This window comes from Sphingobacterium thalpophilum (assembly GCF_901482695.1).
Lineage (GTDB): Bacteria > Bacteroidota > Bacteroidia > Sphingobacteriales > Sphingobacteriaceae > Sphingobacterium > Sphingobacterium thalpophilum.
Genome location: NZ_LR590484.1, coordinates 980415 through 1038085, shown reverse-complemented (window position 1 = coordinate 1038085; position 57671 = coordinate 980415). Strand labels below are relative to the sequence as shown.

At 44.4% G+C, this 57671-nt stretch carries 47 protein-coding genes, 4 tRNA genes and 2 rRNA genes (2 of these 53 cut by a window edge); 16 read left to right on the top strand and 37 right to left on the bottom strand.

What is annotated here, in order from left to right; genetic code table 11:
- The 4 genes from FGL37_RS04465 to FGL37_RS04450 form a co-directional block, all read left to right on the top strand.
- A 23S ribosomal RNA gene (locus tag FGL37_RS04465) occupies positions 1-1831 on the top strand (it extends 1053 nt beyond the left edge of the window).
- A gap of 146 nt (positions 1832-1977) precedes the next feature.
- Positions 1978-2089: ribosomal RNA gene (gene rrf / locus FGL37_RS04460) — 5S ribosomal RNA — on the top strand.
- A 726-nt stretch (positions 2090-2815) separates the two neighbouring features.
- On the top strand, positions 2816-4222 hold the full coding sequence (locus tag FGL37_RS04455) for a Gfo/Idh/MocA family protein (RefSeq protein WP_171019302.1): 1407 nt from the start codon (positions 2816-2818) through the stop codon (positions 4220-4222).
- Positions 4223-4251: 29 nt separating this feature from the next.
- The gene (locus tag FGL37_RS04450) at positions 4252-5289 is read left to right on the top strand and encodes a formylglycine-generating enzyme family protein (RefSeq protein ID WP_037534673.1); all 1038 of its coding nucleotides are present in this window, start codon (positions 4252-4254) and stop codon (positions 5287-5289) included.
- 44 nt (positions 5290-5333) lie between these two features.
- Here FGL37_RS04450 and carB read toward each other — a convergent pair whose 3' ends face one another.
- Together carB and FGL37_RS04440 are read right to left on the bottom strand one after the other, a co-directional pair.
- The gene (gene carB, locus FGL37_RS04445; RefSeq protein WP_028072416.1) at positions 5334-8153 is read right to left on the bottom strand and encodes a carbamoyl-phosphate synthase large subunit; all 2820 of its coding nucleotides are present in this window, start codon (positions 8151-8153) and stop codon (positions 5334-5336) included.
- Between the two features lie 259 nt (positions 8154-8412).
- Entirely contained in the window at positions 8413-10671 is a 2259-nt protein-coding gene (locus FGL37_RS04440) for a glycoside hydrolase family 20 protein (protein ID WP_028072417.1), read from the bottom strand.
- Positions 10672-10820: 149 nt separating this feature from the next.
- On the opposite strand from FGL37_RS04440, the gene lipA reads away from it, so the two are divergent.
- Positions 10821-11702 carry a lipoyl synthase gene (gene lipA, locus FGL37_RS04435; RefSeq protein WP_028072418.1) on the top strand — a complete coding sequence of 294 codons (882 nt, stop codon included), beginning with the start codon at positions 10821-10823 and terminating at the stop codon, positions 11700-11702.
- A 166-nt stretch (positions 11703-11868) separates the two neighbouring features.
- Here lipA and FGL37_RS04430 read toward each other — a convergent pair whose 3' ends face one another.
- The 6 genes from FGL37_RS04430 to upp form a co-directional block, all read right to left on the bottom strand.
- Positions 11869-13518: an amidohydrolase gene (locus tag FGL37_RS04430; RefSeq protein WP_037534675.1), complete on the bottom strand. Its 1650-nt coding sequence runs from the start codon at positions 13516-13518 to the stop codon at positions 11869-11871.
- A 184-nt stretch (positions 13519-13702) separates the two neighbouring features.
- Positions 13703-14113, bottom strand: a complete 411-nt coding sequence (locus tag FGL37_RS04425; RefSeq protein WP_028072420.1) for a BrxA/BrxB family bacilliredoxin — start codon at positions 14111-14113, stop codon at positions 13703-13705.
- A 148-nt stretch (positions 14114-14261) separates the two neighbouring features.
- A complete protein-coding gene (locus tag FGL37_RS04420; RefSeq protein ID WP_028072421.1) occupies positions 14262-14795 on the bottom strand; it encodes an AAA family ATPase in 534 nt (177 codons plus the stop codon).
- 23 nt (positions 14796-14818) lie between these two features.
- Positions 14819-15421 carry a nicotinamide riboside transporter PnuC gene (gene pnuC / locus FGL37_RS04415; protein ID WP_028072422.1) on the bottom strand — a complete coding sequence of 201 codons (603 nt, stop codon included), beginning with the start codon at positions 15419-15421 and terminating at the stop codon, positions 14819-14821.
- Positions 15422-15472: 51 nt separating this feature from the next.
- On the bottom strand, positions 15473-15946 hold the full coding sequence (locus FGL37_RS04410) for a ribonuclease H-like YkuK family protein (RefSeq protein WP_028072423.1): 474 nt from the start codon (positions 15944-15946) through the stop codon (positions 15473-15475).
- Positions 15947-16049: 103 nt separating this feature from the next.
- Positions 16050-16697, bottom strand: a complete 648-nt coding sequence (gene upp, locus FGL37_RS04405) for a uracil phosphoribosyltransferase (protein WP_028072424.1) — start codon at positions 16695-16697, stop codon at positions 16050-16052.
- A gap of 275 nt (positions 16698-16972) precedes the next feature.
- On the opposite strand from upp, the gene uvrB reads away from it, so the two are divergent.
- The 4 genes from uvrB to FGL37_RS04385 all read left to right on the top strand — a co-directional run bounded on the left by uvrB (position 16973) and on the right by FGL37_RS04385 (position 21918).
- Positions 16973-19003, top strand: a complete 2031-nt coding sequence (uvrB, locus tag FGL37_RS04400; protein WP_028072425.1) for an excinuclease ABC subunit UvrB — start codon at positions 16973-16975, stop codon at positions 19001-19003.
- Between the two features lie 223 nt (positions 19004-19226).
- Positions 19227-20258 carry a glutamate 5-kinase gene (gene proB, locus FGL37_RS04395; RefSeq protein ID WP_028072426.1) on the top strand — a complete coding sequence of 344 codons (1032 nt, stop codon included), beginning with the start codon at positions 19227-19229 and terminating at the stop codon, positions 20256-20258.
- Positions 20255-21505 (top strand): glutamate-5-semialdehyde dehydrogenase, encoded by a 1251-nt coding sequence (locus FGL37_RS04390; protein WP_037534678.1) that lies wholly within the window; start codon positions 20255-20257, stop codon positions 21503-21505. Before proB ends, FGL37_RS04390 begins: the two co-directional genes overlap by 4 nt.
- Positions 21506-21513: 8 nt before the next feature.
- Entirely contained in the window at positions 21514-21918 is a 405-nt protein-coding gene (locus FGL37_RS04385; RefSeq protein WP_028072428.1) for a hypothetical protein, read from the top strand.
- 56 nt (positions 21919-21974) lie between these two features.
- On the opposite strand, the gene FGL37_RS04380 is transcribed toward FGL37_RS04385, so the two are convergent.
- Positions 21975-23111, bottom strand: coding sequence for an acyl-CoA dehydrogenase (locus tag FGL37_RS04380; RefSeq protein WP_028072429.1), 1137 nt, complete (start codon positions 23109-23111; stop codon positions 21975-21977).
- A gap of 259 nt (positions 23112-23370) precedes the next feature.
- Between FGL37_RS04380 and FGL37_RS04375 the strand changes: the two genes are divergently transcribed.
- Complete coding sequence (locus FGL37_RS04375; RefSeq protein WP_028072430.1) at positions 23371-24006, top strand: peroxiredoxin; 636 nt, start codon at positions 23371-23373, stop codon at positions 24004-24006.
- Positions 24007-24272: 266 nt separating this feature from the next.
- On the opposite strand, the gene FGL37_RS04370 is transcribed toward FGL37_RS04375, so the two are convergent.
- On the bottom strand, positions 24273-25388 hold the full coding sequence (locus tag FGL37_RS04370; protein ID WP_051607376.1) for a S1 family peptidase: 1116 nt from the start codon (positions 25386-25388) through the stop codon (positions 24273-24275).
- Positions 25389-25402: 14 nt separating this feature from the next.
- On the bottom strand, positions 25403-25975 hold the full coding sequence (locus FGL37_RS04365; RefSeq protein ID WP_028072432.1) for an RNA polymerase sigma factor: 573 nt from the start codon (positions 25973-25975) through the stop codon (positions 25403-25405).
- A 280-nt stretch (positions 25976-26255) separates the two neighbouring features.
- Between FGL37_RS04365 and FGL37_RS04360 the strand changes: the two genes are divergently transcribed.
- A complete protein-coding gene (locus FGL37_RS04360) occupies positions 26256-30305 on the top strand; it encodes a glycoside hydrolase family 2 TIM barrel-domain containing protein (RefSeq protein ID WP_028072434.1) in 4050 nt (1349 codons plus the stop codon).
- A gap of 205 nt (positions 30306-30510) precedes the next feature.
- Here FGL37_RS04360 and FGL37_RS04355 read toward each other — a convergent pair.
- The 8 genes from FGL37_RS04355 to FGL37_RS04320 all read right to left on the bottom strand — a co-directional run bounded on the left by FGL37_RS04355 (position 30511) and on the right by FGL37_RS04320 (position 33890).
- Positions 30511-30587: transfer RNA gene (locus FGL37_RS04355), tRNA-Asp, on the bottom strand.
- 25 nt (positions 30588-30612) lie between these two features.
- A tRNA-Asp gene (locus FGL37_RS04350) sits at positions 30613-30686 on the bottom strand.
- 28 nt (positions 30687-30714) lie between these two features.
- Positions 30715-30791: transfer RNA gene (locus FGL37_RS04345), tRNA-Asp, on the bottom strand.
- Positions 30792-30852: 61 nt separating this feature from the next.
- A tRNA-Asp gene (locus FGL37_RS04340) sits at positions 30853-30926 on the bottom strand.
- Between the two features lie 72 nt (positions 30927-30998).
- On the bottom strand, positions 30999-32072 hold the full coding sequence (prfA, locus tag FGL37_RS04335) for a peptide chain release factor 1 (RefSeq protein WP_028072435.1): 1074 nt from the start codon (positions 32070-32072) through the stop codon (positions 30999-31001).
- Between the two features lie 96 nt (positions 32073-32168).
- Positions 32169-32498, bottom strand: coding sequence for a DMT family transporter (locus FGL37_RS04330; RefSeq protein ID WP_028072436.1), 330 nt, complete (start codon positions 32496-32498; stop codon positions 32169-32171).
- 64 nt (positions 32499-32562) lie between these two features.
- Entirely contained in the window at positions 32563-33153 is a 591-nt protein-coding gene (locus tag FGL37_RS04325; RefSeq protein ID WP_051607377.1) for a Crp/Fnr family transcriptional regulator, read from the bottom strand.
- Complete coding sequence (locus tag FGL37_RS04320) at positions 33135-33890, bottom strand: UDP-2,3-diacylglucosamine diphosphatase (RefSeq protein WP_028072438.1); 756 nt, start codon at positions 33888-33890, stop codon at positions 33135-33137. The genes FGL37_RS04325 and FGL37_RS04320 overlap by 19 nt, the downstream gene beginning before the upstream one ends.
- A 255-nt stretch (positions 33891-34145) precedes the next feature.
- Here FGL37_RS04320 and FGL37_RS04315 point away from each other — a divergent pair, with 255 nt between their 5' ends.
- Positions 34146-36269, top strand: coding sequence for a prolyl oligopeptidase family serine peptidase (locus tag FGL37_RS04315; protein WP_028072439.1), 2124 nt, complete (start codon positions 34146-34148; stop codon positions 36267-36269).
- A 65-nt stretch (positions 36270-36334) separates the two neighbouring features.
- Here FGL37_RS04315 and FGL37_RS04310 read toward each other — a convergent pair whose 3' ends face one another.
- From FGL37_RS04310 to FGL37_RS04225, 18 genes are all read right to left on the bottom strand, one after another.
- Positions 36335-37573 carry a thioredoxin family protein gene (locus FGL37_RS04310; protein ID WP_028072440.1) on the bottom strand — a complete coding sequence of 413 codons (1239 nt, stop codon included), beginning with the start codon at positions 37571-37573 and terminating at the stop codon, positions 36335-36337.
- Between the two features lie 111 nt (positions 37574-37684).
- Entirely contained in the window at positions 37685-38872 is a 1188-nt protein-coding gene (locus tag FGL37_RS04305) for a C1 family peptidase (RefSeq protein WP_028072441.1), read from the bottom strand.
- 182 nt (positions 38873-39054) lie between these two features.
- The gene (locus FGL37_RS04300; RefSeq protein ID WP_028072442.1) at positions 39055-40104 is read right to left on the bottom strand and encodes a TerC/Alx family metal homeostasis membrane protein; all 1050 of its coding nucleotides are present in this window, start codon (positions 40102-40104) and stop codon (positions 39055-39057) included.
- On the bottom strand, positions 40104-41075 hold the full coding sequence (locus tag FGL37_RS04295; RefSeq protein WP_028072443.1) for a polyprenyl synthetase family protein: 972 nt from the start codon (positions 41073-41075) through the stop codon (positions 40104-40106). Before FGL37_RS04295 ends, FGL37_RS04300 begins: the two co-directional genes overlap by 1 nt.
- A 50-nt stretch (positions 41076-41125) precedes the next feature.
- On the bottom strand, positions 41126-41689 hold the full coding sequence (locus FGL37_RS04290) for a DUF3109 family protein (protein WP_028072444.1): 564 nt from the start codon (positions 41687-41689) through the stop codon (positions 41126-41128).
- A gap of 5 nt (positions 41690-41694) precedes the next feature.
- Positions 41695-42480: a DUF3108 domain-containing protein gene (locus FGL37_RS04285; RefSeq protein WP_028072445.1), complete on the bottom strand. Its 786-nt coding sequence runs from the start codon at positions 42478-42480 to the stop codon at positions 41695-41697.
- Positions 42481-42516: 36 nt separating this feature from the next.
- Positions 42517-43029, bottom strand: coding sequence for a DUF2480 family protein (locus FGL37_RS04280; protein WP_028072446.1), 513 nt, complete (start codon positions 43027-43029; stop codon positions 42517-42519).
- Between the two features lie 60 nt (positions 43030-43089).
- Entirely contained in the window at positions 43090-45195 is a 2106-nt protein-coding gene (locus tag FGL37_RS04275; protein WP_028072447.1) for a peptidylprolyl isomerase, read from the bottom strand.
- Between the two features lie 256 nt (positions 45196-45451).
- Complete coding sequence (gene lptC, locus FGL37_RS04270; RefSeq protein ID WP_232048632.1) at positions 45452-46024, bottom strand: LPS export ABC transporter periplasmic protein LptC; 573 nt, start codon at positions 46022-46024, stop codon at positions 45452-45454.
- Positions 46025-46082: 58 nt separating this feature from the next.
- A complete protein-coding gene (bamG, locus tag FGL37_RS04265; protein ID WP_028072450.1) occupies positions 46083-47411 on the bottom strand; it encodes a BamG family beta-barrel-assembly machinery protein in 1329 nt (442 codons plus the stop codon).
- 174 nt (positions 47412-47585) lie between these two features.
- Positions 47586-48569 carry a DUF6427 family protein gene (locus FGL37_RS04260; RefSeq protein WP_037534681.1) on the bottom strand — a complete coding sequence of 328 codons (984 nt, stop codon included), beginning with the start codon at positions 48567-48569 and terminating at the stop codon, positions 47586-47588.
- A 12-nt stretch (positions 48570-48581) separates the two neighbouring features.
- The gene (locus FGL37_RS04255; protein ID WP_028072452.1) at positions 48582-48791 is read right to left on the bottom strand and encodes a CcmD family protein; all 210 of its coding nucleotides are present in this window, start codon (positions 48789-48791) and stop codon (positions 48582-48584) included.
- A 137-nt stretch (positions 48792-48928) separates the two neighbouring features.
- Complete coding sequence (ccsA, locus tag FGL37_RS04250) at positions 48929-49594, bottom strand: cytochrome c biogenesis protein (protein WP_028072453.1); 666 nt, start codon at positions 49592-49594, stop codon at positions 48929-48931.
- Positions 49595-49630: 36 nt separating this feature from the next.
- On the bottom strand, positions 49631-50290 hold the full coding sequence (locus FGL37_RS04245) for a heme exporter protein CcmB (protein WP_028072454.1): 660 nt from the start codon (positions 50288-50290) through the stop codon (positions 49631-49633).
- A gap of 77 nt (positions 50291-50367) precedes the next feature.
- The gene (locus tag FGL37_RS04240; RefSeq protein WP_028072455.1) at positions 50368-50766 is read right to left on the bottom strand and encodes a hypothetical protein; all 399 of its coding nucleotides are present in this window, start codon (positions 50764-50766) and stop codon (positions 50368-50370) included.
- A 103-nt stretch (positions 50767-50869) separates the two neighbouring features.
- Positions 50870-52705: an ABC transporter ATP-binding protein gene (locus tag FGL37_RS04235; RefSeq protein ID WP_028072456.1), complete on the bottom strand. Its 1836-nt coding sequence runs from the start codon at positions 52703-52705 to the stop codon at positions 50870-50872.
- Positions 52706-52848: 143 nt separating this feature from the next.
- The gene (locus FGL37_RS04230) at positions 52849-53409 is read right to left on the bottom strand and encodes a hypothetical protein (protein WP_138096670.1); all 561 of its coding nucleotides are present in this window, start codon (positions 53407-53409) and stop codon (positions 52849-52851) included.
- 123 nt (positions 53410-53532) lie between these two features.
- Positions 53533-54321 (bottom strand): SAM hydrolase/SAM-dependent halogenase family protein, encoded by a 789-nt coding sequence (locus FGL37_RS04225; protein WP_028072457.1) that lies wholly within the window; start codon positions 54319-54321, stop codon positions 53533-53535.
- Positions 54322-54676: 355 nt separating this feature from the next.
- Between FGL37_RS04225 and FGL37_RS04220 the strand changes: the two genes are divergently transcribed.
- The 4 genes in view from FGL37_RS04220 to FGL37_RS04205 are tightly spaced (at most 43 nt apart) and all read left to right on the top strand, a layout consistent with a single transcriptional unit that may run on beyond the window.
- Positions 54677-55642 carry a PhoH family protein gene (locus FGL37_RS04220; protein WP_028072458.1) on the top strand — a complete coding sequence of 322 codons (966 nt, stop codon included), beginning with the start codon at positions 54677-54679 and terminating at the stop codon, positions 55640-55642.
- 43 nt (positions 55643-55685) lie between these two features.
- Complete coding sequence (locus FGL37_RS04215; protein ID WP_028072459.1) at positions 55686-56636, top strand: phosphoribosylaminoimidazolesuccinocarboxamide synthase; 951 nt, start codon at positions 55686-55688, stop codon at positions 56634-56636.
- A 33-nt stretch (positions 56637-56669) separates the two neighbouring features.
- Positions 56670-57050, top strand: coding sequence for an STAS domain-containing protein (locus FGL37_RS04210; RefSeq protein WP_028072460.1), 381 nt, complete (start codon positions 56670-56672; stop codon positions 57048-57050).
- Between the two features lies 1 nt (position 57051).
- Positions 57052-57671, top strand: the 5' portion of a protein-coding gene (locus tag FGL37_RS04205; protein ID WP_028072461.1) for a ribonuclease Z. 292 nt of this gene lie beyond the right edge of the window; 620 of the gene's 912 nt are visible here — the first part of the coding sequence; it begins with the start codon at positions 57052-57054; the stop codon falls past the right edge of the window.

Below are 57671 nucleotides of genomic sequence, written 5' to 3'. Positions count from 1 at the left end.
AGGTCCGGCTGCCCAGACAGCTAGGATGTTGGCTTGGAAGCAGCCATTCATTTAAAGAGTGCGTAACAGCTCACTAGTCGAGCGGCCGGGCGTGGATAATAAACGGGCATCAAGAACGGTACCGAAGCTATGGATTTGTACTGAAAGATGTACAACTGGTAGGGGAGCATTCCATCGCCAGGGAAGCACAGTGGTAATGCTGTGTGGAGGTTATGGAAAAGCAAATGTAGGCATAAGTAACGATAAGGCGGGTGGGAAACCCGCCCACCGAAAGACCAAGGTTTCCTGATCAACGTTAATCGGATCAGGGTCAGTCGGGACCTAAGGCGCACCCGAAGGGGGCAGGCCGATGGACAACTGGTTAATATTCCAGTACTCTTTTTAACTGCGATGTGGTGACGGAGTAGTGACACTGCCGCGAACTGACGGAATAGTTCGTTGAAAGGCGTAGGTATTGGAGCTGTAGGCAAATCCGCAGCTCTAGCTGAAACCCGATAGTACAGCAAAGCTCCGGCGGCGCTGATAGAGCAGGTAATCAGACTTCCAAGAAAACCCGCTAAGCTTCAGGTTAAGAAGACCCGTACCGCAAACCGACACAGGTGGTCGAGGAGAGAATCCTAAGGTGCTCGAGTGAATCATGGCTAAGGAACTCGGCAAAATGGTCCTGTAACTTCGGGAGAAGGGGCGCTGTCTCAGCGATGAGCAGCCGCAGTGAAAAGGCCCAGGCGACTGTTTAACAAAAACATATGGCTTTGCAAAATCGGAAGATGAAGTATAAGGCCTGACACCTGCCCGGTGCTGGAAGGTTAAGAGGGGATGTCATCGCAAGAGAAGCATTGAATCGAAGCCCCAGTAAACGGCGGCCGTAACTATAACGGTCCTAAGGTAGCGAAATTCCTTGTCGGGTAAGTTCCGACCTGCACGAATGGTGTAACGATCTGGGCGCTGTCTCAGCCATGAGCTCGGTGAAATTGTGGTATCGGTGAAGACGCCGGTTACCCGCAACGGGACGGAAAGACCCCATGCACCTTCACTATAGCTTAACATTGGGACTGGGTACAGGATGTGTAGGATAGGCGGGAGATATTGAAGCGGGTTCGCCAGGATCCGTGGAATCGTCCTTGAAATACCGCCCTTTCTGTATCCGGTTTCTAACTCCGCAGTGCGGAGGACATTGTTTGGTGGGTAGTTTGACTGGGGTGGTCGCCTCCAAAAAGGTAACGGAGGCTTTCAAAGGTAAGCTCAGTACGCTTGGTAACCGTACGTGGAGTGCAATGGCATAAGCTTGCTTGACTGTGAGACCTACAAGTCGGACAGGGTCGAAAGACGGACATAGTGATCCGGTGGTTCTGTATGGAAGGGCCATCGCTCAAAGGATAAAAGGTACGCTGGGGATAACAGGCTGATCTCCCCCAAGAGCTCATATCGACGGGGAGGTTTGGCACCTCGATGTCGGCTCGTCACATCCTGGGGCTGGAGAAGGTCCCAAGGGTTGGGCTGTTCGCCCATTAAAGTGGCACGCGAGCTGGGTTCAGAACGTCGCGAGACAGTTCGGTCCCTATCTGTTGTGGGCGTTGGAAGTTTGGGTGGATCTGACCTTAGTACGAGAGGACCGGGTTGGACAGACCTCTGGTGAACCTGTTATGCCGCCAGGTGTACGGCAGGGTAGCTACGTCTGGAGCAGATAAGCGCTGAAAGCATCTAAGTGCGAAACTGGCCACGAGATGAGACTTCCTGACAGGGCCGTAGGAGATGACTACGTTGATAGGCCACAGGTGTAAAGGTTGAGAGACCATAGCCGAGTGGTACTAATAGCCCGAAGCTTTCTCATGCAGACAGACACTGTTGTCTTCCTCTTTAATTTTTGAACACTCTTTCGGTATATATGTCAGTATGGTGCGTGCTGCCGGACCGGTATTTTCCCTGCGGAGGGAAGCTGAATACCATCATCCAGCTGCTTGATACCATAAATGATCTTTAGGTGCCTATATCGGCGGTGTCTACCTCTTCCCATTCCGAACAGAGCAGTCAAGCCCGCCAGAGCCGATGGTATTGCCGTAACAGGTGGGAGAGTAGGTCGGTGCCTTTTTTTACACGGAAGCCCTTGCTGGAAACAGTCAAGGGCTTCTTCCGTTTACAGCGGTACATGCTGCGCGCAGCGGGATGACCGCTGGGAACCGCTCTCTCTGCGCGGATACCGGAAACGGTTTATGGGCATCTACGGTCCTGATATACTGCCGTGCGGTCATAAAAAGCCAGCATCACCCCGGCCTTATGATAAATAACGCTTTTCCAATAGATAATATTCTTACTGACCAAGGAGCTCTGAGGAGATGTTTAATCATCGGGGGCGGCTCTTTACTTTAGTTTTATCCATTTTGTACAATCGGAAAGAGGCGTCTATGATGCTTGTCTAGATCGCCTACTTGTATATTCCGGAGGAGTAAGCGAGCAGCACAACTTTGGTTGTAACAGACTGGGATGCTCGCTCTTCTTAAAAGCGATTGAGTAGTGTTATCATACAGCAGGTTGCGAGCAAGATTGGCCCAGAGCTTTAGAATTTGTCAACAAAAACTGTAATGATAATAAATTAAGCAATCGTTTGTGTAGATTAAGCAAACGATTGCTTTCAAGTTTGATTTTTTATTTTGAGAAAAGTGTTATATCATTGTTATAGAGATTAAGTTCTTTTGTTAGAACCAAGTATAAATCCAAATCCACAAGGATTTTCGAATTGACTGTTTAGTTTGTTTTAAAATAGGTGATTTTTTAGAGGGACCAATTGGTCCCTTTAAATTTACATGAACTTTAAATTATGAATTCTAGAAGAGATTTTCTAAAAAAGGCGGGTATATTATCTTCGTTGGCAGTTTCGCTTCCCACTTTAGTGCATGCAGAGTCGGCATCGGAAGCATTCAATATGTGTGGTTACGCGGCGCCCAAGATTGATAAGGTCAAAGTTGCAGTGATCGGGTTAGGAATGCGTGGTCCGGGCGCTGTGGAACGACTGTCCTATATTGCCGGCTGTGAAATTGTAGCGCTATGTGATAAACATGCCGACCGTGTGGAGAAAGCACAGAAAATACTGACTTCAAAAGGCTTAAAAACTGCCCGTTCCTACTCCGGGGAGGATGGTTGGAAGACCCTGTTGAAAGAGCAGCAATTGGATCTAGTGTATATTTGTACACCTTGGTCCTATCACGCATCGATGAGTATTGCTGCCATGAAAGCCGGTAATCATGTTGCCTGTGAAGTACCGATCGCCTTATCGATAAAGGACTGTTGGGAAGTCGTCAAAACCTCTGAAGCGACAAGAACGCATTGTATGATGCTGGAGAACTGCTGTTATGACTTTTTCGAAATGCTAACCCTAAACATGGTTCGGCAGGGATTGTTCGGCGAACTGGTTCATGCTGAAGGCGCTTATATCCATGATCTATTGGACCTGAATTTTGCAAAGAATGGCTATGATAATATGTGGCGCTTACGGGAAAATATCAAAATAAATGGCAACTTGTATCCTACTCACGGTCTAGGTCCTGTTGCACAGTGCCTAAATATCAATCGAGGTGACAAAATGGACCATTTAGTGGCGATGTCGTCCAACGATTTCATGATGGGTGAAAAAGCAAAAGAGCTCGCGGGTAAAGACTCCTTTTTTCAGGAGTTTGTTGGCAAAAAGTATCGCGGCAATATGAACACCACGCTTATCCGTACAGCAAAAGGCAAGACGATTATGCTGCAGCATGATGTCACTTCGCCAAGACCGTATTCCAGGCTGCATACCATAAGTGGAACAAAAGGATTTGCACAAAAATACCCAACAGAGAATATCGCTTTTGGACACGAGTTTATCGGAACAGAAAAGCTAAAAGAACTGTATGACAAATATACACCAGAATTGGTGAAATATATCGGAGAACAGGCAAAGCAGGTGGGCGGACATGGAGGAATGGATTTCATGATGGACTGGCGGTTGATCGACTGCCTGCGGAATGGCCTACCTTTAGATCAAGATGTATATGATGCCGCTTCGTGGAGCTGTATCGTCCCGTTAAGTGCTGAATCGGTTGGGAGAAATTGCAAGACTGTTGCAGTGCCGGATTTTACAAAAGGTGCTTGGAAACATAATGCTCCTGTTGATATTACCCTGCGAGGCGGGGGAAATACCCCTATCCGCTCTAAGAGCGTAAAAAAGGAAAATCTTCAGTTGGATGTATAGAGGTCCCGACTTTATGTTTATCTTTAATCATGCTACTTAATCTGACACTGGTTACTTGTCTGTCGTTATTTCCGGCACCTGATACACTTTCATGCTGCGTCGGAGCGAGTATACCGACACGGGCAGGAATGATTAAATCGAAATTATCAAGGCAGGATGCTGGCACCGATGGAAAAATGGTCTTGGTCAAAGGTGGCCGTTTTTTGATGGGTAGTTCTAGGTTTGAGGACAGTAAGCCTTTGCATACGGTAGAAATATCATCCTTTTATATGGATGAGCATGAAGTGACGAATGCGCAATTTACTCAGTTTGTAAAAGAAACGGGGTATATTACCGTCGCTGAACGGGAACTGGACGCCGGAGATTTCCCTGGCGTAGACCCCAGCATGCTTGTTCCCGGATCTGCGGTATTTTCCAAACCGGAAGAAATCCGCTCCTTAAATAACTACCTGATGTGGTGGGAGTATATCCCTGGTGCAAGCTGGCAGCATCCTGAAGGACCTCAAAGCTCCATAAAGGACAGAATGGATCATCCTGTGGTACAGGTTGCTTACGAGGATGCGGAAGCCTATGCAAAATGGGCGGGTAAGCGCCTGCCGACAGAAGCCGAATGGGAATATGCGGCACGTTCCGGACAGGATGCGAATGATAATGTTTATTACTGGGGCAGCGAATTAAAGCCAGATGGCAAGTGGAAAGCAAATATCTATCAAGGACAGTTTCCTGTCGATAATTCAAAGGAGGACGGGTATGAAGGTACGGCTCCGGTCAAATCGTTTCCGCCAAATACTTTGGGACTGTACGACATGGAAGGAAATGTCTGGGAATGGTGTTCGGACTATTATAGGCCCGACTATTATCAGCATAGTGCGCTGTCTAACCCCAAAGGGCCTGAAAATTCTTATGATCCTCAGGAGCCAAACCTTGAAAAACGTGTACAACGGGGAGGATCTTTTCTTTGCAATGATCAGTATTGCGAACGTTATAAAGCCGGGAGCAGAGGCAAAGGTGAGGTCAATAGCCCTACCAATAACGTCGGGTTTCGTTGTGTTAAAGATATCAAATAGAAAAGGCTTGCATTTGCAAGCCTTTTCTATTTGATATCGATATTTTATTGTGCATTTAAGAACATCGATTTTTGATTGTATAATTCTCTGAAATATGGGTCTTGAAGATCTTTGATAAAGCGGATTGCTTCACCGGTTGATTTCATTTCAGGACCTAATTGTTTGTCGACCTCAGGGAACTTACTGAAAGAGAATACCGGTTCTTTAATCGCATATCCTTTCAATTTGCGCTCGATAGTGAAATCGCTCAATTTGTTTGCTCCTAACATGACTTTCGTAGCAATATTGATGTAAGGAACATCGTATGCTTTTGCGATGAAAGGTACGGTACGGGATGCGCGGGGATTAGCTTCGATAACGTAAACATTCTCACCTTTGACTGCAAACTGAATATTCAATAGACCACGTACATTCAGCGCTTTCGCTAACTTAATGGAATATTCTTCCATCTTGTCCTGTACTGCTTGCGATAAACCAAATGGAGGCAACACAGCCGAAGAGTCTCCAGAGTGTATACCAGCAGGCTCGATGTGCTCCATCATACCGATTATATGTACATCTTGACCATCGCAGATAGAATCCGATTCAGCTTCTTCAGCACGGTCCAGGAAGTGGTCGATTAGAATATGGTTTCCTGGTAGATTCTTCAGCAAATTAACAACGGCTTTTTCGAGATCTTCGTCGTTGATGACGATGCTCATGCCTTGCCCACCTAATACGTAAGAAGGGCGAACCAATACAGGATATCCTACTTCATTGGCAACTTGTAATGCTTCTTCTGCTGAGGTTGCCACTCCATATTTTGGATAAGGTATATCCAGTTCTTTCAACAAATCTGAGAAACGGCCACGATCTTCCGCAAGGTCCATGTCCTTGAAAGTTGTGCCGATGATTTTTACACCAAGCTGCTCCAGGCGTTCCGCCATTTTCAATGCAGTCTGGCCTCCTAACTGAACGATGACGCCTTCAGGTTTTTCGAGCTCGATAATCTCCCGTACATGCTCCCAGAACACAGGCTCAAAGTATAACTTATCTGCCATGTTGAAATCTGTAGATACCGTCTCTGGGTTACAGTTGATCATGATCGCTTCGTAACCACATTCCTTAGCGGCCAATAATCCGTGAACGCAAGAGTAATCAAATTCGATGCCTTGGCCGATACGGTTAGGACCGGATCCTAATACGATGATTTTCTTTTTATCCGAAGAGATCGATTCGTTTTCTTCTTCGAATGTCGAGTAATAATATGGCGTCTGTGCAGGGAATTCTGCCGCGCAAGTGTCTACCATTTTATAAACACGGTTGATGCCTAGTTCCTTACGACGATCGTAGACTTGGTCTTCTGTCACATTGCCTAACAGCCAGGCAATCTGTACATCCGAATAACCTTTTTGCTTTAAGGTCATGAAAAAATCGCGGGGAATGTTATTCAGTTGGTAACGGCGCAATTCCTGTTCAAGGTGTACCAGTTCCTGAATCTGAACCAGGAACCATTTATCGATACGTGTAGCCTTCCGGATGGATTCCAATGGAACACCTAATTCGAAGGCATCTTTGATATGGAATAGACGGTCGCCGCTCGGATGCTCCAAGCTATCCATGATCTCATCAAGATTTCTCCACTGACGGCCATCAGCACCTAAACCAGCGCGGCCGGTTTCCAGCGATTGACAAGCCTTCTGTAATGCCTCAATAAAGGTACGGCCGATTGCCATCACTTCGCCTACGGCTTTCATCTGAAGCCCCAATTCTTTGTTTGCTCCTTTGAATTTATCGAAGTTGAAACGCGGGATCTTAACAATAACGTAATCCAATGTAGGTTCAAAGTAGGCTGAGGTCGTTTTGGTAATCTGATTCTGCAGCTCATCGAGGTTGTAGCCAATTGCCAGTTTCGCTGCAATTTTTGCAATAGGGTAACCTGTTGCTTTTGATGCCAATGCCGATGAACGCGATACCCGTGGGTTGATCTCAATGGCGATGATCTCTTCATTCTCAGGATTGACAGAGAACTGCACATTACATCCACCGGCAAAGTTACCTATGGAGCGCATCATCAGGATCGCCTGATTACGCATTTCCTGATAACATTTGTCTGATAAGGTCATTCCGGGCGCCACAGTGATCGAGTCACCGGTATGAATACCCATTGGATCAAAGTTTTCGATGGTACAGATGATGATGACATTGTCATTAGAGTCACGAAGCAGCTCCAGCTCAAACTCTTTCCAGCCCAGCACTGCCTGCTCTACTAACACCTCGTGTGTAGGAGAAGCATGTAAACCTCTGTTTAAGGCTGCATCAAAATCTTCTTTTCTGTGTACGAAACCGCCACCTGTACCAGCTAATGTATACGATGGACGGATCACAAGTGGGTAACCAATTTCTTGAGCAGCTTCTTTACCCTCCAGGAAAGAGTTCGCAATTTTGGATTTTGCGACACCCACCCCGATATCAACCATTAATTGACGGAATTCTTCACGGTTTTCAGTTTTTTCAATGGCAGCGACATCCACACCGATCACCTTTACATTGTATTTTTCCCAGATACCGCGGTTGGAGGCTTCTATACATAAGTTCAGAGCCGTCTGACCACCCATTGTAGGAAGTACAGCGTCGATGTTATGTTTTTGCAATACTTCTTCAATACTCTCACAAGTTAATGGAAGTAAGTAGACATTGTCTGCAACAACTTTGTCCGTCATGATTGTTGCAGGGTTTGAGTTGATGATGGATACTTCAATACCTTCTTCTTTCAAGGAAAGGGATGCTTGAGATCCAGAATAATCAAATTCACAAGCCTGACCGATAACGATGGGACCTGATCCGATGATTAAAACCGACTTAATGGAAGTGTTTCTTGGCATTATATCTAGTTCAAAAAATTAAATTTCCTATTGTGATCTGAGCAAAGACAATCAAAAATAGCTCATGGGGAAGGGTCTTTCCGACTGCTTTGTCGGAGTGCAAAGTTACATTTTAAATTTTGAAAATTAAGTATTTATTTTAAGAATATTTCAAAAATAAACGCGGAACATTGGAAAACTGGTCGTGAAGCAACGAATAATAGTTGGAAAACGTAAGTGACATCATCCAACTATTATCGAGACATAATATATTGTCTATTTAATAAATGATAATTTCATCTGTAAATAGATACCCTTTTTTAGGATTGGTTGCTTTGATTTTGATGTAGCGGGCCTGTTGTGGTTTGTCTAGTTTCAGCTCAAATCTTTTAAAAGTTAATTTCGGATCATTGTCGGGAATATCATTGTGAACGGTGCCCACCTTCCGGAACGTTCGGCCATTGTCCGATAGAAGAACTTCCATTTCACCGGGCATATAAACACCGGGACCTATCATTTGCATAAAGGTCATGGCGACCTGATGGATTTCTTCCCTTCTTTCCATATCCACGACCACATCCACCGGACTTGTGAAACCCTGCCATTGGCCGTCATGATACGAAAGCCCGCCCTTTATACCATTGGTAAGTGTCGAATCCTCTTGGGCAGGGTAACCCGACCATGGGGAATTATAAATTACTTTCTTACCGATAGCACGGTGAATATCCACATCAAAAGACAAGGTAGGGCCTATTTTAACGGAGTCTTGAAAGTAGGCGGCATTGATGTGTCCCGTTGCACTAAGTTCAAATGGACCGGTATAGGGCGTTGACAGGATCGTTGGCTCACTTCCATCGATCGTATATCGGATCTGGTCGGTCTTTAACTGTTCGGTCGTCAGCGTCACTCTGCTGTTATTCTTGTTGGCGTTGTATGATGCGCTGTAGGCTACATTATACGAAGGACGGTAATAATTCAGGTTTAGCTCCTGCATCAGCTTGTAATGAGACTGAAGCCTTCGCTGAAAATCAGCCCAGCTCTTTGCGTTTTTACTTGTCCAGTTTACCTCGGACAGTGCCAAAGCGCGAGGAAAGACCATATATTCAACATGCTCTGTCGTGGGAACATATTCTGTCCAGATATTTGCTTGCGCACCGAGAATATGCTTGACCTTATCGCCCTGTATGGCTTGGGGAACTGGATCATAAGCATACACCTTGTCTAGCGTCAGATATCCTCCGATGGCTTCTGGCTGCGTCCTTGGATCGGTCTGATAGGAGTCAAAATAAAGATGGGAGCCCGGAGTCATAATGACATCGTGACCAGCATTTGCTGCTTTGATGCCTCCCTCTTCTCCTCGCCAGCTCATGACGGTTGCGCCTTCGGTCAGTCCGCCTTCTAATATTTCATCCCAGCCTATAAGTTTTCTGCCTTTTGATTGCAGATACAGATCCATCTGTTTAATAGCATAGCTCTGCAGCTCATCTACCGATTTTAAACCTTCTTTTTGCATAAGCGCTTGATCTTTAGGGCAGGTTTTCCAGTGTTTTTTGTCTGCTTCATCACCACCGATGTGAATATATTGGGACGGAAATATCGTTAGCACTTCATCCAGCACATTTTTAAGGAATTCAAAAGTCTTTTCATTTCCAATACAGAATTCGCTTTGGTTGTATGGTGTTCCGGAGCAGGAAAGCTCGGGATAGACGGCCAGCACTTCTTCCGAATGTCCCGGCATTTCTATTTCGGGAATGACATTGATGCCTTTGCGGGCAGCATATTCGACCAGTTCACGTGCTTCCTCCTGTGTATAATACCCCCCGCTGGCATTCGGACTTCCTTTGTCGACGTAGCGGCGTCCATTATTCCACCAGTCTTTCCAATGGGTATGGGTGCGCCAGGCGGCTCTCTGCGTTAGCTCTGGATATTTTTTGATTTCCAGCCGCCATCCTGCTCCGTCGGTCAGATGCCAGTGAAAGTTATTAAACTTATATATAGCCATGACATCAATATACTTTTTGACGAAAGAGAGTGGCATAAAATGACGGGATACATCCAAATGAAGTCCCCGGTAGGAAAAACGCGGTTCATCAACAATAGTGGCAAAAGCAATCTGGCTCGGATCGGACTGCAGATAACCTAGCTGCACTAGTGTATAAATGCCATTGATCACCTGGGGGGTATCCCAGGCTTTGAGCAGCAATCCCTTCTCATCGATCTGTATAGAATATGCATTTTTATTTAAATTATCGGCATCGACGGCCTTAACGATTCGAAATCCCTCTTTGGGCACTTTCTTATTTTTCTTGAGGGTTTCCAGGCTCAGACTTTGAATCGCGGGATGCTCGGACAACAACTGGGCTGCTGTCTGAAAATCTTCCGATACGATCATAGAAAGGTGGGCGGGAATGGTATATACGCCCGCGGTCAAACTTATTTTCGAAGGTTTGGGAATGATGTCAAAGTTAGTTTGTGCCTGCGCACCCAAAAAGCATGCTGCTCCAAGCAGTGCCATGAACAAAGATCGGCTCAATCGCATAGTCATGTATTTAGATTAATGATAATCAGTACAAATATCTTAAATTTTGTTTCATTATTCTATTCCTGCCTGCATTGGGGAAGTTTTTATGATATAAAACCAACAAATTGGCCAATAGAAATTACGTTTTTAATCCTTAACTTTGTTGTATGATTGAACTTCCAGTTATTCCGGCAACTCCTACACAGCGCAAGCCTGATTGGTTGCGCGTCAAATTGCCTGTTGGTAAAGAATACAGACATGTGAGAAGTCTTGTAGATGAACACAAATTGCATACTATTTGTGAAAGTGGCAATTGTCCGAATATGGGTGAGTGTTGGGGAGCCGGAACGGCAACCTTTATGATCCTCGGCAATATCTGTACGCGCTCCTGTTCTTTCTGTGCAGTAGCCACGGGGCGCCCCTTGCCCGTGGACATGGATGAACCCAATAGGGTGGCCAATTCTGTGAAGCTTATGCAGGTAAAACACTGTGTAATCACCTCAGTGGACCGTGACGACTTAAAAGATGGCGGTTCTACGATCTGGGCAGAGACTATCCATGCTATTCGTAGAGAAAGCCCCGGAACCACGTTGGAAACACTGTTGCCGGATTTCAAGGGACAATGGGAGAACCTGGAACGGGTCATTGCAGTGCGCCCAGAAGTTGTCTCACACAACCTGGAAACTGTTCGCCGTTTGACCAGAGAGGTTCGTATTCAGGCAAAATATGACCGCTCGTTGGAATGTTTAAGAAGGATTTCGGCTGCAGGTCTGCGTACCAAATCCGGCATTATGCTCGGTTTGGGCGAAACGGAAGAAGACGTTATTGAAGCGATGCAGGATTTATATAATGTCGGGGTGCACATATTGACTTTAGGTCAATATCTACAGCCCACGAAAGCGCATCATCCCGTAATTGAGTGGATCACGCCGGCGCAATTTGAAAAATATCAGAAGATTGGCCTGGAAATGGGCTTCAAATACGTCGAATCAGGACCGCTGGTTCGCTCTTCCTATCATGCGGAGAAACATTTATTTGATATGCAATAAATAGGTTGCGGCTTGCCTGAATCAGGTCAGTCGCTCTTTCCAATATAAAAGCCCGGTATAAAAATCGGGCTTTTTTGTGTAGTAATGCTGGGTGTCTATTCAAATGCAGCAATCTGTTAGATGATCATGTTATCGTGATTTGTTTCAAAGTTGGGGAATCCTGATGTCAGTTTGATAAGGATTGTCTTTTGAAAACAGTTTCTCCAGCAATCACTGTGCGTAATGTTTTCACATCACGTAGCTGATCGAAGGGCGCTTTTAAAATATCCTGCTCAAGAATAACGAAATCAGCGTCTTTTCCAACTTCTATGCTACCCCGTTTATTTTCCTGAAAGCAGGAGTATGCAGCCCAGATTGTCATGCCCCGCAAAGCATCTTCGCGGCTTATGGCATCCTGTATCTGAAATCCTTTATCGGGGAAACCGTTTTTATCCACACGGGCTACAGCGGCGTGGAATCCATACAGAGGATTGAAATGTTCTACAGGAAAATCACTGCCCAAAGCGAGCTTGCCATATTCTTCCAGTAAATGTTTATAGGCATAAGCTCCTTTCATCCGTTCTTCTCCAAGACGATCTTTGGCCCAGTACATATCAGACGTAGCGTGAGTTGGCTGTACCGAAGGGATGATCTGAAATTGGCGAAATTTATTGAAATCGACTGGTGAGATAATTTGTGCGTGTTCGATGCGCCACCTGCGATCCGCCTGAGGTTGGAGGTACTTACCATAGATATCCAGTATAATGCGGTTGGCCGAGTCACCAATTGCATGCGTATTGGCCTGGAATTTACTTGCAGCAATCTGTTTTATCATCTCCTCATATTCCGCGGGACTATGCAGCAGAAAGCCATGTGTAGGAGCATCGTGGTAATGTGCGAGAAGGCAGGCCCCCCTGGATCCCAAAGCCCCGTCTGCCAATAGCTTGAAACTCTTGATCTCAAAACGCCCGGTTTCGTAAAAGCCTTGGCTTATAAATGATTTAATATTTTTAGGTGTGCCTAATATCATGGCGTAGTCCCTAATTTTTAACTCGCCGGCCCTGTAGTATTTTTTCAGCAGGTCAAGCTTTTCTTTTGTCAGGCCAGCATCGACAATAGAGGTGAGACCTACGGACAATAGTGAATCCTGCGTTCGCTTCAACATTCTTAAATATTCTTTTTCATCCGGAACAGGAATCGTCTTGTTCACAAGTTCCATGGCATTGTCAATTAAGAGACCATTTGGGACGTTATTTATACCGCCGACTACACCGCCATGAATAATCGGGATACTGTTTAGCTTGGCCCATTCCAAAGCTTTTGAGTTGGCCACTGCTGCATGATAATCGACCCGTATCAGGTATACCGGAATATCCGGGAAGGCTTTGTCGAGCAGTTCTTTTGTGGGGAAAGCTTTGTCTTTCCAGCGGTTTTGATCCCATCCACTCCCGATGAGCCAGGTTTTGTCCGGATTTCTCTTTCGGTATTCTTTAACGCGCCGAATTACCTCTTCAAAGGATTCCGCTCCATTGAGATCCGCCTGGTCCATTAACTCGGCTTCGTCAAATAAGTGGGCATGAGCATCGTAAAATCCCGGATAGATAGCTTGCCCTTCCGCATCGATATACGCCTTGGCCGTATACTGCTGTTCGATGTGTTCGTTGGAGCCTATTGCGATAAACTTTCCGTCTTTAACTGCAAAAGCCTGCGCCTGACTAAACATCGAATCAACGGTGTACACATTGGCATGGTGAACAATCAGGTCAACATTTTCTTTGGAAGAACAGGCGGCAAATAGCACACAGCATAATACAAATAGAATTGGATAGTTTCTCATACCTTAAAAATAAGAAAAACTGTTTTTATTCTTCCATTTTTTGTTAGCGTCCGTGTGTGGCAGTCAGGCTGTCGCTTTCGGAAAAGACGGGAGGTTGCCGGAATGCAGGGTAGGTTTATTCAAACAAAAAAGGCTATCCAAATACCTTGGACAGCCTTTTTAATTCAAAAATCAAAATACGTGACTAACAGTACTCGTCAAATGCTGCAACCAAATTGTCCGCAATCATTTGTGCCGGGCGACCCTCAATCATATGTCTTTCAATCATATGTACCAATTTACCATCTTTAAATAAAGCCATTGCCGGAGAAGATGGGGGATACGGCAACATGTAGTTGCGGGCAGTATTTACGGCGTCCGTTTCCATACCTGCAAAAACTGTTACTAATTTTCCTGGACGTTTTGCGTTCTTAACTGCTGCTTTTGCTGCAGGGCGGGCATTGGCCGCCGCACAACCACAAACTGAGTTTACAACCACAAACACAGTTCCTTCTGTCGCGATGGCCTGATCCACCGCTTCTGGTGTTTTTAACTCTTCGAATCCTGCGTCAACGAGCTCTTGACGCATTGGGGCTACTAAATATTCTGGATACATTATTTCTTAAGTAAAGTTTAAATTCCAATTATTTGTCTAATAGTCGCCGATGGGTTATTTTGTCTCCTCATTCAAGGAGCATCCGCCTAGCGCTCTATTTTCATTTACAAATATAGATGGAAAAGCCTGTTCCGTCAAGAAGCTTCTCTCAAATCAATGTCAGAAAATCGCTGACAGCCGAGAATCCGTTTTCCAGTCGTTGGTTGCCTTGCCCTGAAACAATACAATACTGGCCGCCTATTGCCTGCAGTTCTTTTTTCCAAATCTCCATAAAGTAATCCCGTTGTCCGGGGAAGTCCCGTAAAGGGTCGTCCTGCCAAGGAAGATCGATGTCCATCAGAAGATAAAGATCATAGGGATGCTGTTCGATTTTGTCGACGACTTCTTTAGGGGTATATTGAAATAAGTGATCGCACCAGATTTTAACGGTCATGAAAGTGGTGTCGCAGACCAGGATATTGTTTTTGGCCAAAGGGAGCAGCGCTTCCTCCAGGGCCACCTGTCCATAAAACATATTGACTTCATCCTGCAATGTATACTGATTATTGAGGCCATGGCAATAATACCGCGAATATTCGGGTACACAAACGGTTTGTAATTTCTCGGCAAGATACTGCGCCATTGTGGACTTCCCGGTGGATTCAGGTCCTACAACAGCAATCTTAAGTAACTCATTTCCCACATCTATCGTTTTGATGAGCAATATTACGCAAAATTTTGATAGGTTTTGCGCCAGTCGCGATATCCGTTCCAGGCGATAATGGTGAACACAAAGTACAGAACTGCTGTTAACATAAGTTCTTTGTGTATGTATAAAGGGATATAGCAGATGTCTACAAACACCCACAGCAGCCAGTTTTGCAAGACTTTGCGAGTCATGAGAAATTGGGCTACAAAGCTCATTGCCGTACAGAATGCATCAATATAAGGCACGTCAGAATTTGTCTGGCTGTCCAAAAAGTATCCGAGTATACCAGTTAACAACAGGACCGCCAAAATACTCAGGAGTAGTTCCAGCTTGCTGGCTTTGACAATGGGTTTCTTTTTTTCCTCTTTTCGTTTTAACCAGTAGTACCAGCCATAGACAGCGGTACACAGAAAATAAAACTGGAGTACGGCATCCCCGTATAATCTGGTACCATAAAACAGAATAGCGTAGGAGCTGACGCTAATAATACTTATTGGCCAGTTCCAGATATGCTGTCTGGCAGCCAGGTAAACACATAGGAAGCCCGTAAGGGTGCCCAGCCATTCGAGCCAAGTAGTCTGAGCAAACTGACTGGCAATTTGCTGAAAGAAATCCTGCATGCGGCGTTTTATAAAGTTACGCCTAATATACGAAGTCTAACCTAATGTCAGCTACTGAACCTGCTTATTCGCACAGTTGGTGCTGGCAAATGATTCGGGTTTGGCTTTAAAGACAAAGCCCATGCCCATGATATAACCCATAGCTTCTTTGAGAGCAACATTTGACTGAAAATTTGGATTGGTGTTAATGTCGGCGTGGACTTCGAGGTCTACTTTGTGTTTTTCGAGGAGGGGGCAGAGTTGGTAGGCAATGTCGATGGATTTCTGGACTTCGAGCAACATCCTTTCTTTGATGCTCATCCGGTGGTGCCTTTTGTCCCGTTGGATGAACATAAATCCACCTTTATGTTCCCTGAGAAAGACGATGACGGTAGCGAAGTCGATAATTCCTCTCTTGACCTGGGAGTCGGTGCCGATATAAACCTTGAGTTTATTGCCGAGGGCATCTTCCCGTTTGATGACTTCTTCAACAGCATCGTAAATTGTGGAGCGAATGGATTCGCCATTGTATTTTTGCCATCTCATAGTGATATAAATTAGATATAAAAAAATAAAACTTCATCATTGATATAAATTTACTGAATTTCAATGAGCTAAGTGTTAATTTAATTTTAAATAATTATCCACATCAATGGTGTTTTTCACCATAGGCAAGGTCTCCGGCATCGCCTAGTCCGGGGACAATGTACGCTTTTGTAGTCAATTCGTGGTCTACATCGCCAACCCAGATATGGGCGGTCGGGATAAAGGCTTTAACATGGTTTAATCCTTCTTCAGAAGCGATAGCGGCAACGATATGCAGTTCCTTGATATCGTACTCCGCAAGGAGTTCTTTGCAACAAAGGACAAGACTCTTGCCGGTAGCAAGCATGGGGTCCACCATAATAACCGTCCGGTTATCTAAATTAGGAGTGTTGACATATTCCTTATGAATCTCAAACTCGCCACTCTTTTTTGTATGTCTATAGGCTGCTATGAAAGTATTGTCCGCATGATCAAACACATTGAGTAATCCCTGGTGAAAGGGGAGCCCCGCTCTCAATATGGTTGCGAGCACCGGTTGCTCCATCAGCAAATGCGTTTTGGCGACTCCCAGAGGGGTTTCTACTTCCACAGGTCTGAAGGCCATGGTTTTGCTGATCTCGTAGGCAAAAACTTCTCCTAGCCGTTCCAGATTCCTGCGAAAGCGCATCCTGTCCCGCTGAATAGTGACATCTCTCAGTTCCGCAATAAAATGATTTGCAATGCTGTTTTGGGTAGATAGAATAGTGACCATGACGTGATTGCTAGTTCAGTAAGCTAAAGATAGTAAATAATCAACTGAAAGTAATAACATCTGCAGCATTATTATGGTTTGATATAAAATGGTAAAAAAATTAGTAAATTTGTTTACAGACTATAGCAGGATATGGCCTAGACCACATGTTACGAATCACAGCATTTACAGCTCGCATCTTTTTTGTCGGAAGGGATGAATTTTTTCGCTGAGCCCGGACAGGTATTCGTGTACTGAAGAAGCTGAAATAATTTTCTTTAAGAAATTGGAATTGTATGAAATTTGAATTGACATCAGAGTATAAACCTACAGGCGATCAGCCAGAAGCAATTAAAGAATTGGTCGCCGGGGTGCTAGAGGGCGAGCAGTATCAGACTCTTCTAGGCGTCACAGGATCTGGTAAAACATTTACCGTGGCCAACGTAATTCAGGAGACGCAGAAACCGACTTTGATACTGAGCCACAACAAGACACTGGCCGCACAGTTGTATGGGGAATTCAAACAGTTTTTTCCCAAAAACTCTGTCAATTATTTTGTTTCCTATTATGATTATTACCAACCGGAAGCTTTTATTGCCTCGACCAATACCTATATCGAAAAAGACCTGGCCATCAATGAGGAAATTGAAAAACTGCGCCTTGCAACGACCTCTGCTTTGATGTCCGGCCGCCGGGATATCGTGGTGGTTTCTTCGGTATCCTGTATCTATGGTATGGGAAATCCGGAGGATTTTTCGCGGTCGATTTTTCGTTTCGGTGTGGGGATGACTGTCAGCCGCAACGCCTTTTTGCACAAACTGGTTGAAATCCTGTACTCGCGGACGACGACAGAGTTCAAACGCGGTACCTTTCGTGTTAAAGGGGATACGGTAGATGTGTTTCCGGCGTATCTGGACAATGCGATCCGGATTTCTTTTTTTGGTGATGAAATTGACGAATTGAGCGAGATAGATCCCGTTTCTGGCAAAACATTGAATAAAATGGAGGATCTCGCACTTTTTCCTGCAAACCTGTTTGTGACGCCAAAGGAGAAATTCAAGGAATCCATATGGGCTATTCAGGATGAATTGCTGCATCGCAAAGCGCAGCTCGAAGAGGAAGGGCTGATGCTCGAAGCCAAACGTTTGGAGGAGCGGGTCAACTATGATCTGGAAATGATGCGCGAATTGGGGTATTGTTCAGGTATAGAGAATTATTCCCGTTTTTTCGATGGCAGAAAACCCGGCATGCGTCCATTCTGCTTGCTGGATTATTTTCCGGAAGATTATCTCCTGGTCATTGACGAGAGCCATGTGACCCTGCCACAGCTGCGGGCCATGTACGGTGGTGACCGCTCGCGCAAAGTATCCTTGGTGGAGCATGGTTTCCGCTTGCCAGCTGCACTGGACAATAGACCACTGAACTTTCCTGAGTTTGAGTCTTTGACGAATCAGACTATCTATGTGTCAGCGACTCCGGGGGATTACGAACTGCAACAGACAGAGGGGGTTGTTGTGGAACAGGTTATTCGACCGACTGGGCTACTGGATCCGGTCATAGAGGTTCGTCCGGCAATCAATCAGGTGGACGATTTCCTGGAAGAAGTGGATAAAACCGTAAAAGATGGAGGGCGTGTCCTGGCAACGACGCTAACGAAGCGTATGGCGGAAGAACTCACAAAATATATGGCCAAGCTCAATTTAAAGGTGCGCTATATACACTCGGAAATCAAGACATTGGAGCGTGTGGAGATTTTGCGGGGACTGCGTCTCGGTGAGTTTGACATATTGGTTGGGGTGAATTTGCTGCGGGAGGGCCTCGATTTGCCCGAAGTGACCTTGGTGGCTATCCTCGATGCCGATAAAGAAGGATTTTTGCGGTCAGAACGTTCGCTTATACAGACCATTGGACGTGCCGCAAGGAATGACCGTGGGCGGGTCATCATGTATGCGGATAAGATGACGGATAGTATGCGCGTAACGATAGATGAAACAAACCGCCGAAGAGATAAACAGATGAAATACAATCTGGAGCACGGGATTACACCGAGAACGGTAGGTAAGACCAGGGAAGAGATCCTGGAGCAGACTTCAGTTGCGGATTTCTCTGCTGCTGAACCAAAAGTGTATGTTGAACCTGATCCGGCGCAGGCCGTAGCCGCCGATCCGGTGATGCAGTACCTCAGTGAAAAGGATCTGAAGAAAGCGATTGAAAATGTCCGTAAGAAGATGGACAAAGCAGCTAAAGAGATGGACTTTTTGGAAGCAGCCAAATATCGGGACGAAATGTTTTCATTGGAAAAGCTTTACGAAGAGCGTTTTTCCTAACCATCTTGTTTATCGCATTTAAGCGGGCACCAGGTTGGTTCTTCTTTTTTTTGAGCTCCTCATAAGAAGTGTATACTGCATCGAATTTGAATGGTGCAGTATTTTTCGTGTATACTGTTCGGCTTTGCTGTTGAATAATATTGTTCAATTGTTAACATATTTTGCGAAAATCAAATTCTTCTACCTAAATTAGGGCTTTAATCTAAACTAAAGCATACAATAAATGAAAAAGCCAATTCTGGTTGTCAAATTTGGATCGGCTTCTATCACCACGAAAGAGGGAGAAGTTGACGAACGTATTGTTTTGGAGATTGCCAGGCAGATTGCTTCCTTACAGAAGAAATATAATATTGTTCTGGTATCTTCGGGTGCTGTTGCTGCAGGAAAGCGTTTTCTCCCGAGTTACACCGGAACTTTATCGGAGCGGAAAGCTGCGGCGGCCATTGGGAATCCGATTCTCATCAATACCTATTCGACTTATTTCAGGCCTTTTAAGATTTCGCTTGCGCAGAGCCTGTGTGAAAGGCATCATTTTTCTAACCGCGATCAGTTCCTGCAGCTTAAAAATACCTATGAAGAGCTGTGGCGAAATAACGTTATACCGATTGCGAATGAAAACGATGTGGTAAGCAACAAAGAACTGAAATTTTCGGACAACGACGAACTGGCAACATTGATAGCTGTAGGCTTTGGTGCGGAGAAACTGCTGTTCAGTACCTCTGTTCCGGGGGTACTGGATACCGATAATAAAATCATAGACCGGATCGAGACGATCGACCGGGAGGTCCTTGGGCTGGCCCGAAAGGACAAGTCTGCTGTCGGTCTCGGAGGAATGACATCGAAATTGAATTTTGCGCGGCTGGCCAATCAGATGGGGATTGCTGTTGTGATTTTTAGTATGCAGACTGAAGATGCCATAAAGAAAGCGGTCAAGCACGAGACCGGTACCCTGTGTATGCCGGAGAGCAAGAAGATTTCTTCCCGGAAGAAATGGCTTGCGAGCGGCAGTCTAATCAAGGGTGAGCTGATGGTAGACAGGGGGGCTGAGGAAGCACTTTTAAAGCATAAGAGTCTACTTGCCGTTGGGGTAACGCGGGTCGTCGAACATTTTGAAAAAGGGGAGGTGCTGAATATTGTCAATTTGGATGGAGTCACTATTGCGGTTGCACGGGCCAAGATGGATTCGTCCTTATTCGCACAGTCCAGTAAGAAGAATTTGGAAATTGCACATGCAAATGATATCGTATTGTTATGAGTGAATCAATCGTAGAACAGTTACAGGCAGCGACCAGGGCCAAACAATTTTTACAGCAACTTGCTTCCGAAGCAAAAATCGGAATCTTGAATGCGATAGCGGCCGCACTTATAGATCAGGAGAAAGCTATACTTGAGGCCAATAAGCTGGATCTGGACCGGATGGATGATGAAGATCCGAAAAAAGACCGGCTATTGCTGAATAGTGACCGGCTGCTGGGGCTGTCAGAAAGTGTCAGGCAGATCGCTACACTGGCCGATCCGACAGATCAGCTGTTGCTTAAGAAAGTGCTGCCCAATGGGCTGGAGATAGAAAAGATTACTGTCCCATTGGGTGTAGTGGGCGTCATTTATGAATCGAGACCCAACGTCACGATTGATGTTGCAGCCCTCTGTATTCAATCAGGCAACGTGTGCCTATTGAGAGGCGGTTCGGACGCCTTATATACCAATGAAGCACTGCTGAAAGTAATATATGCAGTGCTGGAAGCAAGAAGCATACCCAAGGAGATCGTACAACTGCTACCGGTAGACCGCAAGCATGTATCAGAACTTCTGGAAGCTACCCGGTATGTGGATATCATTATCCCACGTGGTTCGCAGTCTCTAATCGATTTTGTGCGGGCCAATGCCAAGGTTCCTGTTATTGAAACAGGGGCTGGGGTATGTCATACCTATGTTGATGAGACGGCTGATCTTGATATGGCCGCAAAGATTGTAGCCAACGCTAAAATCTCGAGGCCTTCGGTCTGCAATTCGCTGGATACAGTATTGGTGGACCGGTCGGTAGCGGGAACCTTCTTGACTAAGTTAATTCCATATTTCGAAGAAGCTGGCGTCGAAGTTTTTGCCGATCCTGTTGCCTTCGAACTCATGCAGCATCAACATTTTGCAAATTTAGCAGCAGCAGAGGAGGCAGATTTTGGAAGAGAATTTTTAGATTTGAAGTGTTCGGTAAAAACAGTGGACGGATTGGACGAGGCGCTGTCGCATATTGAAAGATATTCGTCCAAACATTCGGAATGTATCGTTTCTTCCGATGAAGTTCATATTGAGCGTTTTCTGAACGTCGTCGATGCGGCTGCGGTTTATGTCAATGCATCAACGCGTTTTACCGATGGGGGAGAGTTTGGGTTGGGAGCCGAAATAGGCATCTCGACGCAGAAACTTCACGCCAGAGGGCCATTTGCCCTGGAAAAATTAGTAACAGAAAAATGGGTGGTCCGTGGTAATGGGCAAATCCGATAAAATAAATCATGGGATTAAGTTATAAGAAAGATGTATTGTTGAACTGGATCGAAGAGATCGGTAAATTTCTGCGCATATGGACAGAAGGCCACCATGCACTGACGGAGGCTGACGATCCTGCTGTATTTGACACTGCTTATCAGAAGTTCTTCGAAAAAGACAGGATACATTTCTTGCAGCTTGCTGAAAGTGATCTGATAGCTTATGTCAAGGCAGAGCTTCAGCCGCAGCAGCTGCGTCCGCTGGCATTGACCCTGCTGTTCGATGGTATGCAGGCGAAGCCTGATGAACAAAAGAACCTATTGGGCAAAGCAAAACTGCTTCTCAATCTGGCAATGACCGAAACAGCTAGTTTTGATTTTCAAGACTACCAATATCTGGCTTTGATTGACAGTAAATTGAACAACTCCTAAATGTCCCGGCGGCATTTAAACACAACAGCACTCCCGGTTACTAGCAATAAGAAGTTTTAACGTAGAATTTCACGGGCGATGACCAACCGTTGTATCTCAGAAGTTCCCTCGTAGATTTGTGTGATTTTGGCATCGCGCATCAGACGTTCGACATGGTATTCTTTCACATAACCATAACCACCATGGATCTGTATAGCCTCTACAGTATGCTTCATAGCTACCTCCGAAGCATGTAGTTTGGCCATAGCAGCTTCTTTACCATAAGGTAGCCCCTGATCCTTAGTCCAGGCCGCTTTGTAGGTCAATAGTCTGGCAGTTTCAATATCAACATCCATGTCAGCGAGTTTGAACTGTATCGCCTGATGTTCGGCAATTGGTTTTCCGAAAGTTTTCCTTTCTTTGGAATATGCGAGTGCGAGGTCGTAGGCGCCGGCGGCAATGCCCAGGGCCTGAGCTGCTATGCCGATGCGTCCGCCATCCAAGGTTTTCATGGCGAACTTAAATCCGAAGCCATCCTCACCAATGCGGTTTTCTTTTGGTACCCTCACATCAGAAAATAGCAGTGAGTGTGTGTCCGAACTGCGTATGCCCAGTTTATTCTCTTTAGGACCGATAGTGAAGCCCGGTAATCCTTTTTCCACAATCAGCGCATTGATTCCCTTGTGGCCTTTTTCGGGGTGAGTCTGCGCAATGACGATGTAGATATCGGCGTGACCGCCATTGGTGATCCAATTTTTGGTTCCATTCAACAGGTAATGGTCGCCTTTGTCCTCCGCGATGGTATGCTGTGACGTAGCGTCCGATCCCGCTTCAGGTTCGGACAAGGCGAAAGCGCCTAGCATTTCGCCTTTAGCCAGGGGGACAAGATACTTTTGTTTCTGTTCTTCGGTTCCGAAAGCATGGAGACCATATAACACCAGTGAGTTATGTGCTGAGACAATGACTGCGGTGGAAGCATCGATTTTGGCGATCTCCTCGAGCACTAGTACATAGGCTAACGTATCCATTCCAGAGCCTCCGTATATTTCGGGCGTCATAATGCCCATGAAGCCCAGTTCAGCCATTTTGCGGACAAATTCGGAGGGAAATTGAGCGTCTTCGTCGCGCTGTATCACACCCGCCTTTAGTTCTTGGGCAAACTCCCGCGCTGCATCACGGATCATCTTGTGTTCTTCGCTTAGTTCAAAGTTCATGGTCTACTAATTTGAGGTTTATCAATTATTTTTCGGATATGTCTACCCCTGTAGGCAATACGCTTTCAGCGAGTCAACGCTGTAAATCTGTCTATTTACCTGACTTACCCAAATATACGAATATATATTATGCAAGCATATTATTATATAAATAGATTTTTCATTTTAATCTAAGAATTTGGCCAATTATTTGTTTGCTAATTTTAATCTACTATATTTGTAGAGTATGTAGTTTTGAACAGATTTAAACAAAAAGATTATGAGTTTAAGATTAGGAGACGAAGCGCCAAACTTTAAGGCGCAGACAACCATCGGTGAAATTGATTTTCACGATTATATTAAAGATAGCTGGGTGGTATTTTTCTCACATCCGTCTGATTACACTCCGGTATGTACAACAGAGCTGGGCCGTACGGCAAAACTAAAATCTGAGTTCGACAAACGTGGTGTTAAAGCTATTGCCCTAAGTGTTGACAGCGTAAGTGATCATCTGGACTGGATCAACGATATTAACGAAACGCAGCAGACAGAAGTAAACTTTCCTGTCATTGCCGATGAGGACCGTCACATTGCGGAATTGTACGATATGATTCATCCCAATGCATCTGCAACAGCAACGGTACGTTCAGTGTTTATTATCGGGCCGGACAAGAAAATAAAGTTGACATTAACCTACCCCGCGTCTACAGGAAGGAATTTTGACGAGATTTTGCGCGTCATCGACTCTTTGCAATTGACGGCAGACTATCAGGTGGCTACACCTGCGGACTGGAAACATGGCGAAGATGTGATTGTCGTACCAGCTATCAAAACAGAAGATATTCCAGCTAAGTTCCCGAAAGGTTACAAGGAAATCAAACCGTATTTGAGGACAACGCCACAACCGAACCTGTAAGTGTTCGACAAAAGTGATGTGCCTGTTATGCAAACGTCAATCTTCCATAAGATTGACGTTTTTATTTTAACGGCTTATCGTCCTCTCTCTCTCTCCGTCGACGTATCTTAAGGTTATTTCCGTACGCTGGCCATTAGCTGATGTTACCGCAAACCTTGATAGCGCTGAAAATAGAATGTTTCTTTCGGACCGATAAAAAGAAGGTATTTTAAATAAAAAAAGGCAGTGCTTGAGCACTACCTTTTTTTGGGCATTAAAATTACAGTTTAATATACTTTGACCATATAAATATAGTCCTGTAGTTTTTTGATCTGTTCGGTTCTTGGCAGACCTGCCAACGTGTTTTTCTTATTAATTTTTACTTCAGCCGACAATGAGTCCGTTGGGATAGCTGCAATCGCATTCATTATGGATTTGGTTTTAATGGCAAATGCAGCACCATCGATTCCTCTTTGTTTACCCGATATAATTCCGATTACGTTTCCTTTGCTATCCAGTACAGGGCCGCCACTGTTGCCCGGGTTGACAGGGACAGAGATCTGATATGCAATCGTGTCTCCGGCGTAACCTGTGGATGAGCTGAGGTAGCCCTGCCCGTACACTGCTTCGTCTCTAGGAAAACCAATCGTATAGATATCTTCCCCTAAATCTGAAGTTGATGTTTTGAAGGTATAGGGCAGACTTTTAACCTTTTTGAAATTCTTATCTGCGATGTACAGGATCGCTAGATCCTTGCTGGCATCCGTATGGACAACCTGAGCTTTGTACGACTCGCCTTTACTGTTCTGTAAATAGATGGAATCAGCCCCGCTGATGACGTGGTAATTGGTGACCACATAACCATCGGTGGTGAGCATAAAACCAGTCGCACCAAATTGGCTTTCACCGGCCGTTACTGATTTCTTGTCATTGATATCCCTAATTGCTGCATTGTGCGCATTCACATTCTTTTTGACATTGTTCATATCACGGCGCAAAGCACTGTAATCAGAAGATGCTTTTTCCAGGTTGCTATAATAACCACTTAACCATAATGTGCCAAATACTGCAAATACGGCCACTACCGCCGCTACTAAAGAACTTGCTTTGATTCGCTCCCAAAGAGAAATAACAGCGGACTGTTTCATTGGAACCACTTTGGTGGTTCTGCTCTGAGATTGATGGTATTCTTTAGCTGATTTTGCCAATGCGTTTTTGAAATCAAGCCTTTGGCTTGTCTCTTTCATATGAGCAACAAAATCGCGATGTTGTTGTAATTGGGCAGCATAGGAAGGGTGTTCAGCACAGAAAGATTCGAATGCTGCTTGTTCTGCCGCTGCTAACTCGCCGCGGAGATATTGGTCAGCCCACTCGAAAAATTCGCTTTGATTCATTGTTCCCATGGTGTTACTCAAATTTACTCTGTTGAAAAAAATATTTTTTTCAGCCTCTGCAGGCATTTATATTTTTGAGTCTTGGCGTTATCTGTATTGGTGTAACCAAACTTTTCACAGATGTCCTGCATCGAGTGGTTTAAGATATAGAAATCATATAAGATGGTCTTACACGGTTCTCCCATTTTCTCCAGCGCCAGTTCCATTTGATCGAACTTCTTTTCGAGTTCTTGATGCTGCTGTAAATCTTCCTCCTCAAAAAGGGAATCTTCATAGCCGCTAATGTCACTATTGCCAAAACCAGCACGATTGAGCTGTTTAAGCCAAAGCCTTCGGCAAATGGAGTAAAGATATGTCTTTAGCTTGCTGCTGAGCTCAAAATCACCTTTGGTCACTTTGTCATAGAGCACGATTACAGCCTCCTGAAAGATATCTTTTGCTTCATCCTCACTTCCGTTGTTTTGCAGTATCATATGGCTTATGGAGGGGTAATACCGCTTATAGATAGTATCTATCGCTAAGCTGCTTCCGCCCTTAATGCCTTCAATGATTTGCTCATCATCTTCTAGCAGGATTGATTTACCGAATTTACTCACCTATTAATACCTTAATGCTTAAATTGTAACCCGTTGAAAAATGAAAATATTCAAAATATTTTCAAACGTAAACTTTTATTTGTTGAATGCGAAATCTATAATCAAAAATACAGCTTATTCCTTGAAAGCGAAAGCATTTGTTTTTTTGCTCTTCTATTCCAGTTGCTTGCTTTATTTTATGTATCGAAAAAGTTTCGCAATCGAGTGCTTTGACTATCTGCTTGTTATTCCTATAAAATGAACTTACATTTGGTCGTCCTGAATTAAAATGCTTACATACATGATGTTAAGAAAATCTATCTTTTTTTCAACCATTTTGGCCTCACTGCTGCCGTTCGGTTTTCGTCCCGCAGCCGCACAATCTCCTAACCCACATATCCCCGGCTTTCAGTATGAACACACGCTGGCCCCCAGTGGTCATGAATGGGAATCCCCCCAGCTATTGGCCCTCAATAAGGAGCTGCCACACGCCTCCTTTTTCTCTTTTAAAAACGTTGAAAGTGCCCGAAAAGTACTTCCAGAGCATAGTGATTTCTGGCTTTCTTTAAATGGGAACTGGAAATTCCATTGGGTAAAGACGCCGGAGGAGCGGCCAAAGGATTTCTTCGATCCCAGATACGATGTGACTGCCTGGGAGTCGGTCCCCGTTCCGATGAGCTGGAATATCTTTGGTATCCAAAAAGATGGCAGTCTAAAATACGGTGTGCCGATTTATACAAATCAGCGGGTTATCTTTCACCATCAGGTGAAAACCGATGACTGGCGCGGCGGCGTCATGCGGACGCCGGCAAAAGACTGGACGACTTACGTTTATCGCAATGAAGTAGGCTCATATAGACGTAACTTTACCGTTCCAGCAACCTGGGATGGCCGTGAAGTTTTTATCAATTTTGATGGCGTCGATTCTTTCTTCTACCTCTGGATCAACGGTAAGTATGTGGGGTTTTCAAAGAATTCAAGAAATGTAGCTTCGTTTAATATCACCACTTTTTTGAAGCCTGGAGCAGAGAACGTTCTGGCGGTTGAAGTCTACCGTAATTCGGATGCGTCATTTTTGGAGGATCAGGATATGTTCAGGCTTCCCGGCATATTCCGGGATGTCGCATTGACGTCGACCCCGAAAATACAGATACAAGATCTGGCAGCGATACCCGAATTGGATAGTAACTATGTGGATGGTACACTAAAAATCAGGACGAACGTCCGCAATCTGAGTGGTAAAAAAGCCGCTGGCTATAAGATTGCGTATTCCTTATACCAAAACGAACTATATAGCGACCAGAATACCTTAGTTGACCGGGCAGAAACGATCGCTGCCGTACCTGAACTCGATGCGAAAACGACACATACGATAGGGGCCATTTTGGCCGTAAAGCATCCAAATAAATGGTCTGCTGAATTACCTCACCGTTACACCCTGGTTGCAGAATTAAAGGACAGGAAAAACCGGACAGTGGAAGTAGTTTCGACCTATGTGGGCTTTCGGAAAGTTGAAATTAAGGACACCAAGGCCAGCGATGACGAATTTGGTTTGGCTGGACGTTACTTTTATGTCAACGGTAAGACTGTTAAACTGAAGGGTGTCAACCGGCACGAGACCAATCCCAAACACGGCAAGGTGGTGACCCGTGAACAGATGGAAGCCGAAGTGAGGTTGATGAAACGCGCTAATATTAACCATGTCCGTAATTCGCATTATCCTGAACCAGCATACTGGTATTATCTCTGTGATAAATATGGTATTTACCTTGAAGATGAAGCCAATATTGAGAGTCACCAGTATTATTATGGGAAAGAATCTCTTTCTCATGTGCCGGAATGGAAAGCAGCGCATGTGGCACGTAATATTGAAATGGTCCGTGCGACGATCAATCATCCTTCCGTGGTGATCTGGTCGCTTGGAAATGAAGCCGGACCGGGCAATAATTTTGTGGCAGCCTATGAAGCCATCAAGAAAATAGATACATCAAGACCTGTGCAGTATGAGCGGAACAACGCTATTGTTGATATAGGTTCAAATCAGTATCCTTCCATCGACTGGGTGAGGGGTGCCGTAAAAGGGACGTATAAGTTAAAATATCCCTTCCATATTTCAGAGTATGCGCATTCCATGGGCAATGCTGCCGGAAACTTGATCGACTATTGGGAGGCAATTGAATCGACCAACTTTTTCATGGGAGGCGCAATCTGGGACTGGATCGACCAGGCCATGTACTACTATGATAAAAATACCGGTGAACGCTTCCTGGCGTATGGAGGAGACTTTGGCGATAAGCCAAATGACGGTACTTTTGTCAACAATGGGCTAATATTTGCCGATATGAAACCCAAACCTCAGTATTACGAAGTAAAAAAGGTATACCAGAATGTGGCCGTCACCGCCATCAATATGCAAGCGGGTAAAATTGAGCTGTTTAATAAAAACTACTTCAAAGATCTGAGCGAGTATAATGCACGATGGTCGCTATATAAAGATGGCGTCGAGGTGGAGGGAAGCGGCGGCATCCTGCCTGCGTCGGAGCTACCTGGGCCACGTCAACGTAGGCAGATCGTGTTACCTATCGGTTATGAAAAACTGGATGCGGGCTCCGAATACTTTATAAAAGTACAGTTCTTACTGAAAGAGAACAGCGCCTGGGCGGATAAAGGCTATGTGCAGATGGAGGAGCAACTGTTTGTCAAAGCAGCTCAGAATAAACCGTCTATGGCTACAGTGGCAAAGGGCAGTACTCCTGTACTGAATAAAGAAGGTGATTTACAAGTTATAAAAGGCGAGCAGTTTGTCGCCAAATTTGACAATAAAACAGGCACGATTCATAGCCTGCTGTATGGCAATAAACAGATTATCCGCGAAGGCGAAGGACCTAGGCTGGATGTGTTACGCGCTCCGGTGGACAATGATAACTGGGCTTATCAACAATGGTTTGAGAAAGGGCTGCACAACCTCAAACATAAAGTGCTCTCGGCGGATAGTTATACCAGGAAAGACGGTGCGCTCATACTAACTTACACTGTAGAATCTCAAGCACCTTACGGAGCTTCCTTATTGGGGGGGACCTCAGGAACCTATTCTCTCAAGGAACATAGCGACAAGCCGTTTGGTGAGGACGACTTTAAATTCACGAGCAACCAGATCTGGACGATTTATAAAGATGGTTCGATTGAGCTGTCTTCGAGCGTGACATCGAATAATGCCAGTGTTGTGCTCGCGCGGCTGGGCTACTCGCTACAATTGCCGGGCGAATACCATAACTACAGTTATTACGGCCGCGGGCCGATCAATAATTATGCAGATCGCAAAACTGCACAATTTATTGAACTGCACAAAAGTACTGTAAAAGATCAGTTTGTGCCATGGCCTAATCCGCAGAGCATGAGTAATAATGAAGATGTCCGCTGGGCTGCCCTGACCAACGACAGCGGACAAGGTGTGCTCTTTGTTGCAAAAGACCGTTTGTCTACCTCTGCTTTGGAATATAGCGAGCTAGAACTCACATTTGCGCCACATCCACACCAATTACCCAGAAGTTCTGGCGTGCATCTGCATCTGGATGCGGCAGTTACGGGGCTAGGTGGGAATAGCTGTGGACAAGGGCCACCATTGGAAAAAGACCGCGTAAAGGCTGTTCCAACTTCGTTGGGCTTCCTTATCCGTCCGGTGCAACAGGCTAATTTAAGAGAACAGGCTCATGTCGCTGCAGCTGGAGACGTACCTATTTCGATTACCCGGGCTAGTAGCGGTGAGGTATCCGTTCTCTCTGAAAATGCCGTAGAGCCTATTGTCTATAGCGTGAACAATGGGAAAGCCAAGAGGTATACAGCAGCTTTTGACCTGCGTCAGGGCGGAAATGTGACGGCTTGGTATCAGGGGAATGAGAAATTGAAGGTGACGCAGCAATACACGAAAATTGAGACCGTACCTATGGAAGTTGTATTTGCTTCGAGTCAGGAGACGGGAGAGGGAAATGCAGCCAACTTGTTAGATGGGGATCCATCGTCCATCTGGCATACCATGTATTCCGTAACCGTCGCGCAATATCCGCATTGGGTTGATTTTGATGCCGGGAGTATAAAGACGATCAAGGGATTTACATTTTTGCCGAGGCAGGATGGTTCCAATGGTGATATAAAGGATTATAAAATTCAGGTAAGTAAAGATGGTAAAAACTGGGAAGATCTGATGTCGGCCTCATTCGAGCGCAGCAAAAAACTCAAAACTGTCCGCTTTGAAAATCCCGTTAAAGGGCGTTACATCCGGTTTACAGCGTTGAGCTCACAGCGCGGGGATGATTTCGCTTCCGGGGCAGAATTTGCTGTCATCGCTGAATAGACCATGCTGAAAATTTTTGGGAGCGACCACCTGCATCCGCAGGTGGTGGTTTTATGGGGAGATTACTGTAGCAAGTGGAACAACCGAGGAACTGGTGGAACAGATTAGGAGATGCCCTTCAAGAGCGTGGCAGTATGAGTTAAATAAACGCGGATAAGCATATAAACAAAAAAAGCATCATTTCCTTAAATGATGCTTTTTTTGTTGGCGGTCTGGACGGGACTCGAACCCGCGACCCCATGCGTGACAGGCATGTATTCTAACCAGCTGAACTACCAGACCAACGTTGGATTGTTTAAAATTTTAGCGGTCTGGACGGGACTCGAACCCGCGACCCCATGCGTGACAGGCATGTATTCTAACCAGCTGAACTACCAGACCTAAAATCTTAAGGATTGTTTTTAAGTTTTGGCGGTCTGGACGGGACTCGAACCCGCGACCCCATGCGTGACAGGCATGTATTCTAACCAGCTGAACTACCAGACCTAAAAATCTTAAAAACTTATTTTGTTAAAGAACGTGATGAGCTTTTGGCTCTATCTTGAAGCGGTCTGGACGGGACTCGAACCCGCGACCCCATGCGTGACAGGCATGTATTCTAACCAGCTGAACTACCAGACCTCAACCCTTCCTCTCAGAAGGTGTGCAAATATAGCGTTTGTTTACGTATCTGCAAAGGTTTTTTGAAAAAAACTACTCTACTTGGCCTTCTTTCATCTTCTCCGCATTCTCTGCAAATTGCAATGCGTCGATAATACCTTGAATATCACCATCCATGATAGCAGGCAGATTATACATCGTCATTCCGATGCGATGTTCAGTTACACGGCCCTGAGGATAGTTGTAGGTCCGGATCTTGGCAGAGCGGTCTCCAGTGGATACCAAAGTCTTTCTTTTGGCCGCGATGTCGCCGTTCTTTTTATTCAGTTCGAGTTCATAAAGCTTGTTGCGCAGCATTTCCATGGCCAGTTCGCGGTTAGCTAACTGCGAACGTTCGACCTGACAGATAACGACAATTCCGGTAGGTTTATGCGTGAGCTGTACTTTGGTCTCTACTTTGTTGACGTTCTGCCCACCTGCACCGCCGGAGCGTGAGGTCTGCATCTCAATATCACCGGGATTGATTTCGACGTCTACGTCTTCGGCCTCCGGTAATACAGCGACAGAGGCAGCCGAGGTGTGCACACGGCCCTGAGTTTCTGTATCAGGTACACGCTGGACACGGTGTACTCCGGATTCATACTTTAACTGCCCATAAACATCTTCACCGATTACTTTTAAAATAACCTCTTTATAGCCGCCGGATGTTCCCTCAGTTACATCCATCACCTCGTTGCGCCAGCCTTTACTTTCAAAATAACGGGTGTACATACGGTAAAGATCACCGGCAAATAAGGCTGCTTCATCACCTCCTGTTCCACCACGGATCTCGATAATGGCGTTTTTGGCATCTTCAGGATCTTTCGGAATGAGCATCAAACGGATTTCTTCCTCCTTCTGCTCTTTTTCCACCAGCAATAGATCCAATTCCTCCTTAGCCATCTCACGAAGCTCCTGGTCTTTTTCGTTCATGATGATGTCCTTATTGGTTTCGATATTGCTGACCATATTTTTATAAATATGATATTGCTCAACGATTTTGCCCAGATCTTTGTATTCTTTATTCAGTTTGGCAAAACGTTTCATATCTTGCATGGTTTCAGGGTTGCTCAATTCGGCTTCCACTTCTTCCCATCTTTCTTTGATCGCTTGTAATTTATCTAACATATATCAAAAATGCTTCTTCTAGGAATTATGACCTAGATTACTATTGAGTGTACAAAAGTAAGGAAATTTTGTTGCTTTTGAACTACTAGGCAGCTATTAATGAGCGGAAACTGCTTTTAATCCAATGATAGAAGCGATCAGGGTGAAAATAAAGAATATGCGCCAGAAGTCTGCGGGTTCTTTGAAGAAGATTATGCCCATTAAGACCGTGCCTACAGCACCTATTCCGGTCCATACCGCGTAGGCTGTGCCAAGGGGAAGCGTTTGAGTCGCTTTGATCAGTAAGCCCATGCTCGCCGCCAGAAACACAATAAAAGCACCATACCACAACCATTGTTCACTGCCTTGCGCGTCTTTCGCTTTTCCGAGACAAGTGGTAAAACCAATTTCACACAATCCGCCGAGAATTAAAAATATCCAGTTCATATTTTATCTTTTTTGTTTCTGCAACAAAGGTCTGTCTTTTGTGCCAAAATAGTTTTAACATTTGTTAAAAATTGGACTGTATATTGGCGCGGATCCGGCTGAGGGTCACTTGGCTAACCCCCAGATAGGAGGCAATATAACCGAGCTTGATGCGCTGTATATATTGCGGGTATTTTTTCAGTAATTCGGCGTATCGCTCCTGAGCCGTACTAAATAGCTTGGACATGGAGCGCTGTTCGGCTTTGATAAACTCCAGCTCAGCCATTTTCCGACCCCAATTGGCAATGGCGATATCGCTTTCATATAATTCAAACAACTGTTCCTGATCGATCTGATACACTGTACTTTCTTCGAGCAGATCGATATTTTCATAACCCGCGGTACCGTGGACATAGCTATTCATGGATATCAGTGTCCCGCCCGGTGACACAAAATCCAACGTAATCTGCCGCTCGGAGGTCTCATAATATACCCTGGCCAGTCCTGAACCCAGAAAGTAAATGCTGTGCTGTATTTTATCCTGTTGGACGAGTATGCTGTTGCGTTTGCAAACCAGTTTCTTGCTGATCTGCTCTATTTTAGCGCTGCTGTCTGGATTCATAAAATGATAGCTCTGCAGGCAATCTGCTAAAGAAATTACAGCTGTTTCTCCCATTTTTCTAAACGTAAAGTTTCACCGTCCCACACCGCGTAGGTATAGTAATTGATCCATTCACCAAGATTGACAATGCGGCTGCCGGTAGGCAATGTTATATCGTAAGGCAAATGGCGGTGACCGAAGATGTAAAAATCGTGATGCCGCTTATCTTCTATTTCCTTGGCATAGCCAATAAGCCATTCCTTATCCTCGCCCAGAAATTTTTCGTCTTCATTATTGGCGAGCCTGCTGTGTTTGGACCATCGGGTCGCTATTCCAATACCTAGATTGGGGTGCAGGCGGGCAAATAGCCACTGACAAATGCGGCTTCGAAACACTTTTTTTAGCAGCTTATATTTGTAATCGCCCGATCCCAGTCCATCACCATGGTGGATAAAAAATAGTTTGTTGTCCAGCTCCAGTTCCAGTTCGTTGTCGATGATCTGTGCATGGAGCTCCTTTTTAAAGTAATCGAACATCCACATATCGTGGTTACCTTTAAAAAAGGTAATAGGGATTCCCAGGTCCGCGATCTCTGCCAGTTTGCCTAAAAAGCGGAGGTAACCTCTTGGGACTACGGTTTTGTATTCGAACCAAAAATCGAAGATATCGCCAACAAGATAAAGATGGGAAGCATCTGATTTGATTCGGTCCAGCCACTGTATGATGCAGCTCTCCCGCTCATGCGAACGCTCAGGGGGATAAGACCCCAGGTGGAAATCAGAGGCGAAGTAGATTTTTTTTCTCGTTGACATGTATCCAAAACTAAACAAAATGGCGGCGAATACAAAATTCGCTCCAATATCTTATATGCGAAGCAGCCGCGGTCCATCCACAGGGTGTGATGCTAGGAACTGATAGCGGGGTACCCCTTGTTTTTGATTCAGAAGCTTGCCCATTTCTTATAGGCCGGGACCGGCAGTGTGAATACTAGGATGATTATCTATTGGATACGATGGAATCTGAAATTATATTTGTTATTTTTGGTAGAAACTAGTATAAAGTTCTTTATGATAAACAAAAAAATTGGTCTTATCCTGATGATGATAGGTATGGCAGGTACAGTAACAAGTAGCTATGGGCAGCAGTTAAAATATCCATCGACAACTAAAGGAAACGTTGTTGATGAATTTTGGGGGCAAAAGGTGGCGGATCCTTACCGCTGGCTGGAAGACGACCGGTCTCCAGAAACAAAAAGCTGGGTGCAGGCGGAAAATAGAGTAACTTTTGATTATTTAAATACTATTCCTTTCCGCTCCAAACTGAAAGAACAGCTGACCGAGATATGGAATTACGAAAAAATAGGAACACCGTTCAAGGAGGGGGAGTATACCTATTTCTTCAAAAATAACGGCCTTCAGCAACATTCGGTTTTGTACCGTAAAAAAGGGGAGCAGGGAAAAGAGGAGGTCTTCCTGGATCCAAATACCTTTTCCAAGGATGGTTCAACGTCACTGGCAGATGTATCTTTTTCCAAAGACGGCAGTCTGGTGGCCTATTCGATTTCTGAAGGTGGCTCGGACTGGAGAAAAGTCATTGTCCTGCGCGCAAAGGACAAGTCGCCGGTAGGTGAAGCCCTGGTGGATGTGAAATTTTCGGGGATTGCCTGGAAGGGGAACGACGGTTTTTATTATTCCAGTTATGATAAACCCAAGGGGTCTGAACTGTCTGAGAAGACTGATCAGCATAAGTTGTATTACCACAAATTGAATACCCCACAATCCACTGATAAATTGATATTTGGTGGAACGGCCACACCACGGCGTTATGTAGGAGCTTCGTTGACAGATGATGAACGCTACCTGATTATATCAGCAGCGAATACCACCACCGGAAACGAGTTATATTATCAGGATCTGAGCCAGGCAGACAGTAAGATTATCTGTCTGCAGGATAATTTTGATGCGAATACGGGAGTCGTTGACAATATTGGAGATACTTTTCTTTTAGAGACGAACTATAAGGCGCCTAACAATCGGCTGGTGAAGGTCGATCTGAAGAATCCAGCTAGAGAGCAGTGGAAAGACGTCATTCCGGAGACAGAGAATGTGCTTTCCCTGACCACTGGCGGTGGTTATCTGTTTGCGCATTATCTGAAAGATGCTGTTTCCGTCGTCCTCCAATACGACTACACGGGAAAGAAGATCAGACAGATCGAACTGCCGGGAGTAGGTACGGCAAGTGGCTTTTCAGGAAAGAAGAAAGAGAAGGAAATTTACTTTGGCTTTTCAAATTATATTACGCCTGCGTCGAGTTATAAACTCGATGTCAATTCGGGGCAGACAAACCTTTATATCCAGCCAAAAGTCAAATTTGACAGCAATCTCTACGAGTCGAAGCAGGTTTTCTATACGTCCAAAGACGGAACCAGGGTGCCGATGATTATCACTTACAAGAAGGGGATTGATCTAAATGGGAAAAATCCAACAATTGTCTATGGTTATGGCGGATTCAACATCAGTTTGACACCTGCATTCAGTACCTCGGTAGCTGTCTGGCTGGCAAATGGCGGTGTCTACGCAGTTCCTAATTTACGTGGTGGAGGTGAATATGGACAGAAATGGCATGATGGCGGCCGACAATTCAACAAATTGAACGTCTTTAATGATTTTATCGCCGCGGCACATTATCTGCAGGAAAACGGTTATACATCACCAGAATACACCGCATTGTCAGGCGGTTCGAATGGCGGTCTGCTTGTGGGAGCCACGATGACGATCGATCCGAAAGTAGCGAAAGTTGCCCTTCCGGAAGTAGGGGTTCTGGATATGTTACGTTACCATACCTTTACAGCGGGAGCAGGCTGGTCGTACGATTATGGTACTGTCAATGATAGTAAGGAGATGTTTGAGTATCTGAAAGGATATTCGCCTGTGCATAATGTGAAAACAGGTGTTTGCTATCCGGCAACGATGGTGTTGACAGGAGATCATGATGACCGCGTCGTACCGGCACACTCTTATAAGTTTGCCTCCGAGCTCCAGGCAAAACAGGCTTGTGATAATCCCGTATTGATTCGTATAGAAACCAAAGCGGGACATGGTGCAGGGCGATCTACAGAAGTTTTGATCAATAGCACTGTCGATAAATATGCCTTTGCCCTTTGGAACATGGGGGTGAGGGAGCTCAAGTAGCCATAACGAAAAAAGAAGGACCAGTTCAATATGAATCTGGTCCTTTTGCTTTGTGTTGGACGGTGTTAATTTTCCCAGGTTTTTATGCCTTTGGCCATTTTATCCAATGTCTCCTGATAAATCGCCCGGTCATCTTCGCTAGCCATTTCTATTGCTTTATTTTGCCATTTGATCGCCTTTTCTTTTTCCCCTTTTTTATAAAGCAGATTGGCGTACGTATCAAGGAAAGCCGAACTGGGATCTTCTATGATCGATTTTTTGCTCCAGCTGATCGCCGCATCAATACATGCCGGGTCACTGCTGTTATTAAATATGGTCCAGGCAAAGGTATTGAGCTGATGCGCTGTGAAATCTTCGGAAGATAAGTAATCATTGATCGTATTTTTCATCGCAACATAATTTTTGACCTGGAGGTAATAATGTGCTTTTATTTTTTTGAACATGGGCACGAAGTCGATGTCGGGATATTTTGCGGCAAGTTCACTTTGGTAGCTGTCCCAATTCGGTTCATTTTTGGCATCGATTTTTATCTGCAGCAGCTCGTTGACGACCACGTTGGCTAACGTTCGGTTGGCTATACCGGGAGACTCCAGCAGGATATCGATTTTCTCTTTATTGTTGCGAATGAGATTGAACGCTTTGGAGTTTGTAAACTTTGCTGCGGCAAGCAAAATATGTACATTTTCCTTTTTGAAGAGCTCATCGGTGGATAATGAACTGGCCAATGTACTCTCAGCCCGTCGTGCAGTGTTTTCGTCGTAGGCTACATTGGCTGCTTTAAGCATCTGTTTGGCTGTGTAAATGTCCTGCGGTCTTTTTTCAAATTTCTTGAGTAGGGTATAATACTGTGTCTCCGGATATAGACCATCGGTCACATGCTCAACAAATTCAGGTGCGTCGCTGGCGCCGACAATCCGGTGAACGGCTTCACCATCTGGGTTAAATATTAAGAAGGTCGGAAAGGACTGGATATTGTACGCATCGGACAGTGCCCGGGCATCAGCATACCATTTCTTAACGAACTCACTATCCGCATCGGTGGAGTCCATTTGGACGCGAATGCTGATGAAATTCTGGTTGATGGGTTCGCCCACCTGCTCCAACGGAAAGATCTCGTTGCTCATGTATTGGCAGGGGCCGCACCAAGTGGCAAATAATTCAGCGAAGATAAACTTATTGTCTGCCTTCGCTCTTTCTTTGACCTGTTTCCAGCTTAATCCCTCCACAAATTTAACCCCCTTGGTCTGGGAATATACCATATTCCCGAATAAAATAGTAAGGCATAGTGCGATTATACTTCTCATACTCCTGTACATCTAGATTCATAATTAGGTTTAAGTTATTAAATTAATTCCAAAACAAAAACACCTCTGAAATTAATATTTCAGAGGTGTTTTTAAAGCTTGATAAATCCCTTATTTGATATTTATCTTGGATTTTAAATCTTTGGACAAGCCATCTTTGTGTAACAGCAAAGAAGTTGTTTTATAGCGTACAAATTCCTTTGTGGCATATAGATAACCTTTGTAATCATTGGAGGTACCCCATGAGTTTTTCACGATGTAATATTCTTTACCATTTTGGTCCTTGACCAGACCAACGATGTGCATTCCATGATCGTCAGTTGTCTGCCAGTTGTCGAAGGCTTTTTGTCTCTCTTCTGGTGTTATTTTCATTTCAGGTTTAGGTCCAACAAACATCGTCGCCTTTTCCTGATCAGTCATTTGCTCAAATGGTTTTTCTGGTACGTAGGCAACACCATTTTTCCAGGAAAATCCTTTTTCCGATACATCCGTTGCCCAGGCAACCGTGTATCCTTTTTGTAGGGCATTGTCAATGATATCTGTCAGATCATTCATCTGCACGTTGTAAAAACGGTCGAATGACCAGTTGTCCGGAATCAACAGAACAAACTGACTGTAATAAGGATGATCGGTGACCGAAGCAATACCTACGTAGTCGTCTGGGTTGATGCCGATTACTTGATCCGCGAAGGTACGTGGCGTATACGATTTCCCGTTGTACTCGAATTTTTCAGGAACTTCACCCAGATAGGAGTCCATGGCTGCCGTGTAGGCCTTTTCCCAGTTTGGCGTTAATGTTTTGCCTTTGACAATAGACCCGAGCATAGCATCCAGCATGGAGGTCATTTCGCCAAAGTTGTTGCGGGTAGTTCCGTAATGCAATCCAGTATATGCGGACTGTGGCATTGCGCCGTATTTGCGGTATGAATTCAATACATCGTGAAACTGGCCACCTTCACCCAAAGATAGTCCTCCATGGAGACGGACATACGTGCGTGCTTTGTCCAGGTAGGTATTGCGAGCAGTAAAGATCTGAGAAATTTCAACCGGTTTTTTGCCCATACGGATCATCTCTGACTCCAAAAAGGAGTTGCCAGAATAGGACCAGCATGTACCGGAAGAACCTTGATCTTTAATCGAAGTATTACCAAGGTTGATCACTTCTGTAAATGTAAACCCCGATTTACTATTGTCATTTTGATTTGCTTTTAGGGCATTGATCAAATTGTCCTGTGCTTGTACCTGGAACGAAGCTGCGAAAAGAGAAGCAGCCAGTACAATCGATTTATTCCAATTCATTGTTAGTATGTTGTTAATTTAAAGTGGTGCTAAAATAAATAAATTAAATTTAGTAAGGCCCATTCCTCTGTAAAATAATTGTTCTAAAAAAGAAGCTCGATTTTGATTCGTTTGATCGAATCAGCGGCTATAGGTGGAGGGTACTGAAAAACAGAGGGCCGTATTCAACGGCCCCTGTATTATTATGCTGGGATATTCTTTTTCTTTGGAAATAGGAGTGAGGCAATGATACTTAATGCAAGTATACTAATGATCACAATAAGAGAATGCGTCGTAGTAAAGCCCACTTCGGCTAACCAGTGGTGCAGCAGCATCTTCAGACCGATGAAAACCAATAAAAATGCTAAACCTACTTTTAAGTATTGGAATTTATGGATAATATTGACCAATAAGAAGAACATCGACCGCAGTCCGAGGATCGCAAAAATATTGGAAAAAAAGACGATATAGGGGTCTTTGGTCACCGAGAAAATCGCTGGGATCGAATCGACGGCAAATATGAGGTCGGTAAATTCGATGACAAGCAATACCAGGAAAAGCGGCGTCATATATTTCACGCCATTTTCGATATGGAAGAAATGGCCAGCGTCCAGCTTAGGTGTTACTTTGAAATACTTGGATGCGAATTTAACCACGGGGTGGTTTTGCGGGTCAACCTCTTCTTCCTGGTTGCGGTTGATAAACATTTTTATACCCGTAAACACCAGGAAGGCACCAAAAACATACAGGATCCAGCCAAACTTGGCGATTAAAGTTGCGCCCAGGAAAATAAAGAGGAAACGCATAACGATAGCGCCTAGGATGCCCCAGACCAGCACCTTATGATAATAACGTTCGGGAATGCCAAAGGAAGTAAATAGCAATACCATAACAAAGATATTATCTACGGACAGTGCATATTCGACCACATAGCCCGTTAAATATTCAAGGCCAAGATTCTTGTTATAGATGTCCAGGCTAGCAGCTAAATCTCCCGGGATAATCTTAATGTCGTGATGATGCTTAACAATAATCTGTTGTAGATGGTCCAGATCATGGATATTGTGTAACTCAAACCCGTAGTGACGGAGTAACCAGTAGAAGCCCAGAGAAAAGAGCACCCAGATTGCACTCATGATCGCGGCCATTTTCAGGCTCACCGGTTTGTCGCCAGAAAACAAGCCAAGGTCAATGGCGAGCATCAGCGCAATGAAGATAAGAAAACCTCCAAAAAACATTAATTCGTGACTCATTATTTTTTTCTTTCTGTTGTATATTTTACTAATTGAAGCAATGCTGCCTTGTATTCATTCTCGGGAAAAGCTTCCAGGATCTGGAATGCCTCCTGCTGATATTGTCGCATTTTTTCTGCGGCATAATCCAGACCGCCGCTAGTGCGGACAAAGTCAATAACTTCGGCGACTTTTTTTTGATCTTCATTGTGGTTTCGAACCAGATTGATGATTCGCCGTTTTTCACTTGAACTGGTCTGGCTGAGGGCATAGATCAAAGGCAAGGTCATCTTTTTTTCCTTAATATCATTTCCTACCGGTTTGCCTACATCATCCAGTCCAAAGTCAAACAGATCGTCTTTGATCTGAAATGCAATGCCGATTTTCTCACCAAACTGATGCAGCTTGTCCACGGTCTGCTGATCAGCATTGGACGACGCGGCGCCACAGGCACAGCAAGAGGCGATCAGGGAGGCCGTTTTCTTCCGTATTACTTCGAAGTAAATGGACTCCTCGATGTCCAGCTTGCGCGCTTTTTCGATTTGGAGCAACTCGCCCTCACTCATCTGGTCTACCGCCTCCGATACGATCTTCAGCAGGTGGTAATCCTGATGTTTTACAGACAGCAATAAGCCCCTGGACAACAGAAAATCTCCCACCAGTACAGCGATCTTGTTTTTCCACAGCGCATTGATCGAAAAGAAGCCCCTCCGTTCATAGGAGTTGTCGACTACATCGTCATGAACCAATGAGGCTGTATGCAACAATTCTACCAAAGCAGCTCCTCTATATGTCGATTCGTTGATTCCATTACAGATCCCTGCAGAAAAGAATACAAACATCGGCCGCATTTGTTTGCCTTTTCGTTTGATTAGGTATTGGGTAATACGATCCAACAGTGGAACGGAGCTTTTCATGGAAGCCTTAAACTTCTTTTCGAAAGCTTCAAGTTCGTGGGCAATAGGGCGTTGGATCTCTTTTAATTTTGACATGAATTAGGGTGAAATACCAAAGTAGTTAAAGCTTAAAGATAATAATTTTGTTATAACTCATCCACTGCTTTTTCCAGATTTTTGTACCATTCTTCGCCATAAGTTCGGATCAGCGGATCCTTCAGAAACTTATATACCGGAACCTGCAATTCTTTGCCAAAGGTGCAGGCATCTTTGCAGATATGCCATCGGTCATAATGAAGCACGTCAAACTCGGGATAATGTGTCGTGCGAATCGGATAGAGATGGCATGAAATGGGTTTGCGCCAATGTATCTCGCCAAGTTCGTAAGCTTTTTCGATAGCACATTTCGTAATACCATTTTCCCAGGTAACGTACGCACACTCCTTATTCCCGTCCACACAGGTGGTGGTCAGATCACCATCTATATCGACCACGTATTTGCCTTGTTCTTCAATGGCTTCAATGCCCTTGGCCGTCATGTAGGGTTTTACCTTTGGATAAATTTCCTCCAGAATAGCCTTTTCACTTTCCAATAAAGGCGCACCTGAATCCCCTTCGATACAGCAGATCCCTTTACATTTTGATAGATTACACACAAAGTCGTTATTGATCAGATCTTCGTGTACCAACACATTTCCTACTTCAATCATTATTGTTATTTTGAGTAGCTCGCTCTCTGTCCCAGTTTATGTTTTAGCCCCTGTGCCTCCAAAAGCTCTAAGGTGACCGAACCGATCAATATATCGACGTTGGCCTTAACCGGGATCCGGTTACCATCGTTGGTAACCCATAGATAAAGTTTGCTATTTTTCTTAAAGATACGTCCCGGTTTGATTTCAGGACTAAATTTGAGGCACTCCAACGTGCCTAACTCGGTTTTTATTTTTTCGATTCCGATATATTGTATCCCTAATGTGGCGATTTCATCATTAAGGAAGTAAGTCAGTTTAAAGGATTCCCCCGGCTTTACGGAAGATAAGTCCAGATTGCGTGCAAAATAGTAGGACGATAACAAATCAAATGTTTGGTCAACTTTTGAGGTGAAATTTCCTTTATTGCCGGACACTGTGCGTGCTTCTTGATTAAAGCGGACTTTATCGTTGCGTCTGTAGCCGCCCTCACGGATGTTTTCCGTGTAGTAATAAGGTAAAAATGTTCTGCTATTTATATAGGAGTTATACTCATTTCTTACCGTGTATATGGAGAATGCTCCGGCTGTTCTGCCAGCAGCATACAGATGGAACGCCGGATTCCCCTGTCCATCTTTGGCTTCGCTCACAGTCAAAGTTCCCGTTGCAGCCGAGATAATACCATAACGTAATCTATACTTTAATTTTTCTCCTGCTTTAAAGGCAGATTCCTTCAAATGGGGCAGGTCTTGCGCGAAAACAGTACTTACAAAAACGGATAAGTAAAGGAGCAAAGTCGATATAAGTTTCATGTACGTAAGTTTACGAAATTTGTTTGAAAGAAAATGTTATTTTCTCTTAAAAACGGGAACTGTCGAACAGGGCTCACCGTACATGATACTTTTTGCTACTTTGCTGAGTCTCACGGTAAATTGCACAAAGGCAGATTCCGGAATTTGAATGTCGCCACAGCCTTTTACAACGACCCGCTGGTCCCGATATTGCTCCATATCGATGTGTTCTATGGCGGCGGCATACTGGATACGCAGGAGTTCGTCCAGGTCGCCGAAGATGACAGTAGCAGCATAGGGTTCAAGCTTATTGGCCAGTAGCATATAGGCCCAGGTAGGCACGATGGCATCTGCGCTGCAAGTGATCGCTACATGTTTGCCTGTATACTGTGACCAGTCGTGCGATTTTATGAATTCGCGGAAGTCTTTCTCCTTTAGAATCAATCCGTGGAATAAATTATCTTTAATGTCATATAATACATTATCAGCATGAGGGTGATAATCTGCCAGATCCACCGTGATCAAGCCACTCTGTGCAACCTTATTGACAATATTTGTTTGAATATCCATATCCTATCAAAAAAAAACCGGACGATAATTCGTCCGGTTACAAATTTACTCAAAAATCTTCTAAAAGAATTTCACTCTATTGTCAATGATTTCAGCTTTGTCCTGTAATGCACGGAAGATCGATCCCCACGCGCGTTGAGCTTTAGCAGCAAGCATTTGTTTCTTTTGCGCATTGATGTCAGGGATTGCCGCCGGATTGGTGAAACCATTTACCTGTACCACATAGACACCTGTGTTGCCCTCGATTGCTTTGGAAGGCTTGTTTGGCTGCAGACCGAATACGGTACCTACTACTGTGTTTTCGAGTGCGACACCAGGAATCACCGGATTTGCAAACACAACATTCTCCACCTGGATCGCTGATTTGCCTACTTTCTGAGCGACCTGATCAATTGAAGAAGCACCGGCTAAAGCTTTGTCAAATTTCTCTTTCAACAGCCTTGCTTTCACCATATTTCTTACAGCAGGTTCAATATCTTTTTTTACTGCATCCAGTGCAAGTGTTCCCTTAGGCTGTATATTGACTAAATGAGCCAAGATGTAGGAAGTTTCAGTTTCAAACACTTTGTCCGAAACATCACCTTTTTTAGCTTCAAACGCCCAACGAATCAAATCACGTGGAGCTTCAGCGCCGTCGAGTACATTGTCCATTGCCGATACGCGGGAAGCTGTACGCGCTTCAAGTCCAAGCTTCTTCGCCTCCTGAGCAAAGTTTTGCGCGGTAGCAGCTGATAAGAATGCAGTCGCTTTACTATGCGCGTTGTTTAATGTTTCTTTACCGCTGCTGATAACTTTGTCAATGATGGCTACTTTAACATATTTGGCTGTGCCGATCTGTTTTTCTATTTTGATGACATGGACACCAAACTGAGATTTGACAACTTTGATCTCGCCAGCTTTGCCTTCGAATACAGCTTTTTCAAATTCAGGAACCATACGGCCTCTGGTAAACGTACCGAGCTCACCACCGTTGTTTTTACTTCCGGGGTCGTTGCTGAACTGTACTGCGAGGGCAGCAAAGTTGTCTCCTTTCTGAATTAGACCTTTGATCGAATCTGCTTTTGCCAATGCCTTGTCGACACCACCTTCTGCAGTTGGGTCCAATAAGATATGAGAAGCTTTCACTGAGTCAGGACCTACTACAGTCGATACGACTTTTGCAATTTCATAAGCGCCATTATTTAAAAATGGACCAACTGTAGTACCAGCTGCTACATTGAATACCACGGAATCCAAAGAAGGACTCAACTGACCTTTTTTCACATAGGTGAATGGGTATTTGTTGTCCGAGTTGATGGACGCAAATAAGGAATCATCTTTAGCTACAATCAGGTCTTGTTTCAGTTTGTTGATAGCCTCTTTTACAGCCAATGAGTCTTTGGCAAGTGGTTTGGCGTCCACAACGACATATTGGATGGCACGGGTTTCCTCCTGCGTCTTGAACATATTTTTATGTTCGTCATAATATTGCTGAAAATCGGCATCTGATAATTTGACGTCCGCATCTTTTACCGAAGCGTAATCCAATAGAATATATTTAAAGTTTGCCAGCTTATTGCGCTCCTGGTATTCTTCGTTTGCTTCCAATGACGTTACATATACACTGTTGGAAAGCAATTCGCCATATTTACTGCTTAGGCGTTCATCGCGTACACCTTCAAGCAAGGCTTCCCACTGTTGGGCCACTGCTGGATTACCAGCGGTGTTCATCTGGCTTATGAAAGTCATCAATTGACCATGGTCGAATTGTCCAGTTTGGGGATTCGTAAAAGCCTGAACGATCTGTGGTGAAGGATTTGGCCCCTTTACTAAATCATTCAACTCGTCTTTACCCACGGTCAAACCGACTTTTTCAATTTCTTTCTTCAAGATTTCTCTAGACAAGAATTGATTCCAAACCTGTTGCACGGCGTAAGTTCTCATCTGAGGAGTGACCGCGCCGCCCATTTGCTGTTTGAACATTTCTTCTGCTTGCTCTACCTGTTGGTTGAACTCAGGATACTCAATTTCCGTTCCGTTGACTTCCCCTACACGATTTTGATGTCTTGCCCAAAAAGGAGCTCCTCCTCGAACGACATCGGCTAGTAAAAATGCTAAAATTGCGATAGCCATTGCTGCTGTCAAGATGATACCAGCTTTGTTACGCAAAAAGCCCATTAATCCCATAGTCTGCTTATTGTGTTTATATTGTGTAAATACTTGTATTTCGTTAATTTATGCATAGCATAGCAAAATGCGGTGCAAGATACAATTTTTATAAAAAAAAACGGAATATTTTCCTGAATGTAAGAAAACAAATTTGAAAACAAATTGTATAAGCTGTTTTTTGGAGAGTTGCTGGCCTCCTCCTGCGATGGCATAACCGTGACGCGAAACAATAAGACCCCTTATCAACTGAACGTGTTGTTTGATAACAGTGGAGCTATCTGCCGCCTATCGTTGGAAACAAGCTGTTGTCTTTGATGATTACCATGCCTGTCGCATTCTGGATATTGGCATGCAAGAGGTCTTTATCAGAGCTAAATGAGGTTCCCTGCAGGTTGCCTCGCTGATCTTTAAAGAACGCTTGGATCGGAACATGGTTGTAAAAGGTTCTGTTGGGGTCTTTGGCTCCTTCGTCGTAGATAATTTCTTCCGTTTTAAAAACTGACCCATCCGCGATGGTCACGACCACATTCTTCGTGAAGATCGTCAGTTTCTCCTTCTCTTTTCTTACCGCGTGATCGGAGGTAATACGTTGTGTTTCTTTGAGATTCTCGTCGTAAAAAATGATTTTAATACTCTTGGGGAAGATGTACACCTGACTACTGTCGTGCTTGATGCGCATTTCGGGCGCTGTCAGGTTAGCTTTAACTTTGGACGAGTCACTATAAATAATGTCAACGTGGCGTGATATATCCACTGCTTCTTCTTTCTTTAAGTTGGCAATCCGGTCGACCTCTTTCAGGTCTGGTTCACAGGACGTCAATAAGAGCGCCCCTAGTAAAACGAGCATGACCAGGGGCGATAAATATACTGTTATGGAATTTGCAAATATTTTGCGTCCCATCCTATTAGTTGAATTGATTTCTGACGAACCAGCGGTCATTTAAGGTAAAGCCGATGTTGATATTGATATATCGTTCGCGTAAGAGACCGTTTGCAATTTTACCCATTTGGCCGAACTCGGCAGATACATTGATTTTGGAGAACGCTCCTGTATATTGATTACGGGCCAATGGTAAACCAACGCCGACGCTTACAGCCATATCGTTGATATTCTGGTCATTTAAAAAGTACTGTGTCTTGTTGTACCTGAAACCAAGACGATAGTCAATCTGGTTTAAATACTTAAAGGATGTCCGGTCGGGTGTCAATTGTCCCCCTACAGCTACGCCATAGTTTTTACGTAGACGGTTTTCGCCTGTACGAACCTGAAATCTAGACCAATCAGCATATTTAAAGTCCGCACCAACCAACCAGCGGCCACTGCGGGCCAAGGTAAAACCGACGTTATGTTTTAAAGGAAGCGTCAAATGTCTACTTTCACGAGGCGATTGGAAGGTCGTATCTGTAGGTAGATTGGCATTTTCTGGATCTGCTGATGGTGCAAGCCTCGTTACAAATGTGGTGGAGCGATCCTTGATATCGTTGTTTAAGGATCCGGAGTATCCAAGCGTGACGGCGTATTCCTTATTGAAGACATGTTCGTATTGTAAACCATAGTCAAGAATAATACCCTGAATTTCGCGTTTGTCCTGTTGCTGTACATTCAGTGCGCCGGAAGACACGGGAAATTCCACACGGCTATAATCATTTAGTGTGCCAAAAAGATACGACACGTTAGCTCCTATACTCAGACCTTTAACTAGCCTGACACCCCAACCCGCATAAGCTTTGGTCAAACCGCCTTCGCCTGTAAACACCTTTCGGAAGACGGACGAATTAATAGTTTCCTGTGATTCCGTACGGTAGCCCACATCCGAATAGGGTAAAATACCCAAGCTGATACCACCAAACCGCTTCATCGGAAAGGTCATGGTGATATGGCTGAAAGCAAAATCTGCTGTATTGTCCGACCGGGTTGTTGAATTTAGCTGAGTAAAGTTGCCATACAGCCCAGCATCAAAAATGCTCATCCTCGCTGCGGAGTACGAGGCCGGATTGCTTGGGTTGGTATTGTAGTAAAGTCCATCCAAGGTACGTACACCAGTACTGATACCGCCCATCGCTCTCTGCTGAGGTAATAAATCTTCACGCATTTGGCCTATCCCCAACTGAGAATAAGGTGAGGCGGATGTTGTTTTTTGAGCAAATGCGGTCGTAGAACTAGCTAAAAGTCCACCTGCTAACAACAGTTGGAGGGATTTATTTTTTAGAGAGCTTATAAAGCGTTTCTGCATGGTCAACCTATAAAATTGAGAAACTAATGTTTATTTAGTTTGAGTGAATCTTCGAGTTTTTGACTCGTATAATTAAATGTTTTTTGCTTTCAATCGCATACAAAACTATTCAATTTTTGTGAGCTTGTTAAGCCGTTTTTGTTAAAAAAGGTTAAACAATTGTTGCACAGTGTTTTAGAAAAACTGGAAGTAAATTATCGTCAGTGCGATGATGGCGTATATGACCTCAAAAAACCACTTCTTTTTAGCATAGGTAAAATAATAGCCCATATAAATAGCAATAGGAGGTGCACAGAGAAGGAAATGGGCTTCCGTTAATTTTTTGTTCCAATAGAAGGAGGCTATTGCGAGGCATAACATAAAGAATAGCAACTGAAAGGACTTGCGGATATGCACGATGCTCTTAAAGAAATTATCTTTTAGAATCAGCAGAAAGAGAATCAAGGTGAAAATGATCGGAATCAGTACCAGATAATCGACAAGCTGAATGCGGATTGCAGTAGGAAATTTGTAGGTAAAAGGTAACCAGATGGTATAAAAAAGTTCCATTTTTCCTACCCATAGATAGATCACCGCGAGTATAAAATAAATGGTTGCCAGCCCCAGCAGTGGTGTGATCCATTCCCGCCAGTTAAATGGCCGGAAAATAAGCAGGCTGATCCACAGCAAAAAGAACATGCTAAGAAAGGGGAAGTAGATCAAACTTCCGATGCCAACAATCATCCCTAGATCAAACATTTCCGCTTTTACGTCCGTTTGGCGATATAGGGAAAGCAATTTGCTGAGCATCCATATCGATATAAAATTACAGATCAAGGTCGGTGAGAGAACCAGAAAAGGCAAAAATAGGCTGGCCAAGGTCATGTACATCAGAGCCACCAGAAAGCTGGGCTTTCCCAGCAGATTGAAGTGGCTGGTGATCCGGTTGAGTATAGTTGCCTGAAAGATGGTCAAAATCAGGGTGATAAAGACATTGGTTGCAGGAGAAAGGTTGATCAGGTTGTTTTCTCCCAAAAGATTGCCGAGGGCCGGTTCAAAGATTACGGAGTCCAGCTTATCCGGAAGGTGGAGAAATATGCCAAGGCATAGTATAAAACCTACTGCGGATAAGAACAGAATATTTATGGGCGTGTAATTCCGAAACTGACCTATAATCATGCGATAAATATATTATTTATTCTTTTTTTCCAGTTTGCTGATGCGGCGGTCCAGTAGAAAGAGGAAGAAACCCAGTCCGAGAAAGATGACCAGCATCACTAAGACCACCACGTAGATCTTGCCTTCGCTGCGGAGACCGGTGGCCATTTCTACGTCGTCCTGTGCAAAGGTGCTTAGCGTCGATAAGATAAGTAAAGCAATTGATAATGTTATTTTTTTCATCTTAATTATATGTCTTTAATGGGCGATGGGCGTTGGAGAATTGTATTGTACTGTCTATAGATTTTATATCCCGCTTCCCATCGAATTATATTCTTTTATTTCTATAGGCAGGTCGATTGCACGTATGGTAAGCCGCCCTAATCGGATTCTTGTTGTTTTTTCTCCAGCAAACGAATACGGTAGCGAAGTGAGCAGATCCAGAATGCGATCATAGGCCAGCCAATCATGGCTGCATAAAACGTGGGCCGCAGTTCGTTGCTCATCTGCAGCTGTCCAAAGGTTGCATTCCCGCCACTTCCGGGGTGCAGAGAGTCGGTCATTTTTGGGAGAATATAGAGTAATACAATAATAATCGGAAAGGCGAATATATTATATACTGCTGATATTTTGGCTCTTTTTTGTTCCTCCTCAAGTGCATTGCGCAGGACGAGGTAGGCAAGATACATCAACGTAGCGATGGCTGATCCATTTAATTTGGGATCGTTGGGCCAAGGTTCACCCCAGGTGATATTTGCCCACAGCATGCCCGTAGCCAGCCCAAGAAAACAAAAGGTAATTCCCGTGTTAACCGCTTCGACTGCCAGTAAATCGTATTCCTGCTTGCCGGTATTCAGGTATTTGATACTATAGATTACGGAAATGAGATACATAACGATCATGGCAGACCACATCGGAACATGAAAATACACATTGCGTATACTTTCGTGAAGGATAAATAGACGGGGGACGGGGCCTAAAAGACCATTAATAATGACTGCACTGATGATCAGAACAGCTAGTATTTTCCACCATTTTTTTCTCATGGTAACTTGAATTTAATATGTTTTCGATTCTACAACCTAATCTCGCCAAAGGTACGGAAATAACAATAAAGAAATAGTGACGGTGATTACATTAATTGCGAGTAATACGATTATTTCTTTTGCGCTGGAAGCCCTTTCCAGACCTTCCATTGCATGACGTGAAAGCTTGATCAATACAATCAGTAGAGGGATGATTGCCGGGAAACTTAAAATGGCCATTAAGGTACTGTTATTCCCAGCTTTGGAACTTATGCCGGAGATCATGGTAAATACGCTGGCAAAGCTGATGCTACCGAGTATGACAGCTGTAAAATAGAGTAGGGGATCTCCGAGCGGATTTTTAAAAATAACTGAATAGACTGCAAAGGCGATCGAGGCCAGCAGGACCATCAGTAACATATTATAAATGACTTTGGCAAGAATGATCGCTTTGGGATCAACGAGGGAGTAATAGTAAAGTTGCCGGCTGGGGTTTTCCTGAACGAAACTTTTGTTGATGGCATTGATGGATGCAAACAGCATGATAATCCAGAAGAGAGCGTTCCAAACGGTCGAATCTACCGATTTGAATGCCTGATAACAAACAAATACAGTAGATACGACATATAGCAGGATTCCGTTAATGGCATACTTTGATCGCCATTCCAGAATAATATCCTTAAGAATTAGGGTTTTTACCTGTTGCAGTAAAGTCATATGGGACAAAGATACGAATGTATTCTGACCATTAAAGAAGCATAAACCCGTCAGTTCTTAAAAAAATACTTTTTTACTTATGCATTAGAAATTTTTGATTTAGCTGCATCGGTTGTATTGTCGATCTTGCTGGCCAAATTCTGCGCGGCATTATTGGCATGATCCAACGCCTCTCTGCCGGCCTCTTTTGCTTTGTTTTTCAGCGCATCTGCATCTTCAGAAGCTTTACTGAACGCGGCCTGTGCTTTATTTTTGAGGCTATCCAATTCGGCGGAAGCTCTGTTGGCCAATTTTTGTGCTTTCTTAGCTTCTTTTTTAGAAAGTTCCTTCAATGACTTAGTTAAGCTTTTGATGCCATCATTTGCACGATCTAACTGTTTTTTTCCGTCATCGGTTCCTAAAAGATACCATGCAGCAGCTCCCGCAGCCAATCCTACCAAAGCAAATGCCACTAATCCATTTTTGCTATTTTTCATAATTCTTCTATTTTGTTATGTATTCAAATGATAATCAAGTATGATACCAAATGAACAATCACTAGGAGAATTTGTTTAAAAAGAATGGATAATTAACAAAATTTTACATATCTACTTTTTGCTGTTTGGACTGCAGGGTGTAGAGGTGCTGATACAGACCATTTGCTTTCTGTAAAAGTTCGAAATGAGTGCCGCTTTCGGATACGATGCCATTTTCGATAACAATAATTCTATCTGCATCGACGATCGTAGATAGCCTATGTGCAATGATGATCGATGTACGGCCTCGCATCAATTCTTCGAGTGCGTCCTGCACCTGTCTTTCTGATTCGGAGTCCAGGGAAGAGGTTGCTTCATCCAGGATAAGGATGGCGGGGTCTTTGAGCAATGCTCGGGCAATAGCGATGCGCTGACGTTGGCCGCCCGACAATTTTACGCCCCGTTCACCGACGATGGTATCGTATCCTTCGGGAAAGTTCAGGATAAACTGATGGGCATTGGCCCGTTTGGCTGCGGCCATGATTTCGTCATCAGTGGCGTCCAGCTTGCCGTAAGCAATGTTCTCACGAATCGTTCCGCCAAACAGCAGTACGTCCTGCGGTACAATAGCAACCTGGTTCCGTATATCGCAGAGTTCGAAATCCGAAGCCGGCTTGCCATCGTATCGGATTTCACCGCTATTGGCCTTGTAAAATTGGAGGATTAAAGAGGCTATCGTTGATTTGCCGGTTCCACTGGGGCCGACAATGGCTACCTTATCACCTGCATGGGCAGTGAAGTTGATATCCTTTAAGATCTGCACATCGGGCCGGCTTGGATAAGCAAATGCTACATGGTTAAAACTGAGGCTCCCGCTCATTTTGTTGCCGATATCTTTGCAAGTAGGTTCGACTTTGATCTTTTCCTGAGGCTCGTCGAGAATTTCCAGAATCCGTTCGCTGGCACCCAGTGAGCGTTGGATATTGGCGTAGAGTTCAGGAAAAGTGCCCATGGATCCTGCCACAAACATAGAATACAGGATATAAGTGGTCAGATCTCCCACAGACATCTCATGAATGGATACCAGCGCTGCACCATACCAGATGACGGCAATCACGGCTCCAAAAATGCAGAAGATAATAAATGATGCAAATGCACCACGGAATGTCGCACCACGAACAGCGAGCTTGACGACGGAGTCCATTTGGTTGCTATACCGGCTGAACTCAAAGTATTCATTGACAAAAGCTTTGACATTACTGATGCCAAGCAGCGTTTCCTGGACAATGCTGTTGGATTCAGCCATTTTATCCTGAGCCTGCCGCGACAGCTCACGAATAAATTTACCAAAGACAATGGCAGCAACGACAATGACCGGAAGGATGCAAAGATTCATTAATGCCAGTTTGGGGGAGACCCATACCAGCAGAAATACCCCGAAGCAAAGACTGATCAATTGGCGTAAGATTTCGGCCAGCGTAGTTGTGAGGGTATCCTGAATTTGGGACAAATCCGCAGAAAGCCTGCTGTTTAATTCGCCAACACGGCGGTTGGCAAAAAATTCGATAGGTAAGGAAATCAGCTTATGATAAGTGTCTTTCCGGACCTGTGCCAGCGCACGCTCAGCAATCTCCACGAAAATACGGATTCGAAAAAAAGATACAATAGAAGTGAAAGAAAGGATAACAAAGGCAATTCCCCCGATGTAATAGACTTCTGCCTGAAGCCAGGGATAAGTTTGTTTGCCCTGGGCAGCATCTATCATGGCGCCAAGCAGGGCCGGAAACGCCAGCATGGACAGGCTGGACAATACCAAAAAAAACATACCTACACCAAATTTAACCCTATAAGGCCTGAGATAGGTCAATATTTTCGATGCCCGTAAAAGGAGTTCTTTATTTAACTTTGGTTTTGGTAGATCTTCTTCTTGTTTGTTGCCGCTATTGAATCCTCTTGCCATATCCGCTACTTCAAATTTTGTTGCGAGGACAAATGTAGCGAGATTAAAAATATTTTGCTATCATACTTCGGTCAATTTTTTACCCCATTCCATTTTTGACAGAAAGTAGGGCCGAGGATACGCATTAAAGGCGAAAGGCGACGCTAGGAGACTCCGGACACGCCATTATCTTTTGACATCAGCTTCCGTTTATTACTGCGGTACAGCAAAAAGCCTAAAATAAGGATTGCGGCAAGGGATACATATCCCCAGATAAGACCCAACGGGGACCCTTCGGTCTGGTCTGCTTGCTGGCGCAGCTTGTCATTCTCCCGCTGGAGCTTGTTTATGGTACCAATGTAAGCTGAGACCTGTTTATCGTAATCTGTGGCCAGTTGCTGATATTTGTCTTTTTCAAAGTCTTTGATTTTAAGTAGCTTCTGCGTTTCCAAAAAGATGTTGTTATCCGTGATGACAATATCTTTGAGGATATCAATGCTCTTCTGCATATCTCCTTTGGACTTGAATAAGCCAAACAGCCCCGATTTCTGGGTAAGGCTGCTGTCATAGGCGCCAAATTTTTGCTGGCGGGCATCAAGCAGGTCGTTGACGCGCTTGCGCTGCACCTCAAAAGCACTGGAATCTGCATTTTCCTGTGCAGCGACGGGCATAAGACAGCAGCATACGTATGCCAATACAAGAAGGATTTTTGAGAATTTCATCATGACTTCAACGATCAATTTAAATTAATATTACGCGAGTAGCCCAAGTGTTGGATTACGGTGTCCTTTCGCCATTTCGGATGTCTGTCTGAAACATAAACAGCTGACCTTGGTAAAAGTTGGGAATTAATCTTTAAATTCTATGCGGATGACGTTGGAGTCATCGTCGTGGAGGCCTAAAAGCTGGCTTGCGTTTCCCTTATTGATGGCAATTTCCAGGTAGTTGCTTATCCCAAACAAACACAATTTTTCACCTTCCCCGACTTCATTATAATGCCAGGACAGATTGGTGATTGTTTCATTTCGTTTAAAGTACAAGACGAAGTTACGGCCTTTTTGTACTTTATTGAAGAGGTCTTTGGAAATATTGGTAATGGCATTGCCAAACGAATCGACGTAGATGACATTGCCTCTGATCATGTCCTTGTCGAAGATGGGCTGCAAAGTTACTTTTTCAATCAGTTGATGGATGGGGGTGCCCACATCTTTCAATTTTCCTCCTTTTGCAATATGGCAAGCCGACTTGGAAAGGATGTCGGCCAGGGGAAAATGTAGGTATCTCAGATCCTGCATTAAATTAAGCTCGTATAATTCCTGCGGATCATTTCCGTTTAACAACAAGCTGAAGATACCATTGTCTGCACCGACGAAATAATGATCATTGTATTTCATGCCGATATATTTGGATTCTTCATGGAATAAAGTGTTGATGCCAATAATATGTACGGTGCCCTTGGGGAAATAATGATAAGCATTGCCGAGGACAAAAGCTGCCCGGGGAATGTTGAATGCGGGGATTTCATGTGTGATGTCAACAATATTAACGTCAGACAACTGCGATAAAAGACTCCCTTTTAACGCCGCCTGGTAAAAATCCTTATGTCCGAGATCTGTTGTTAACGTAATTACTGCCATTCCCTTTCGCCTATTTTTTCGCTCAAAATCTAATCAAATAGAGAGCAAAATTACTATTTATCAGCTGATTTGTAAAGCTAATCGAAGAACTTATTTTGAATATATTTTTTTTCGGTTGATATCCACAAACATAGCGCATATCTATGATGTAAAGAAATCTTTTGTGGACTCTTATAAGTGCTTTAAAATAGAGGCGATTCGCGGACAAATGCAAAAAGAAAGTTTGTTTTTCTTTTTGTAAAAATCTCTCGGCGGTGGCATGTTTTCTCAATAGAATACGTTAATTTTGAATAGTATTATGCAGAGGAGCTTTTGTGTGATCGCTACAATCTAAAGAATTCTAAATAGATAAAATTTGAACGAATTACTAATTGCATTAGATGGTCTGAATTTACCCATACTATGGGGGGCAGACAATGAGCACTTTGATTATTTAAAGAAGCAGTTCCCAAAACTGAGAATTGTTGCTCGAGGAAACGAAATGAAGGTGTTGGGCGATGCGAAGGAGCTGGAGCTGTTCGAGCAGTCATTTAAGGCAGTCATGGCTCACCTGGAAAAATATAACAACATCACGCTGCTGGATTTTGAAAATCTCCTTGGCGCGAGTGCCGGTTCCGCGGCGCAGCAGGAGAAGGAGCTCTCAGCACAGCATGCTGCGTTTGGTTCGGAGCCCATTGTCTACGGTCCAAACGGCCTGATCGTACGTGCGCGGACACCTAATCAGCGTAAAATGGTGGACAGTATTTCCAAAAATGATATCTTATTTGCGATCGGTCCGGCAGGTACAGGAAAAACCTATACAGCGGTAGCTTTGGCTGTTAGAGCATTACGGAACAAAGAAATTAAGCGGATAATTCTGACCAGGCCTGCTGTGGAAGCGGGAGAGAACTTAGGATTCCTGCCCGGTGACCTCAAAGAGAAAGTCGACCCGTACTTACGTCCGCTTTACGATGCACTCGACGATATGATTCCTGCCGAGAAATTAAAAGGCTATCTGGAAAACCGTACGATAGAAGTCGCGCCTTTGGCATTTATGCGCGGTCGTACACTGGACAATTGCTTTGTCATTTTGGATGAAGCTCAAAATGCCACAGATATGCAGCTCAAGATGTTTTTGACACGTATGGGGCCGACAGCAAAATTTATTGTCACGGGGGACATGACACAAGTCGATTTACCTAAAAAAAATCAATCTGGTTTGTCAACGGCCATACGCTTGTTGGACAATATTGAAGGAATAGACATTATTCATCTCAGTGGAGGCGATGTGGTGCGGCATAAATTAGTACGCCGGATACTGGAAGCCTACGGCGATATTTAACCGCCGATGCATCATTTAATTATTTTTTGAATTTACTTTGAACATGAACGCTATAAAAGAAACAAATTTCAATTTCGACAATCAAACCGCATTTTATAGAGGGAAAGTACGGGACGTGTATACGATTGCCGATACGTATCTGGCGATGGTCGCTTCGGACCGTATATCTGCGTTTGACGTGGTACTGCCGCGTCCGATCCCCTATAAGGGGCAGGTGCTGAATCAGATTGCTGCCAAATTTTTAAAGGCTACGGCCGATATTATTCCCAATTGGGTGGTGTCGGTGCCAGACCCAAGTGTGACCATCGGTCAGATGTGCGAGCCGTTTAAAGTAGAGATGGTGATCCGTGGTTATCTCTCGGGGCATGCATGGCGCGAATATGCTGCCGGCAAACGCGAAGTCTGCGGTGAAGCCCTTCCCGAAGGACTAAAAGAGAATGATAAATTACCTGCGCCGATCATCACACCAACGACAAAGGCTGCAGTAGGGCATGACGAAGATATCTCGCGGGAAGACATCCTCAAAAAAGGAATTGTCAGTGAGGAGGACTATATACAATTGGAAAAATATACCAAAGCTTTGTTTCAGCGGGGTACCGAAATCGCTGCGCAAAGGGGATTAATACTGGTAGATACAAAATATGAGTTTGGAAAAAAAGACGGTCAGATCGTACTGATCGACGAGATCCATACCCCCGATTCATCCCGGTATTTTTATGCTGAGGGCTATCAGGAACGTCAGGAGAAAGGGGAGCCACAGAAGCAGCTGTCCAAAGAATTTGTTCGTAAATGGTTGATTGAAAATGGGTTTCAGGGTAAAGACGGGCAGGTGATACCTGAGATGACAGACGAAATTGTTGCGTCCATCTCTGAACGTTATATCGAGCTCTATGAGCATATTGTCGGTGAAAAATTTGTTTATCCGGATCAGGAGGATGTGCTTGAACGTGTAGAAAGAAATGTGACAAAGGCTTTAAAAGAGCTAAATTATTAGTACATTGTATCCTCAAACAAAGGAGACAGACTTATGAAGTATACTATTGATAAACACGATCGCTATATTGTCATAGAGCCTCATGTGGAAGTGATAGACGCGGAGAACGCCGCGAAGCTTAAAGGAGAGTTTTTGTTGCGCAATACGATAGGGCAGCGCAATATTGTGTTGGACATGATCCATGTCCAAAAGACAGATGAAGTAGGTATCCGTTTGGGGATATTGGCACATCGTTTATGTCAGTCGGTTGGTGGTATATTTATTTTGGTTAATCTCTGCCCCGCGCTGATGGATATGGTCCGCGTGTCCCATCTCGACAAGTCGCTTAAGATCGCAGCTTCGCTCAAGGTTGCTGAAGATCTGATCTTTGCGCACGAACTGGAATCCGAATATCGGGGGGCAATCGAGGATTAATATGAAGTTTGAAGTTCTGATTTTAGGAAATAGTTCGGCGACACCCATGTTTGATCGCCATCCAACTAGCCAGGTGCTGAACTTTAATGAACAGTTGTTTTTAATTGACTGCGGAGAAGGAACCCAGATGCAACTCAGCAGGTACGGTATTAAAAGCAATCGAATAGGACATATTTTTATCAGTCATTTACATGGGGATCATTATCTGGGCCTGGTGGGGCTGCTTTCATCGATGCACCTCGTCGGACGCAAGAGTGATCTCCATTTATATGGACCGGCAGCTTTGAAGGAAATCTTGGATATCCAGTTCCTGCATTCGGAAACGGTATTGCGCTATAATTTGGTTTTTCATGCGATTTCACCGGATACACCGGGCGTAATTTTCGAAAACAGAACGCTCAGAGTAAGCACCTTTCCATTAAAACATCGCATTGCCTGTACAGGATTTCGATTTGATGAGGGACCGCGTGCCCGCACTTTGCTGGGCGATGTGGTGCAAGCCCTGCAGATTCCAACAGTTTATTATCCTGCAATAAAAAAAGGGATGGATTATGTGGACGAAAACGGTAAGGTCTATAAAGCGGATGAGTTGAGCCTGCCGGCGCCGAAATCCCGGAGCTA

Coding starts and splice junctions, on each gene's coding strand:
- FGL37_RS04455 (WP_171019302.1), top strand. CDS start 2,816: ATGAATTCTAGAAGAGATTTTCTAAAAAAGGCGGGTATATTATCTTCG.
- FGL37_RS04450 (WP_037534673.1), top strand. CDS start 4,252: ATGCTACTTAATCTGACACTGGTTACTTGTCTGTCGTTATTTCCGGCA.
- carB (WP_028072416.1), bottom strand. CDS start 8,153: ATGCCAAGAAACACTTCCATTAAGTCGGTTTTAATCATCGGATCAGGT.
- FGL37_RS04440 (WP_028072417.1), bottom strand. CDS start 10,671: ATGCGATTGAGCCGATCTTTGTTCATGGCACTGCTTGGAGCAGCATGC.
- lipA (WP_028072418.1), top strand. CDS start 10,821: ATGATTGAACTTCCAGTTATTCCGGCAACTCCTACACAGCGCAAGCCT.
- FGL37_RS04430 (WP_037534675.1), bottom strand. CDS start 13,518: ATGAGAAACTATCCAATTCTATTTGTATTATGCTGTGTGCTATTTGCC.
- FGL37_RS04425 (WP_028072420.1), bottom strand. CDS start 14,113: ATGTATCCAGAATATTTAGTAGCCCCAATGCGTCAAGAGCTCGTTGAC.
- pnuC (WP_028072422.1), bottom strand. CDS start 15,421: ATGCAGGATTTCTTTCAGCAAATTGCCAGTCAGTTTGCTCAGACTACT.
- FGL37_RS04410 (WP_028072423.1), bottom strand. CDS start 15,946: ATGAGATGGCAAAAATACAATGGCGAATCCATTCGCTCCACAATTTAC.
- upp (WP_028072424.1), bottom strand. CDS start 16,697: ATGGTCACTATTCTATCTACCCAAAACAGCATTGCAAATCATTTTATT.
- uvrB (WP_028072425.1), top strand. CDS start 16,973: ATGAAATTTGAATTGACATCAGAGTATAAACCTACAGGCGATCAGCCA.
- proB (WP_028072426.1), top strand. CDS start 19,227: ATGAAAAAGCCAATTCTGGTTGTCAAATTTGGATCGGCTTCTATCACC.
- FGL37_RS04390 (WP_037534678.1), top strand. CDS start 20,255: ATGAGTGAATCAATCGTAGAACAGTTACAGGCAGCGACCAGGGCCAAA.
- FGL37_RS04385 (WP_028072428.1), top strand. CDS start 21,514: ATGGGATTAAGTTATAAGAAAGATGTATTGTTGAACTGGATCGAAGAG.
- FGL37_RS04380 (WP_028072429.1), bottom strand. CDS start 23,111: ATGAACTTTGAACTAAGCGAAGAACACAAGATGATCCGTGATGCAGCG.
- FGL37_RS04375 (WP_028072430.1), top strand. CDS start 23,371: ATGAGTTTAAGATTAGGAGACGAAGCGCCAAACTTTAAGGCGCAGACA.
- FGL37_RS04370 (WP_051607376.1), bottom strand. CDS start 25,388: ATGGGAACAATGAATCAAAGCGAATTTTTCGAGTGGGCTGACCAATAT.
- FGL37_RS04360 (WP_028072434.1), top strand. CDS start 26,256: ATGATGTTAAGAAAATCTATCTTTTTTTCAACCATTTTGGCCTCACTG.
- prfA (WP_028072435.1), bottom strand. CDS start 32,072: ATGTTAGATAAATTACAAGCGATCAAAGAAAGATGGGAAGAAGTGGAA.
- FGL37_RS04330 (WP_028072436.1), bottom strand. CDS start 32,498: ATGAACTGGATATTTTTAATTCTCGGCGGATTGTGTGAAATTGGTTTT.
- FGL37_RS04325 (WP_051607377.1), bottom strand. CDS start 33,153: ATGGGAGAAACAGCTGTAATTTCTTTAGCAGATTGCCTGCAGAGCTAT.
- FGL37_RS04320 (WP_028072438.1), bottom strand. CDS start 33,890: ATGTCAACGAGAAAAAAAATCTACTTCGCCTCTGATTTCCACCTGGGG.
- FGL37_RS04315 (WP_028072439.1), top strand. CDS start 34,146: ATGATAAACAAAAAAATTGGTCTTATCCTGATGATGATAGGTATGGCA.
- FGL37_RS04310 (WP_028072440.1), bottom strand. CDS start 37,573: ATGAGAAGTATAATCGCACTATGCCTTACTATTTTATTCGGGAATATG.
- FGL37_RS04305 (WP_028072441.1), bottom strand. CDS start 38,872: ATGAATTGGAATAAATCGATTGTACTGGCTGCTTCTCTTTTCGCAGCT.
- FGL37_RS04300 (WP_028072442.1), bottom strand. CDS start 40,104: ATGAGTCACGAATTAATGTTTTTTGGAGGTTTTCTTATCTTCATTGCG.
- FGL37_RS04295 (WP_028072443.1), bottom strand. CDS start 41,075: ATGTCAAAATTAAAAGAGATCCAACGCCCTATTGCCCACGAACTTGAA.
- FGL37_RS04290 (WP_028072444.1), bottom strand. CDS start 41,689: ATGATTGAAGTAGGAAATGTGTTGGTACACGAAGATCTGATCAATAAC.
- FGL37_RS04285 (WP_028072445.1), bottom strand. CDS start 42,480: ATGAAACTTATATCGACTTTGCTCCTTTACTTATCCGTTTTTGTAAGT.
- FGL37_RS04280 (WP_028072446.1), bottom strand. CDS start 43,029: ATGGATATTCAAACAAATATTGTCAATAAGGTTGCACAGAGTGGCTTG.
- FGL37_RS04275 (WP_028072447.1), bottom strand. CDS start 45,195: ATGGGATTAATGGGCTTTTTGCGTAACAAAGCTGGTATCATCTTGACA.
- lptC (WP_232048632.1), bottom strand. CDS start 46,024: ATGCTCGTTTTACTAGGGGCGCTCTTATTGACGTCCTGTGAACCAGAC.
- bamG (WP_028072450.1), bottom strand. CDS start 47,411: ATGCAGAAACGCTTTATAAGCTCTCTAAAAAATAAATCCCTCCAACTG.
- FGL37_RS04260 (WP_037534681.1), bottom strand. CDS start 48,569: ATGATTATAGGTCAGTTTCGGAATTACACGCCCATAAATATTCTGTTC.
- FGL37_RS04255 (WP_028072452.1), bottom strand. CDS start 48,791: ATGAAAAAAATAACATTATCAATTGCTTTACTTATCTTATCGACGCTA.
- ccsA (WP_028072453.1), bottom strand. CDS start 49,594: ATGAGAAAAAAATGGTGGAAAATACTAGCTGTTCTGATCATCAGTGCA.
- FGL37_RS04245 (WP_028072454.1), bottom strand. CDS start 50,290: ATGACTTTACTGCAACAGGTAAAAACCCTAATTCTTAAGGATATTATT.
- FGL37_RS04240 (WP_028072455.1), bottom strand. CDS start 50,766: ATGAAAAATAGCAAAAATGGATTAGTGGCATTTGCTTTGGTAGGATTG.
- FGL37_RS04235 (WP_028072456.1), bottom strand. CDS start 52,705: ATGGCAAGAGGATTCAATAGCGGCAACAAACAAGAAGAAGATCTACCA.
- FGL37_RS04230 (WP_138096670.1), bottom strand. CDS start 53,409: ATGATGAAATTCTCAAAAATCCTTCTTGTATTGGCATACGTATGCTGC.
- FGL37_RS04225 (WP_028072457.1), bottom strand. CDS start 54,321: ATGGCAGTAATTACGTTAACAACAGATCTCGGACATAAGGATTTTTAC.
- FGL37_RS04215 (WP_028072459.1), top strand. CDS start 55,686: ATGAACGCTATAAAAGAAACAAATTTCAATTTCGACAATCAAACCGCA.
- FGL37_RS04210 (WP_028072460.1), top strand. CDS start 56,670: ATGAAGTATACTATTGATAAACACGATCGCTATATTGTCATAGAGCCT.